The organism is Anabaena sp. UHCC 0399 (genome assembly GCF_034931465.1).
Taxonomy (GTDB): Bacteria; Cyanobacteriota; Cyanobacteriia; order Cyanobacteriales; family Nostocaceae; genus Trichormus; species Trichormus minutissimus.
Window position 1 is genome coordinate 1 of record NZ_JAYGGZ010000051.1, and the last position, 41,670, is coordinate 41,670.

The 41,670-nt window shown below is 40.4% G+C and carries 34 protein-coding genes and 3 pseudogenes; 13 read left to right on the forward strand and 24 right to left on the reverse strand.

The features are described from left to right. On the reverse strand, positions 1–597 hold a 597-nt coding region (locus VB693_RS22890), incomplete at its 3' end, for a hypothetical protein (protein ID WP_323268270.1). A 340-nt stretch (positions 598–937) separates the two neighbouring features. On the opposite strand from VB693_RS22890, the gene VB693_RS22895 reads away from it, so the two are divergent. The 5 genes from VB693_RS22895 (at position 938) to VB693_RS22915 (ending at position 12,804) form a co-directional block, all read left to right on the forward strand. Continuing rightward, entirely contained in the window at positions 938–2,278 is a 1,341-nt protein-coding gene (locus VB693_RS22895; protein WP_323268271.1) for a TIGR03279 family radical SAM protein, read from the forward strand. A gap of 92 nt (positions 2,279–2,370) precedes the next feature. Then, a complete protein-coding gene (locus VB693_RS22900) occupies positions 2,371–5,076 on the forward strand; it encodes a glycoside hydrolase family 10 protein (protein WP_323268272.1) in 2,706 nt (901 codons plus the stop codon). Positions 5,077–5,374: 298 nt separating this feature from the next. Continuing rightward, a complete protein-coding gene (locus VB693_RS22905; RefSeq protein ID WP_323268273.1) occupies positions 5,375–10,252 on the forward strand; it encodes a PAS domain S-box protein in 4,878 nt (1,625 codons plus the stop codon). Between the two features lie 12 nt (positions 10,253–10,264). Then, entirely contained in the window at positions 10,265–11,476 is a 1,212-nt protein-coding gene (locus tag VB693_RS22910; RefSeq protein ID WP_323268274.1) for an EAL domain-containing response regulator, read from the forward strand. Between the two features lie 170 nt (positions 11,477–11,646). Then, a complete protein-coding gene (locus tag VB693_RS22915) occupies positions 11,647–12,804 on the forward strand; it encodes a response regulator (RefSeq protein ID WP_323268275.1) in 1,158 nt (385 codons plus the stop codon). Positions 12,805–12,951: 147 nt separating this feature from the next. Here VB693_RS22915 and VB693_RS22920 read toward each other — a convergent pair whose 3' ends face one another. Next, positions 12,952–14,703, reverse strand: a complete 1,752-nt coding sequence (locus VB693_RS22920; protein ID WP_323268276.1) for an ABC transporter ATP-binding protein — start codon at positions 14,701–14,703, stop codon at positions 12,952–12,954. 81 nt (positions 14,704–14,784) lie between these two features. Next, positions 14,785–15,483, reverse strand: a complete 699-nt coding sequence (locus VB693_RS22925; RefSeq protein ID WP_323268277.1) for a hypothetical protein — start codon at positions 15,481–15,483, stop codon at positions 14,785–14,787. A gap of 242 nt (positions 15,484–15,725) precedes the next feature. Between VB693_RS22925 and galE the strand changes: the two genes are divergently transcribed. After that, positions 15,726–16,724, forward strand: a complete 999-nt coding sequence (galE, locus tag VB693_RS22930) for a UDP-glucose 4-epimerase GalE (RefSeq protein ID WP_323268278.1) — start codon at positions 15,726–15,728, stop codon at positions 16,722–16,724. A 209-nt stretch (positions 16,725–16,933) separates the two neighbouring features. After that, a complete protein-coding gene (locus VB693_RS22935; protein WP_323268279.1) occupies positions 16,934–17,857 on the forward strand; it encodes a lysylphosphatidylglycerol synthase transmembrane domain-containing protein in 924 nt (307 codons plus the stop codon). Positions 17,858–17,963: 106 nt separating this feature from the next. Here VB693_RS22935 and VB693_RS22940 read toward each other — a convergent pair whose 3' ends face one another. The 4 genes from VB693_RS22940 to VB693_RS22955 form a co-directional block, all read right to left on the reverse strand. Then, positions 17,964–18,338: a hypothetical protein gene (locus tag VB693_RS22940; protein ID WP_323268280.1), complete on the reverse strand. Its 375-nt coding sequence runs from the start codon at positions 18,336–18,338 to the stop codon at positions 17,964–17,966. 395 nt (positions 18,339–18,733) lie between these two features. Then, on the reverse strand, positions 18,734–19,282 hold the full coding sequence (locus VB693_RS22945) for a DUF4334 domain-containing protein (protein WP_323268281.1): 549 nt from the start codon (positions 19,280–19,282) through the stop codon (positions 18,734–18,736). A gap of 15 nt (positions 19,283–19,297) precedes the next feature. After that, positions 19,298–20,602, reverse strand: a complete 1,305-nt coding sequence (locus VB693_RS22950) for an FAD-dependent oxidoreductase (protein ID WP_323268282.1) — start codon at positions 20,600–20,602, stop codon at positions 19,298–19,300. 143 nt (positions 20,603–20,745) lie between these two features. Further along, positions 20,746–21,033, reverse strand: a complete 288-nt coding sequence (locus VB693_RS22955; protein ID WP_190709783.1) for a hypothetical protein — start codon at positions 21,031–21,033, stop codon at positions 20,746–20,748. 661 nt (positions 21,034–21,694) lie between these two features. On the opposite strand from VB693_RS22955, the gene VB693_RS22960 reads away from it, so the two are divergent. Further along, positions 21,695–22,201 (forward strand): hypothetical protein, encoded by a 507-nt coding sequence (locus VB693_RS22960; RefSeq protein ID WP_190709781.1) that lies wholly within the window; start codon positions 21,695–21,697, stop codon positions 22,199–22,201. Positions 22,202–22,374: 173 nt separating this feature from the next. Here the strand turns inward: VB693_RS22960 and VB693_RS22965 are convergent, their stop codons facing one another. Continuing rightward, positions 22,375–22,722, reverse strand: a complete 348-nt coding sequence (locus tag VB693_RS22965) for a hypothetical protein (RefSeq protein WP_323268283.1) — start codon at positions 22,720–22,722, stop codon at positions 22,375–22,377. A 243-nt stretch (positions 22,723–22,965) separates the two neighbouring features. Between VB693_RS22965 and VB693_RS22970 the strand changes: the two genes are divergently transcribed. Further along, positions 22,966–23,865: a DMT family transporter gene (locus tag VB693_RS22970; RefSeq protein ID WP_323268305.1), complete on the forward strand. Its 900-nt coding sequence runs from the start codon at positions 22,966–22,968 to the stop codon at positions 23,863–23,865. Between the two features lie 102 nt (positions 23,866–23,967). Here the strand turns inward: VB693_RS22970 and VB693_RS22975 are convergent, their stop codons facing one another. From VB693_RS22975 to lipB, 9 genes and pseudogenes are all read right to left on the reverse strand, one after another. Then, positions 23,968–24,204: a hypothetical protein gene (locus tag VB693_RS22975; RefSeq protein ID WP_323268284.1), complete on the reverse strand. Its 237-nt coding sequence runs from the start codon at positions 24,202–24,204 to the stop codon at positions 23,968–23,970. Positions 24,205–24,310: 106 nt separating this feature from the next. After that, positions 24,311–24,592, reverse strand: a complete 282-nt coding sequence (locus VB693_RS22980) for a hypothetical protein (RefSeq protein ID WP_323268285.1) — start codon at positions 24,590–24,592, stop codon at positions 24,311–24,313. Positions 24,593–24,822: 230 nt separating this feature from the next. Next, positions 24,823–25,080, reverse strand: a pseudogene (locus VB693_RS22985) (chlorophyll a/b binding light-harvesting protein); the annotation flags it as partial. A 326-nt stretch (positions 25,081–25,406) separates the two neighbouring features. Further along, the gene (locus VB693_RS22990; RefSeq protein WP_323268286.1) at positions 25,407–26,159 is read right to left on the reverse strand and encodes an alpha/beta fold hydrolase; all 753 of its coding nucleotides are present in this window, start codon (positions 26,157–26,159) and stop codon (positions 25,407–25,409) included. 175 nt (positions 26,160–26,334) lie between these two features. Next, entirely contained in the window at positions 26,335–26,844 is a 510-nt protein-coding gene (gene fldA / locus VB693_RS22995; protein WP_323268287.1) for a flavodoxin FldA, read from the reverse strand. Between the two features lie 26 nt (positions 26,845–26,870). Then, positions 26,871–27,146, reverse strand: a pseudogene (locus VB693_RS23000) (chlorophyll a/b binding light-harvesting protein); the annotation flags it as partial. Between the two features lie 493 nt (positions 27,147–27,639). After that, on the reverse strand, positions 27,640–29,187 hold the full coding sequence (locus VB693_RS23005; protein WP_323268306.1) for an ABC transporter permease subunit: 1,548 nt from the start codon (positions 29,185–29,187) through the stop codon (positions 27,640–27,642). A gap of 350 nt (positions 29,188–29,537) precedes the next feature. After that, positions 29,538–29,738, reverse strand: coding sequence for a hypothetical protein (locus VB693_RS23010; RefSeq protein ID WP_323268288.1), 201 nt, complete (start codon positions 29,736–29,738; stop codon positions 29,538–29,540). Positions 29,739–29,925: 187 nt separating this feature from the next. Then, complete coding sequence (lipB, locus tag VB693_RS23015) at positions 29,926–30,600, reverse strand: lipoyl(octanoyl) transferase LipB (RefSeq protein WP_323268289.1); 675 nt, start codon at positions 30,598–30,600, stop codon at positions 29,926–29,928. A 618-nt stretch (positions 30,601–31,218) separates the two neighbouring features. Between lipB and hpf the strand changes: the two genes are divergently transcribed. Beyond that, positions 31,219–31,869, forward strand: a complete 651-nt coding sequence (gene hpf / locus VB693_RS23020; RefSeq protein WP_190709762.1) for a ribosome hibernation-promoting factor, HPF/YfiA family — start codon at positions 31,219–31,221, stop codon at positions 31,867–31,869. A gap of 99 nt (positions 31,870–31,968) precedes the next feature. Here hpf and VB693_RS23025 read toward each other — a convergent pair whose 3' ends face one another. The 3 genes from VB693_RS23025 to VB693_RS23035 form a co-directional block, all read right to left on the reverse strand. After that, on the reverse strand, positions 31,969–32,805 hold the full coding sequence (locus tag VB693_RS23025; protein WP_323268290.1) for an Rpn family recombination-promoting nuclease/putative transposase: 837 nt from the start codon (positions 32,803–32,805) through the stop codon (positions 31,969–31,971). 123 nt (positions 32,806–32,928) lie between these two features. Beyond that, entirely contained in the window at positions 32,929–34,137 is a 1,209-nt protein-coding gene (locus VB693_RS23030; RefSeq protein WP_323268291.1) for a 4-hydroxy-3-methylbut-2-enyl diphosphate reductase, read from the reverse strand. A 259-nt stretch (positions 34,138–34,396) separates the two neighbouring features. Then, positions 34,397–35,215, reverse strand: a complete 819-nt coding sequence (locus VB693_RS23035; protein ID WP_323268292.1) for an SGNH/GDSL hydrolase family protein — start codon at positions 35,213–35,215, stop codon at positions 34,397–34,399. Positions 35,216–35,469: 254 nt separating this feature from the next. Between VB693_RS23035 and VB693_RS23040 the strand changes: the two are divergent. Then, positions 35,470–35,766: pseudogene (locus VB693_RS23040) on the forward strand (DUF4351 domain-containing protein); the annotation flags it as partial. Between the two features lie 327 nt (positions 35,767–36,093). On the opposite strand, the gene VB693_RS23045 reads toward VB693_RS23040, so the two are convergent. Both VB693_RS23045 and VB693_RS23050 read right to left on the reverse strand, forming a co-directional pair. Continuing rightward, positions 36,094–36,420: a type II toxin-antitoxin system RelE/ParE family toxin gene (locus VB693_RS23045; RefSeq protein ID WP_323268293.1), complete on the reverse strand. Its 327-nt coding sequence runs from the start codon at positions 36,418–36,420 to the stop codon at positions 36,094–36,096. Further along, positions 36,404–36,694: a type II toxin-antitoxin system Phd/YefM family antitoxin gene (locus VB693_RS23050; protein ID WP_323268307.1), complete on the reverse strand. Its 291-nt coding sequence runs from the start codon at positions 36,692–36,694 to the stop codon at positions 36,404–36,406. The genes VB693_RS23045 and VB693_RS23050 overlap by 17 nt, the downstream gene beginning before the upstream one ends. A gap of 208 nt (positions 36,695–36,902) precedes the next feature. Here VB693_RS23050 and VB693_RS23055 point away from each other — a divergent pair, with 208 nt between their 5' ends. Continuing rightward, a complete protein-coding gene (locus VB693_RS23055; RefSeq protein ID WP_323268294.1) occupies positions 36,903–37,181 on the forward strand; it encodes a DUF2281 domain-containing protein in 279 nt (92 codons plus the stop codon). Continuing rightward, positions 37,178–37,600, forward strand: a complete 423-nt coding sequence (locus tag VB693_RS23060) for a type II toxin-antitoxin system VapC family toxin (RefSeq protein ID WP_323268295.1) — start codon at positions 37,178–37,180, stop codon at positions 37,598–37,600. Before VB693_RS23055 ends, VB693_RS23060 begins: the two co-directional genes overlap by 4 nt. 137 nt (positions 37,601–37,737) lie before the next feature. Here the strand turns inward: VB693_RS23060 and VB693_RS23065 are convergent, their stop codons facing one another. Together VB693_RS23065 and VB693_RS23070 are read right to left on the reverse strand one after the other, a co-directional pair. Beyond that, a complete protein-coding gene (locus VB693_RS23065; protein WP_323268296.1) occupies positions 37,738–41,190 on the reverse strand; it encodes a tetratricopeptide repeat protein in 3,453 nt (1,150 codons plus the stop codon). 2 nt (positions 41,191–41,192) lie between these two features. Beyond that, a partial coding sequence (locus VB693_RS23070; RefSeq protein ID WP_323268297.1) for a hypothetical protein occupies positions 41,193–41,670 on the reverse strand: 478 nt, incomplete at its 5' end.

Genomic DNA, 41,670 nt, shown 5'->3' on the forward strand with positions numbered 1-41,670 from the left:
CCCTAGGCTAATCGTGCTAGTCCCTTTGGTAATAGCGGTGATATCGCCATTTGTGTTGTAGGTGTAACTTTCAAAAGTCCCATCATCAAAAGTCTTGCGCGTCACCTTTCCCGTACTATCGTAGGTATATTGGAAAGTATCCCCACTGCGTTCTTTTGCTTGAGCTAAATTACCCGACAGATCGTAACTAAAAGTTTCAGAACTCCCATTGGCATAAATAATTCCACTTAACTCGCCGTAGGTGTTGTAGTTGTATTGAGTTACTTGTCCCTTCTGATCTGTGACTTTAGTCGGCGCATCTAAATTGCCAGTATATGTAAAGCTGACTGTTTGATTTAAAGGATCAGTCTGACTCAACAATCGCCCTTGGGCATCATAACTAAATTTGGAAATGCTATTTCCTGGTGCAGCGATTTGACTGAGATAGTCATTGGCATCGTAACTGAATTGAGTTAAGTTATCGAGTGCATCTTCTATGCTTTGAATTTGACCCGTACTAGTAAAGCGAATTTGCGTGGTAGCTCCAGTAGCATCAGTAATGTTAACAACGCCTGGAGAGATGTAACTATAAGTCACTGGACGAGAGGTCGTAGTCATAAGTAATTTAACGGCTATTTTTTCTGAAAATGGAATGAATTGAGTCATTATTACTCAATTTACACTGAAGAATTCCACTGTTGGCTGAAGATTTTTGGTTAATTTAATTGCATTTTCCCGTATTAACAACGAGAAGTAACTATAAAATAAGGGTTGTAGCCGCTTTCGCTAGAAAAAATAATTTATGTAAAAACACGTATAGAAAATCAAACTCTGATTACTAAAGCTTTGCTAAAAGTTGAGAAACTGTAACAATGATGATTGAAGCGTCATTAGTCAATCAGTTGACTAATAACTATGGACTATAGACTATGGATTATGGACTGTTGACTATGGACTCATGACTACTATTCGTCCTGCCAAAATTACTAAGGTATTACCAGACTCGATCGCAGCTGAAGTTGGCTTTGAAGTCGGTGATGCGATCGCAGCTATCAATGGTACACAGCCCCGTGATTTAATTGATTATAAATTTCTCTGCTCAGATGAATTTTTAGAATTAGAAGTTTTAGATGCTTCTGGCAAAACTCATTATATTGAAATTGAAAAGGACTACGACGAAGACCTGGGGTTAGAGTTTGAGACTGCGCTGTTTGATGGTCTGATTCAGTGCAATAACCGTTGTCCGTTTTGCTTTATCGATCAACAACCCCCTGGTAAACGTTCTAGCTTGTATTTCAAAGACGATGATTATCGTTTGAGCTTTTTATATGGTTCTTATCTCACCCTTACCAATTTACCGGAAAGGGAATGGCAACGCATTGAGCAGATGCGGTTGTCTCCTTTGTATGTTTCTGTTCATGCGACAGAACCAGACATCAGAATTAGACTACTGAAAAATCAGCGTGGGGGACAAATCTTAGAACAGTTGCGCTGGTTTCAACAAAGACGATTGCAAATTCATGCTCAAGTCGTCGTCTGTCCGGGAATAAATGATGGTCAACACCTGGAACAAACCCTACGGGATTTAGCGTCATTTTATACTGGTGAAGTTCCTACTGTAGCATCGGTGGCAGTCGTACCAGTAGGTTTGACAAGATTCCGTCCTGAACAAGACGAACTAGTACCTGTAACGCCAGAAAAAGCTCAAGAAGTGATTGCTCAAGTGCAATTACTGACAAGAGAATTTCGGCAAGCGTCTGGTTCTAATGTTGCTTGGTTAGCTGATGAATGGTTTTTGATTGCTGGTGCAGAATTACCCAGTGAATCTGAGTATGAAGAGTATCCACAAATTGATAATGGGGTGGGTTCAATTCGCTTATTTATTAAGCAATTTGAAACGGCGGCGGCGGAGTTATTACCCGAAAAAATCTCACCTACCAGAAAATTAACTTGGGTTGTTGGTAATGCAGTGGAAAAAGCCTTCCAACCAATTGTGCAACGCTTAAATAATGTTGCAGGTTTGGAAGTAAATATGCAGGCATTAAATAGTAATTATTGGGGACAAGCTATTAGTGTTACAGGCTTAATTACAGGGCAGGACTTACTTTTAAACTTAAAAGAGCAAAATTTGGGTGATGGAATTTTGCTTCCCAATGTCATGCTTAAACACGGAGAATTAGTATTTTTAGATGATATGAGTGTGGCAGAAGTATCTCAGCAATTAAATACAACCATTTTGCCAGTAGCGGGGGTAGAAGAACTGATCAATACTTGTATTCGTCATGCGGTGAGCATTTAATTAGTAAATCTCAGTTGTTTTTCGGAGGTAAAATATGGTTATTTTGCTTCATAAATAATAAAGGAACGTTAATTAATTAGTGAGGGCGTGTAGTGAAGAATCAGGGTTTAGTCAATAAAAAAACTACAAAATTAGTATTAAAAAATCACGGATTCTTCATTTTTACAGCTCAATTTATTATTGTTAACTGTTTAAATATTCTGTCAGTCAAGGCAGCTACACCAGCACCTGTCTTGAGTGTGGTACAAAGCCCAGAAAATACACAGCATTGGATAGGAATTACCAAACGCTTACAAACTATTGGCGTACCCTATTGTGTACTTCCCCTAGAGAGGGTGAAAAGTGCGGCAGATTGGGGCGATCGCCAGGTATTATTCTTACCCAATATTGAAACACTCACACCAGCGCAAGCGATCGCTCTAGAAGCATGGACGAACAAAGGTGGTAATTTGATTGCTAGCGGTGCAATAGGCAGTCTCTCAACCCCTGGAGTGCGTCAGCTATTAAAAAACCTCTTGGGAAGCTATTGGGGATTCAGCCTCAAAGATAAACAGCAGCTTAAACCATCAAAAACCCAACTTCCAGCCTGGATAAACCAAAAGGGAATTTTTGGTCAGGTACATGGCGGTGTTTTAGTTCCTAATGATGGTGCTAGCAAAGCTGTAGCTGTTTGGAATTCTCAAGATAATCCGGCTGCGGTGGTGACTACAGAACGTTCTACCTTGTTGGGTTGGCGGTGGGGAACAGATGCAGCTTCCTCTGCTGAATTGGATACGGCGTGGTTGCAAGTTGCTCTCAATCGTCATATCTCAATACCAGCCAATGGTAATCAAAATATCACAGAATCTGCCCCAAACTGCCCTGCACCAATAGCTAAGACTCCCTCTACTTCTCCGACTTCCCCAACAGACACGATCAATCGCGCCTCTACAACGAAACAGGATGAGGCTATAGACCAACTAGAACAAACAGTCCGTTGGGATGTTGTCCCTAATTCTCATGAGCCTATCAATCCTGGCGAAGCAGCTGCCATGCAACAACAGCTAGAAAATCTCATTGGTCGAGTCGAAAGCGCACATTTAGCAGCTTTAGCCAATGCTCCTAGCAGCGACGTATCCCAATCTGTCAAGGGAGAGGATAGACAATTGGCTACTACTAGATTAGTTACACCTATACCTAATCAAGAGCAAGTTTTAACACAAGCTAGGGTCGTAGCCAATAACTTACCTCGGTTGATTACCAACAAAAATTATGCTCTGGCGCGTCAACAATGGTTAGTAGCTAGAAATAACTTGTGGAAACAGTTTCCCGTTGATCGCAGATTAGCACCAGCCGAAATTCGTGCTGTGTGGTTAGACCGAGGGACAATTGTTCGTGCAGGTGGCGAACAAGGACTAAGTAAAGTTTTTGATCGTCTAGCACAATCTGGTATCAATACTGTTTTTTTTGAAGCTGTCAATGCTGGTTATCCCATTTATCCTAGTCAAGTCGCACCTCAGCAAAACCCATTAATCCGGGATTGGGATCCTTTGGCGGTGGGGGTGAAATTAGCCCATGAGAGAGGGATGGAGTTACACGCTTGGGTGTGGACTTTTGCAGTGGGAAATCAACGTCATAATGAACTGCTCAACATCAATTCTGATTACCCAGGGCCAGTGCTAGCTGCTCATCCTGATTGGGCTAATTATGATAACCAGGGCAAAATTATTCCTGTAGGTCAGACCAAGCCATTTCTTGACCCAGCTAATCCCGAAGTGCGGCAGTATTTACTCAAGTTGTATGAGGAGATTGTCACCCGCTATAAAGTAGACGGACTACAACTAGACTACATTCGCTATCCTTTTCAAGACCCAGCCGCCGGTCGGACTTACGGCTATGGTCAAGCGGCTAGAGCGCAGTTTCAAAAACTCACAGGGGTAGACCCAGTAAATATTACACCAAGTCAACCTCAATTGTGGCAACAGTGGACAGCATTTCGCACTCAGCAAGTAGATAGCTTTGTGACCGAGGTATCACAGATGATGCGACAAAAGCGAAGTCACTTGATTTTGTCGGTGGCTGTCTTTCCCCTACCAGAATCAGAACGTATCCAGAAATTACAACAACACTGGGAAGTTTGGGCGCGACGAGGGGATATTGATTTAATTATTCCCATGACTTATGCCCAAGATACTGTACGCTTTCAACAGCTAGCACAACCTTGGATAGCTTCGACGCAGTTAGGCTCTACCTTGTTGATACCAGGAATTCGCCTGCTTTCTTTACCCACCCTAGGAACATTCGACCAACTGCAATTGGTTAGGGATTTACCAGTTGGTGGTTATGCACTTTTTGCTGCCGAAAATGTTAACAATGAACTACACAAGCTCTTTGTTAACACTCAAGGAAAGTTGGGAACTGTCATTGATGAACCTATACCCCATCGTGACCCTTTACAATCGGCTGTCACCCGATATAATTCTCTACAAAGAGAATGGCGTTTAGTTTTACATCAAGAAAAATTACAAATATCGCCCAAGGTAATTTCAGATTTTCACAGCCAGGCGGAAATATTACAAAATGCTTTAACTCAATTAGCAACTTCCCCTTCCCCCAGAAAAATGCTAGTAGCTAAATCCACCCTAACACGCTTCCAATCTCAGTTTCGGGTGTGGACACGAGAAAAAAATATCAGTAATAGTTATCAAGTTAAAGCTTGGGAAAGTCGTCTATTTACGATAGAAAGACTATTACGGTATGGTGAAAGGCGATTAGAGCTAAATTCTCAGCAGAGAACTAATCAAAGTCCAAAATTTTGATTAATCTCTCGATTTATGTAGTTTTAATCTGAAAATCTAGCGATGACCGACCGTCGGTCGAAGACCATCTCTACGAGAGGCTACGCCAACACCTACGGTGGGGTGCAGCATCGTCGCCGCAGCATAGAACCAATGTAGAATCAGCAAATTATAGCCTCCGAATTGTTGTACTTCTTCATACTGAATTTATCGTATTTATACGACAGATATTATTATTGATTTAGCATCAAAATAGATACAATACTTAAAGTATATACTGGAGAAATCAACCTTCAGGTACTTGCGATATTAACCATCTATGCCCCCATTATCTCAGTTTCTCTGGCTACGATGTTTAAAGTCAACTATTAACAGTTCACCACTAACGGTTGAGCCAGAAACACTAGTCTCAGAGGCAATCTCACAGATGAATGAGGGATGTACTGGTATCATTGTAGTGAACAATTCACAGGTATTTGGGTGGTTATCAGCACAACATTTGGTCAAGCTTGTGGCGTTGGGTATGGACTGCACAACAACGAAAATTTCTGCTGTCATGCAACAGCCCACAGCTATGATCATCAAACCTTCAGAATTGCTGAATATAGCCACCGTAATTTCACGGTTACATCAATATCAATCAAATTGCTTGTTAGTTGTAAATGAGGAAGGTCAACTAATAGGAACAGTCACACCTGAAAGCATTTTACAATCGCTGGAAATACCAGCAGATAGTAGTCCAAAAGAACAATTACAGTTGAGGGAATCAGCAGTATGGAATGTTGCAGAAGCAATATTAAAGACTGAAGCTACTAGCCTGAATGAATGTTTGGGACAGCAAAGCATCTATGTCAGTACAGAGAATACAGCCACATTAAAGTTAGCACTAGAGACAACTAAAACAATTTATTGGGAACATCATCTGACTAATAATCAAATCCATTTCTTGAATACTGCTGTTGTGGGTAGTGAACCTGAAGCAATGGAGACAGTTGATTGGGATGAAGTGCTGACTTTAGTACATCCTCATGATCGGGAAATAGTTGAGCTAGCTAACCAATCAGCGATCGCCAATCTGGGTTCATTTGAGGTAGAGCATCGGTTACTGATTCCAGGACAAACATCCGCCTATAAATGGGTTTTAGCTAAGGGAATAGTCCTAAGAGATAGGATAGGTAAACCCATTCGCATGATTGGAGTCACGATGGATATCGACCATCGCCTAGAAGCACAAGCCAACTTAACACAGGCGAACCAAGAGCTAGAAATGCAATTAGCTGAACGCGCGATCGCCCTGCAACAAAAAAATGAGCAACTGCTGGCAGAACAAACCGCTTTAGCGAAAAGTGAAGAACGCTTTCGGTTTCTGGCAGAATCTATTCCCCAACAAGTGTGGATTGCTAGACCAGATGGCTATTATGAATATGTCAACCAGCGCACCCTGGATTTTTTCGGCACTATTCCAGAGCAAGTATTGGGTTGGCAGTGGGAGAAATTTGTCCATCCTGATGATAGGGAAAGGTATTTAGCCGCTTGGAGTCATTCCCTAGCTACAGGTGCTAATTATGAAATAGAACTTCGTCTGTTATCGGCAGATTCTGTCACCTATCGTTGGCACTTAGGACGTGCCTTACCTTTACAAGATCAGCAAGGTAACATAGTTAATTGGTTCGGTACTAACACTGATATAGATGAGCGCAAACGTACAGAGGAAGCTCTGGCTGAACGAGTCAGATTAGCAGATTTTCGGGGTGAAGTTGATACTCTTCTGACTCAAAGTTCCAGCTTACAAGACATGATGCGCTACTGCACCGAGGCACTAGTTAAAAATTTAGATGCCGCCTTTGCCCGCATTTGGCTACTAAACCCCCAAAACAATATTTTGGAATTGCAAGTTAGCTCAGGTATATATACCCACATCGATGGGCAGCATAGATATGTACCATTAGGTAAATCCAAAATTGGATTAATTGCTCAAGAAGTTCAGCCCTATCTCACCAACACTGTACAGGAAGACCCCCTCATTAGTAATAAAGAGTGGGCTAAACACTTAGGTATGATTGCTTTCGCTGGCTATCCCCTGACTGTGGAAAACGAAATCATAGGTGTAATAGCCATGTTTTCTCGCCAAATTCTCAGTGAATCTACCGTGGAAGCGTTAGATATAGCCGCCCGCGAAATAGCTATTGGCATCAAACGCAAGCAAGCTGAAGCCTCCTTACAACAAAGCGAAGAACGATTCCGTAACTTAGTGGAGGCTAGCAGTGATTGGGTGTGGGAAGTGGATGAAAACATTATCTATACCTATGTCAGTCCCAAAGTCAAAGATATTTTGGGTTACGAACCACACCAATTATTAGGTAAAAGCCCCTTAGAACTTCTCTCCCCAAAAGAAGTTGAACGTATATTGAGCATCTTTGAGCCAATTGCAGCAGCTCAACAACCATTTAAATGTCTAGAAAATATTAACCTCCATCAAGATGGTCATTTAGTAATTCTAGAAACTAGTGGCGTACCAATATTTAATGCTGAGGGGAAATTTTGTGGCTACCGAGGCATAGATCGAGATGTCACTTATCGTAAACAAGCTGAGTCCAAATTACAGGAGTTACAGGCGCAATTACAGGCGATTTTGGATAACTCACCGGCGGTCATTTACTTAATAGATACCCAAAATAGATTTCTGCTAGTTAATCACCAATACGAAAAACTCTTTAATATTAATCAATACGAAATTGCAGGCAAAAGCATATATGATGTTTGGCCTCATCATATTGCTGATGGCTTTGCAGTTAATAACCAATTGGTAATTACAGATGGTCATCCTATTGAAGTAGAAGAAGTAGTACCTCAAGAAGATGGTTTACACGTCTACATTTCTGTCAAGTTTCCTTTAAAAGATCACAATGGTGTTCCATATGCTGTGTGTGGCATATCTACGGATATTACAGACCGTAAACAGGCTGAAAAAGAACTGCGCCAAAGTGAAGAATATTTCCGTCTATTAGTAGAAAGCATTAAAGACTACGCAATTTATATGCTTGACCCCCAAGGGCAAGTAATTAGTTGGAACTCTGGTGCAGAATGTATTACTGGATATCAAACTCCAGAAATCGTTGGACAAGATTTTTCTTGTTTTTTCCCGCCAGAAGAGATTGCTCAAGGTGTACCACAGCAACAGCTAGAGATTGCAGCCGCCCAAGGTAGATGTGAATGTGAGAGGATCTTTATTCGCAAAGATGGGTCAAATTTTTGGGCAAACTGCATTTTAACAGCATTACGAGATGCAAGCGATAATTTACAGGGTTTTTCTAAAGTAACCCGCGACATTACCGAACGCAAATTAGCAGAAGAATCTCTATTACGTTTTCAAAAAGCAATAGAAAGTACCAGTGATGCTGTTGTAATCACAGATGTTAGGGGTACAAGTATTTATGTTAACCCAGCTTTTGTGGGATTATACGGTTATAATCTAGAGCAACTAGAAGCATCTGGGGGAACTTGGGTGATTTCCCAAATCCCTCAAGACAGTCAACAAATAGTAACTGCTATCAATAGGGGAGAGTCTTGGCGAGGTGAAGTAACAATGCGATCGCGCATAGGTCAAATTATGCAAGTTGACCTCCGCATTGATGCCATTAAAGATGCTAAGGGCAAAATTTTCGGCGCAGTATGTATTCATACTGACATCACCAAGCGTCAGCAAATAGAGGAAGGATTACGGCTGCGCGATCGGGCGATCGCAGCCAGCAGCAATGGCATAATTATTGCAGATGCGAGTATCCCCAACGGGCCAATTATCTATGTTAACCCTGCCTTTGAAAGGATGACTGGCTACTCAGGTGAGGAAGTAATTGGACAAGATTTCCGCTTATTCCATAGCACAGATATCAATCAACCAGGGTTAGAAGAACTTAATGCTGCAATGCAAGCAGGTAAGGCTGGTACTGTCATCCTCTGCAACTACCGTAAAGATGGCAGTTTATTTTGGAGTGAGTTAAATATTTCCCCCGTTTATGATCATAGTAATAAACTCACCCATTACATTGGCATTCAAACAGATATCACTGAACGTCAACAAGCAGAAACAGCACTACTAATTAGCCAAAAGCGACTGCAATATTTACTGACATCTAGCCCAGCTATCATCTATGCCTGCAAGGCATCTGGTGATTTTGGTGCGTTATTCATCAGCGAAAATGTTTCTACCCTGCTTGGCTATGAAGCAGGGCAAATTACGGAAGATTCTAGCTTTTGGGTAAGTCGTATCCACTTTGAAGACGCATCACAAGTAATTGCCAATCTTGCTCATGTATTAGAGCAAGGGCAGTATACGCTGGAATACCGCTTTTTACACCAAGATGGGACTTACCGTTGGCTGTACGATAAAGGTAAGGTAGTGCGAGATGACATCGGCAATTCAGTGGAACTAGTCGGCTACAGGGCAGATATTACAGATCGCAAACAACTAGAAGAAGAATTAAAAGTAGCACTAGAGAAAGAAAAAGAACTTAGTGAACTCAAATCCCGCTTTGTCTCCATGACTTCCCATGAATTTCGCACACCTTTGAGTATTATTCTGTCTTCCTCCGAGTTACTAGAACACTATCATCACAAATTGGCCCCAGAAAAACAACTTACACATCTCAACCGGATTCAAACTGCTGTTAAGCGCATGACTGAAATGTTAGATGATGTTTTGATCATTGGTAAGGCAGAAGCGGGAAAACTAGAGTTCGTAACCCAACCCTTTGATTTAGTTGCATACTGCCGTCAATTAGTAGAAGAAAACCAAGTGCATTTTAGTAATCACCAAATTCACTTTACTAGTGAACAGGAATCCATAGAATGTTGTATGGATGATAAATTACTAGGACATATTCTCAGTAATTTACTATCTAATGCCATCAAATATTCACCTGCTAATAGTAATATCAAATTTATGCTGAAGTCGTTAGATGGACAAGCTATATTTGCAATTCAAGATGAGGGAATAGGGATTCCCCCAGAAGATATTCCTCGTTTATTTGAATCCTTTCATCGAGCTAGTAATGTAGGTAATATCTTAGGTACTGGATTGGGATTATCTATTGTAAAAAAATGTGTAGATATTCATCAAGGTGAAATTTTTGTCAAAAGTATACTAGGAGTTGGTACAGTATTTACTATTAATCTGCCATTAAATAATGAAATATAAATTGAGGTAATAATGATCAAAATTTTAGTGATTGAAGATGAAGAGCTAGTACGTGAAAACATTTTAGACTTACTAGAAGCTGAAGATTTTGAAACTGTGGCGGCGGACAATGGCCGAATCGGCATCAATTTGGCTCTAGCAGAATTTCCCGATCTAATTTTGTGTGACATGATGATGCCAGAAGTTGATGGATATGGCGTACTCACCACATTGCGTCAAGAACCATCAACTGCGGCGATTCCCTTCATTTTTTTGACAGCAAAATCTGCCAAAGCCGATTTTCGGCAAGGTATGGATATGGGAGCAGATGATTATCTTACTAAGCCATTTACACGAGCAGAATTATTAAGTGCAGTGATGAATCGTTTAGAAAGACAAGCTACTTTGAAGAAACACTTCATCAATCAAAACACAGTTAAAACTACATCGCCGAAAATGCAGTTAGTGTCGATGAGTCTCAATCAAGTTATTAAAAAACAAAAATTTCAAGAATTTGAGGTACATTATCAACCTATAGTCGATATTTCATCTGGCAAAATCGTTGCTGCTGAAAGTTTATTACGTTGGCAAAGTCCAGAACTGGGTTTAGTGTCTCCCGCAGAATTCATTCCATTAGCAGAGTCTACAGGGTTAATTATTACAATTGGTCAATGGGTAGTAGAAAATGTTTGCCAGCAAATCAGAACTTGGCAAAATGCAGGCATAGACTACTTGACTCTTAGTGTCAATTTATCAGTGATAGAATTTAATAGGCCAGATTTAATTAAGAAAATAACTCATGTTCTAAAGAAAAATAATTTAGATCCAAAATATTTAGAATTAGAACTGACTGAAAGCATGATTATGCAGGATTTAAATAATGCAATTTTTACTATTCACGAATTGCAATCTTTAGGAGTTAAAATTGCCATTGATGATTTTGGTACAGGCTACTCTTCTTTAGTTTATTTGAAAAACTTGCCTGTTAATACACTGAAAATTGACCGTTACTTCATCCATAATGTTGCTCAAGATCCTCAAAAATCTGCCATTACAAAAGCTTTAATCGAAATGGCACATAATATGAATATGCAAGTGATAGCTGAAGGTGTAGAGACAGAAGCAGAATTATCTTTTTTACGCGAAAATCACTGTGATTCTATGCAAGGGTTCTTATTTAGTCGAGCATTGCCATCAAGAGAATTTGAAAATTTTTTATGGAGTCAAAAACAATTATCTGTATAACAATCAGGATGTTTGTAAAATGCAGATTGAAGTAAGTAGTTTTTAATTGTGGTAATTGGTAATCAGTAAAAATTAGTGAGGTATCGTTAATTACCAATTATCCAATTTTAAGCTAATATACATAATTAAATTAAGAAAGATTTGATTTCAAGTAAATATTATTTAAAAAAATGCCCAAAGTTTTAGTTATTGAAGATGATATAAATGTACGCCAAAATATTTTAGAATTACTTGAGAATGAAGGCTTTAACTTACATGAAGCAGAAAACGGACAGATTGGTGTGCAATTAGCCCAAGCTGAAATGCCTGATTTGATTCTTTGTGATGTCATGATGCCAGAATTAGATGGTTATGGAGTATTAAAGGTATTGCGTCAAAATCCCACAACAGCGATGATTCCTTTAATATTTCTCACGGCTAAATCTGATAAAACCGACTTTCGGCAAGGTATGGAAATGGGAGCAGATGATTATATTGTCAAACCTTTTACCAGAGCTGAGTTGTTAGCTGCGATCGCTTGTAGATTAGCCAAGCAAACTACTATTCACCAGGAAACTCAGAAAAAACTAGACAATTTGCGTAATAGCATTGCGCTATCCCTGCCCCATGAAATGCGAACTCCTCTGAACGGGATCTTAGGTTTTTCACAAATTCTGATGGAAGAAAGTGAGTATCTCGACTCACACGCGATCCGGGAAATGGCAGAATCCATTTATTATTCTGGTGAACGTTTATTTAGATTAATTCAAAATTTTTTACTGTATGCAGAATTAGAAATTATTGCCACAGATCCACAGCAATTAAAAGTTTTTCAAAGTAAAACTACAAAATTCCCTACATTGGCATTAATTGATATCATTACAGAAAAAGCTGCCAAATTAGGAAGACAAGCGGATTTACATATAGATTTATCTCCCTGCTATATCAAAATTTCTCCAGAGAGAATTTCTAAAATTGTAGAGGAATTAATTGATAATGCTTTGAAGTTTTCTTCAGCAGGAACTTTAATTCAAGTCAAAAGTAAAGCTATCAATAATATGTTAGTTTTATCTTTTACAGATCAAGGACGGGGAATGACTCCTGCGCAAATTGCAGAACTAGGAGCTTATCGGCAATTTGAGCGCAAACTTTATGAGCAGCAAGGCTCAGGATTAGGGTTAATCATTGTGAAACGTTTGGCTGAATTACATGGTGGTAAACTCAAAATCCAGAGTCAAGCACAACAAAAAACGCTGGTTCAGGTGATACTGCCTTGTAGTGAGGAGAATGCCTACTATCAAAAAGCATTACTGATTGACCAGACGAAAAAATTTGTGGATTGGGGATAGGGAGCATTTCACTTTTTGAAGTGACTCAAACCGATAATAATCCAATAAGATTTTTTGAAAGTCGAATTGCAGAAAATTAATATCAATATCTTTTGTATAAGTTTTAATCTCTGCGATGGGATCAGGATATGCGTAGAGAGAAAACATTTAATGTAGTAATTCTTCTACTTGATGCTGACTCCACAGTTTTCTGTACAAACCCTCCTGTTGCAATAATTTTAAGTGATTGCCTACTTGCACAATCTTGCCTTTATCCATGACAAAAATACGGTCAGCAGCAGCAGCAGCAGAAAGCTGGTGTGTGATAAAAACTACCGTTTTGCGTGTAGTACCACTAGCAAGATTATTGAGGATTTGGGTAGCAGTTTGATTATCCACACTAGAGAGAGCATCATCTAAGATTAAAACGGGTGCATTGACTAGCATCGCTCTAGCTAAAGCGGTACGTTGTCTTTGCCCACCAGAAAGAGTAATGCCACGTTCCCCGACTATGGTTTCATACTGCTGGGGGAAATTCATGATTTCTGGGTGAATTTGTGATGATTTAGCCACCGACTCAACATAGAGTTGATCGCTGCTGGGGTCGCCGTAGCGGATGTTATTTCTAATGGTAGTGCTGAATAAAAAGCTATCTTGAGGAACGTAGGCGATCGCATGACGCAAATCGGCTAATGCTATTTGGGTAATATCCACCCCATCTAAAAATAACTGTCCTGGTGCAATATCTAACAATCTAGGCAAGGCATTGGCTAAAGTTGACTTACCTGAACCGATCGCACCGACAATTGCTACTGTCTCTCCAGAGGTAATTGTAAAATTGACATGATCTAACGCTGGTTTAGCCGCACCAGGATAAGTAAAACTGAGATTTTTGGCGGTTAATTCCCCTTTAACTTCCGCTACAGCCATATGCACAGCATCGCTAGTATCTCTAATTTTCGGTTTAACGCTGAGTATCGCTTCCAAACGGTCTATACTGACTTCCCCCCGTTGGTAGGCGGTAATAGTGAAGCCCAACAATGCCGTCGGGAATACTAAACGCTCAACATAGATTAGTAATGCTAAAAAGTCACCAACAGCGAGGTTTCCAGCCGAAATCTGCGTTGTCCCCAACCAAATAATTACGAGTGAACTCAAGCCAGCTAAACCACCGATTAGGGGAAACAAGGTATTGCGGCTTTTCGCCAGTTCCAAGTTAGCCCCCAATAGCTGGTGGTTTTTTTGGGCAAAAGCTCGACGTTCGTTGTTTTCCTGGGCATAGATTTTAATTAAAGCTATGCCACTCATATCTTCTTGAATTAGCTCACTGATCTCAGAGATATTTTCCTGGACTTTAGCTTGTTGCTGACGTAAGCGATTACTAAATAAATGCACTAACACAAACATCAAAGGATAAACTGCGATCGCCGCCAGGGTGAGATTGACGTTAATGGCTAGCATGACTGGTAGTGTTAAGGCGTAAGCAAACACCGTATTGGCTAAACTTAACACCGCAAAACCTAACAACCGTCGCACATTATCTACATCACTGGTAGCCCTACTAATTAAGTCGCCAATTGTATTCGTGGCAAAATAAGCAGGCTCTAGATTGAGTAAATGCTCAAAAATCCTTTGTTTGAGATCAAATTCTACTTGCCGTCCTACACCAAATATCCACAGCCGCGAAGCCATGCGGATCAGCCACATGGCAGCACTGAGTAAAATAATCACAACTACATAACGTAGTATTTCTTGCCAGATCACATTATTGGCAAGTTGGTCAACACAACCACGAATCAACCAAGGAATATAAACACCTAGTCCATTGACAGACAACAAAGCCAAAATACCCAACGTGGCATCTCGCCAGTGGGGACGTAGGTAAGCACCAAGTTTAGCAATTCGTCGAGATTGTTGCATGGAAGGGGACAGGTGACAGGTGACAGGTGACAGGGGACAAGGGACAGGTGACAGGAGATAAGTATCTTTTGATTTCTAACTTTATGCCCGACGACCACGTAAGAAAGTGTAAACCTGAGTGAGATAACTTTCCCAGACTTGGGTTGTAAGTTGCAATGTTTCTGAACTGGGTACAAAGTCTTCTAGCCGCAAGCCTCGTTCTCTAATTTGTTGAGGATTCTGCAACAGGTAAGGGGGGATTTTGGTTTCCCAGTAGTTGAAGGCTAAGGTTGTCTGATTGATTCCAGTATTAGGCAAGATAGCATTCCCAAGTACATCTGTAACTTGTGTGGGGTTGGTTGGTGTCCCCAAGGCTACGAGTGTTTCTGGTTGAGATGATGGTAGCTGATAGGTGGGAATCATTGCTCCTTGGGTGGCTAAGGGCGCTCTGATTAAAAAGTAGGCGATCGCTGGTGTACTAGATAAAAGTAAAATTGTCAGTGACCAACCAATTAAATATCCTCCTGGTTTCTCAATTCCACCCCCCTTGATTTTCTGCGCTGCCACAATTAGCATCAAAACTGAAGCTCCCAAGGGTTTCAGGGGAAATGATACTAGTCTCCACAAAGATGCTACAGCTGGTTCATTAGGATTGACAAATGACAAGGCGATCACAATCATCAAGATCACAAAAACTAATCGCCCAACAAAAGTTCCTGAAGGATAAAATTTCTGAAACACAGTGTAAGCGATAGTACCAATTAGTAACCACAGCAGTACCCGGCTTAAAAGTTCAAACATAGATTTACACTCAAATCTCCTTTTGCGGTGAGCCTAGAGGTTTCATAAAGTGGATTCATTTTATTGTCAACTGTAATTTGACTTAAAATATCCTAACCCTCACACCAAAGACTACCGTCGTAGTGATTTTAGTGCAATTTTTTGACACTGCGCCTAATATTTATAATTTTCCTGATTAGTTATCTGATACACCAGTGAATTAGTTAAATTAATTGAGTAGTTGTGACTCAAAAGGAAAAGCTATGCCACCTGGAAAGCCCAGCATTTTAGTAACGGGGGGAGCAGGGTATATCGGTTCACATACCGTCTTAGCTCTCAAGCAAGCCGGTTACGACGTGGTAATACTCGATAACTTGGTTTATGGGCATCGTGACTTGGTGGAGAAGGTTTTGCAGGTCGAGTTGATTGTTGGCGATACGAGCGATCGCGCCCTGTTAGATGATTTATTCAAAACCCATAATTTTGCTGCCGTCATGCACTTTTCTGCCTATGCTTATGTTGGCGAATCAGTGACAGACCCCGCTAAATACTACCGTAACAACGTTTTGGGAACGCTGGTTCTCTTAGAAGCGATGCTGGCGGCATCTATTAAGAATTTTGTCTTTTCTTCCACTTGTGCCACATATGGTGTGCCGGATGTTGTGCCGATTCCCGAAAACCACCCCCAAAATCCCATCAATCCCTATGGTGCTACTAAATTAATGGTAGAGCGGATTTTATCAGATTTTGATGGGGCTTACGGTTTAAAATCAGTCCGTTTTCGTTATTTTAATGCTGCTGGCGCACATCCTGATGGATTATTAGGTGAAGATCACAACCCCGAAACCCATTTAATTCCTTTGGTACTGCTGACAGCTTTAGGTAAACGCGAATCTATCTCAATTTTTGGCACAGATTACCCCACCCCCGATGGGACTTGTATTCGGGACTATATTCACGTCAGCGATTTGGCAGATGCCCACATTTTAGGATTGGAATATTTATTAAAAGGTGGAGATAGCGAATTTTTTAATTTAGGTAATGGTCAAGGTTTTTCAGTCCGAGAGGTTATAGCCGCCGCCGCCCAGGTGACAGGATTAAATATCCCAGTTGCAGAATGCGATCGCCGCCCCGGTGATCCCCCCAGTTTAATTGGTAGCGGCGAAAAAGCCAGAAAAGTTCTTGGCTGGCAACCCCAATATCCAGATATTCAAGATATTGTCACCCACGCTTGGCAATGGCATTTGAAAAGACATAAGTAGTCATCTTGAAGCGATTGCATTCATATATTTGTTCCGGCATGAAAACAGCACGCAAATAAGCAGAAAAGGTAACTTAAAAGCCACTGTCTGGTTATGGCAGCTTAATATGGACAGTGGCCATGACTAACTTTTTTACAGACTTCAGAAGAGGCGGAAAAACTTTACCTCTATACCCGAATGGCACTAGGATAACGGCAATTAGTTGTTAAATGACTATTAAACTAAAGAAAATTTTACGTTGGGTAATTTTAGGGGCGACACTAGTTTTTGTAGGTAATGCCTTAAAAAATCATTGGTTAGAGGTGACAGCTATTCGCATTGATGAAGCAGGATGGTCAATTTTGGCGATCGCTACTGGGATCACTTTACTAGCCCATATCTGGGCTGGTTGGATTTGGACTTGGGTTCTCCAAGAGTTAAAACAACCTGTACCATCTATAAAATTTATTCAGGTTTATCTTAAAACCAACCTTGCCAAGTATTTGCCGGGTAATGTATGGCATCATTACGGGCGAATTGTGGCGGCGAAAAATGCTAATGTTGCGCCTGGTGCAGCCACCCTCAGCGTTTTGCTAGAACCCTTACTTATGGCGGCGGCGGCTTTAATTTTTGTTGTCCTATTTGGCAATCAATTTGCAGCGAATAACACTACCTTGACGCTACAAGGGTTAAAAATACTAAGTTTGGTAATTATACTTTGTGCCGTGCATCCCCGATTTTTAAACCCAGTGATTGGCTTATTTTATAAATTAAAAGCGAAGAAATCTAGCACTCAGCCAACCCCTAATTTTCGGATTCGACGCTATCCCCTCAGACCATTGTTAGGAGAGATGGGATTTTTAGGACTGCGGGGTATGGGATTTGTCTTAACGGTGTTTGCGATTATGCCCTTGAATCTAAGTCACATTCCTTTATTGTTGGGTGCTTTTAGTTTTGCTTGGTTGTTGGGGTTTGTAGTTCCCGGCGCACCTGGGGGGTTGGGAGTCTTTGAAGCCACAGCGATCGCACTTTTACAACATCGCTTTCCCTCGGCGGCGGTAATTAGTGCGATCGCCTTGTATCGTCTCATCAGTATTTTAGCTGAAACTATTGGTGCAGGCTTGTCCTATTTCGATGAACGCCTTGCTAAGTAGCCATTATAGCCTGTGTATAAAAACATACAGGAATAGCGTAAAGCATCATTAGTTACCAGTGAACTGTTATCAAGTAACTGTTCACTGATGATGTCCCATACCCCTCTTAGGTGCTAGCCGAATCCTCTCCAGACAATATTTGATTGATGCCAATGACCCAAGGCATACCTTGATTTACTGGAGAACTAATACTAATTTTGGCGTGATTCGCAAACAATTTTAATTTGCTTGCCAAATACGAAACATTCATCATAACGTTCTGATAACTTTCAATATCATGGCATACCATGATTAACATCAGAATGCCACTATTAACTTTAAAATACCAGTGACAACTGGATAACAAAATACGTACCGAATGCCTACAAGTTAAATAAAACCTTGTTTTTGTTACTTCTTCTAGTTGACTGAGTAATATTTCACTTATGAGTGTAGTTTTATGTGTGGGCAAATCGTCGGGAGATAGATATGGTTGCTTCATAGATTTTCGCCCTAATTGCAAAGGATTAATAGACTGACGTAAACCCAAAAACTTTAATTAATTTATGCAGTTACATCAGGTAGAAACATAATCTCTATTGATATCCGTTCACTCCCTTACAACTGGTTATATAGTTGAGTTTCCCTGCTATCTCATTTTCCTTATATTTCTTTAGCAATTAGTCTATAAAAGTAAATATTCGTTAGTATTTCGTGATTTTTATCTGAGTTTTCATTGGGCATAATCCAATCTATTTAAATCCCAAAGCCTTATCCTGGCTCACTTTAGACGATTTGCTCATACCAATTTTTTATTAAGCTTCGCTAAATAATACTTCAACGATAAAGTAGGTAAAGTAAACAAATTCTTCAGAAGAAGAAGCAAGCAGAGCCGAATTAAAACTTAAAAGCTCGCTTAAGAACAAAAAAGAAAGGTTGAGGTAGCATTTTATAATCCATAATTCCTAAAACAGTATTCTCATCTACTTTTCTAAAAGAATCATGGATAGGTAAATAATCATAAATCATTGTAGCAGAGACTGTTCCTCTATACTCCATCATGCGCAGTCTTGCTTGACTTTTATCGGTTTTAAGTAAAGAATTAATGGACACCAATAACGGTTTTAGAGAATTATTTTTGGGTATCGGTAATTTTAAAACCCAGTTCATTAAAGTAGGATTGGGTGCAACCTGAAAAATTTTCCCTTGATTATCTAAAAATAATAAAGGATGAACATTCTCAGAGTCTATAAATTCCTTCCCATACCAATTAGAAATTTCTAATAAACCATCCATTGGATGATCTGTATGCAGTCCAGAACCTTGCCAACGACACAGCATAAAGTCTAAATTGACGGGTTCAAGAGCGTCAAACAATTCCAAAGCTTTTTCTGTCGTAGTTTTACCCGTTTTCAAAATCAATTGATAATTTTCTGAGATTCCCATTCTTTTTGTCAACTTTCAAAAGAAGCGTTCCACTAAATAAGCCGCATATTCCATACCATAAGGTACGCTTACCCCAGCAGTCATTTCATTAGCAAAGTAGGTATTTTGACTACCTTGCAACATTTCCAATCGTTCATAAATACCATCCTTGAGGTCTTCGGCTGAAAAATGAGAGAACCACTTCCAAATTAGGGGTTGTCCCATAGGTGTCACTTGAGTACCTCCAAGCTTTTTGACACAATCGGCTACGTTGCTTTCCAATTCTTCAACAGTTGTTGTTTCATCCATGAATGGATAAAAATTGTAGATTTTACTGCCTGGATCAACCTCGTAGATAGCTAATGGGTAACTAGTTGGTAAAGGCTGATTTAAAGTATTTCTGATAATGTAAAAAATGTTTGCAGGTAAATCCTCTACCTTACAGGTAATAACTGCTCTTTTAATTGTACGTACCCTAGAAAAAATATCTGCTTCTTCCGGGGAAGTATCAGCTACTCCAAGAAAGTCATCAACAGGAGCAGTCCAAATTAAACGCTCAAATTCCCACTGATTTGAGGTAGTTTTGACCAGAATTGTTTGACCGCGAGAAACACACTCAATAGTTTGTCCTAGACACAAGTTATGGGTTGCTGCTAAACGATTCCATAATTCTTGATTCCCTTCCTGCAATTGAGGCATATTCAGAACCAATTTTTTCAGGAAACTGCAACGGTTCAATAATGCCAGTAGCCGAATCACATAAGCAGTAGAAGCTTCTTGTTCCAGATGTCCAAATTGTGCCGCATTAGCAATAGGCATTAAAGCATCTCGAATAAAATCCAAACCCTGTTTGTTAAACCATTCAGGTGAGGACTCATTCATAGCTCGGTAAGCAGGATTGATATAGCCTGGCTCGTTGTACCAAGTATACTTGTCTAATTCTAGAAAAAATTTCCTCAGCTGCCAGAGTCGGCTGAATAAAGAATATTTGGACTCTATTAAAAAGGGGCTAGAAACTTTGCCAGTCGCTAAGTCAAATAGTTGCACCCGTGGCATTACATGAAGCGATGGAGAAATCCCATACCTTTTTCTGTATTTTTTGTACAGGGGACTAGGTAAGATCCAAACAGTTCCACCCTCGTAAACACCACGGGCTTGAAGACTTGCGTTTGCGTATCTCATTGAATATGTTTTACCACCTACGCGATTTTTGGCATCAATGATGGTGATATTTTTATATCCAATATCATGTAATTCTTCGGCAGCAGTTAAACCAGCACATCCAGCACCAACGATACCAATACGGATTGAAGGTTCATAGGTTAAACGATTAATTCGCATGGTAATTGTTAATGAGAAGCTGGTTCATATTTCCCGAAAACTATAGGTAAAATAGTTAGATGCTTTAGTGAAATAGTCTGTTATTTTGACCGAAATAAATAAGTATACAAACCACTAAATTTATTTATGGTGAATTGCGATACTTATGCAGACAATTCAGATATTAGATAAGAAATACTAAAAGCAAACATCGCCAAAATTACTGGAATTATAGTGCTAGGTTCTAGTTTACGTGTCTGAAAAACTTCTATCAAAGACATAGGAACAATCACAGGCCAAAAAATAGTTGTGATTAAAAACATTATAAAAGATAAAAATTTATCTTCAGGGGAAGAATTAGCTTGGCGTAAAGCGAACTGTAGCCAGTTAGTGAAAAAGTAACAACTCATCAATAGGTAACTAATCAATAATGTTAATTGTATTTGGTTCATTGCAATTACTCCTGATGCTTCTTGATGTTTATAACAATAACCGGAATGACGTTTTTAGACAATGTATTTAATAGAAAAAGATAGGGGATTTAAAAGCAGTCTTTATATGCGTTTGTAGACAATTATACTGATAAAAATATGCTATTTTTCAGTCAGATAAATACTATGCGAATTCCGAAAAATCCTGAAACTGTAATTACACTTAAATTCATTTTAAACTAAGAGTTAAAAAATACTTCTTGTGCAATTAAATTACTGAGATTTAATGAAAAATTACAGCGTTCTGCAAGTAAATGAGGTATACCTCTTCCCAACCCACCCCACCCGTTAGTAAGGCGGATGGGGTATTGTGTACCTCACTAACTTGAAATATGCTGTAATACCAATTAAAGAAAAGAATGGGACAGATAGATTTGTTAGAGATGCAAGGATATTTTGATTAGCTGTAAATTTGATGGTTGTTCTAGTTGGGAAACTCTATGACGCCGATGGAACAGATGGCAAGATATGTGCTGAGGTGCTGATTTTGCTGCATCTACCGTTTATAAAGATGTTGGTAATGACCAGGGCTTTAATCTGCATTCCCATTTTTGATTACATACCGTTTATGTTAAAATATTGTTTCTAGGCTTGGTTCATCAGCAAATTTTCTGTCTGCAATATGGTTCAGTATACTCTCGCTCAAAGCCCAGAAATTATCCTGACTGTTGCAGGAAAAGATTCTGCCAAAGCCCGTGACAAAGCAATGGATCAGTTAATGGAACTGATGAATGCTGGTCAACTCCCTACAGAACTGGAAGAAGGATTTGGCCCGCAACAATTAATAGAAGTGAAAGAGCCTACAACTGATTCTACAGGTGGTGAAGATGCCATCACCCAAGCAGTCCAAGTTCTCAGCAACCTGGCTACACTGAAATTAAAAGTGCAAGAATCACGCACTGAAGCGTTAGAAATTCGTAAAGCTCTTGATGTCCTCTTTTCAGACGAATCAGTAGCAGAAGAAGAAATTGCTCGCCTCAAAGATGGTTTTAAGGCTCTTAAGAATTTTGCTCAAGCTAATTTACGTTACCAAGACGCACGCACCAAAGCTGAACACGCGAGGAAAGTATTAGATCAGGCTTTAGAGTCACCAGATAACCCTGATTCCTCACAAAAACTCAAAAAATAGGTTATTAAGAAGACGTGTAAAAATAACTTGAACACTTTTTTTATATGAAAGCCTTATGTAGAAGCTATCCTAGATAAATTTTGTACAACTTATTTTTACATGATTCCTAAGTCTAATTTATCACCGTGAAATTTGTAAGTAGGGGCATAAGCCCCGCTATGCTAACAAGACTTCTAATTCTTGCCTAGTAAAGATTCAAACTCAGCTTGCAAAGCCGTAATATCTGCTAGCCGAGCAACGAGTATATTGTCATTACCAGCATCAATTAAACGCACTTTCCAATAATTTATGGTTTCTGAGTTATTTAACCAGAACTGCACGACAGTATCTATCACTTGCTCAGTATTCCAACCCCATTTTATAGATACTGGTTCTACGCATTCTAGCAATGCGTCGAGGGTACATTTATGGGTAGATAAATATTCTATAGCTTGAGGTTGTGGTTTTTGCAGGCTTTGCTGTTGGTGATGGAAAAATTGCCAAACTGGAGACACGCCGACAAGATCAAAAGTAAATTTCATCCATTTCTCCCAATAGTTAATTAGTTGTATGGAAGACATAGCTTATGCAAACAAAACTACCTAACTATCACCTGGGAAAATTAGACTATTTACCTATTTATTAGGCATTAAGGTTTCTTGAGAAATTAGCACTTGTTAGGTTTGAGTGCTAATTTTTTATGTAATTATTTGATATATTATTAAATAGTTTCGGTCATAAATTTGGGGTGACATTGAATTTTTAATAATTCTTTAATTTTTCTAATTACTAATGCCAAAGGGGAATTAGCTGCTTTATTGGCTGCTTGTTTATGGGCTATAGCTTCGGTGGTATATGGGATTGTGGGGCAACGAATTCCGCCGCTAAAGCTGAATTTGATTAAAGGGATAGTAGCGATCGCCTTTTTAGTGCTGACTATCCTATTTACTAGAGAATCCTTACCCCTTTCTGACCCAATACCGATTTTTCTGCTGTGTTTGAGTGGGGTTGTCGGTATTAGCTGGGGTGATACAGCTTTTTTGGCCGCGATAAATTATTTAGGGGCGCGGCGTGTTTTACTCATAGGAACGCTTGCACCGCCCATGACAGCGATCGCCGCTAATATTATTCTACAAGAACAGCTTAATATCAGGGCGTGGTGTGGGATTATACTAACTATCCTGGGAGTAGCTTGGGTAGTTACAGAAAGAGTTCCGGGGAATGGTGACGATTCCCCGGCGCACCTATGGACAGGTATCGGCTTTGGTTTATTGTCAGCCATGACAAATGCTATTGCTACAGTTATCTCTCGCGGTGCTTTTGCTACGGGGAATGTGACACCTTTATGGGCGGCTTTGTTGCGGTTAAGTGCAGCCGAGTTAATTCTTTTGTTGTGGGTGTGGTTCGGTAGGAAAAACCAAGAACTGTCCTATCCCTACTGGCAATCAGGAAGAGTAATTTTTGTTACTTGCTTTGCGGCTTTTTGCGGCACATATTTAGGAATTTGGCTACAACAGACAGCCATTAAATTCACGGCTGCGGGAATTGCTTCAACCCTGTTACAGACAAGTCCGTTATTTGTTATCCCCATAGGTATGTGTATGGGTGAAAAAGTGAGTTGGAGAGCGATCGCCGGCGTGATTATTGCGATCATCGGTATTGGATTGTTATTTTACCTGAAATGAGCTGGGAATCCCAACGACATAATTAGTTTTTTGTGCTGATAACTACTTGAATAGCAGAACAACCAAAAAAACTTAAACCACCTGAAATATAAATTAGCTTATCTATAGTGCCTTTTTCGCCCGTTTTAACTCTTTCCAAAGTACATGAATTTGTTGGTAAGCGTCTTCTGGAGAAATCTTACCCCCAGTTTGTAGGCTACAAATGTAGTTTACTCTTTGAGAAAATTCTTGAAGACTTGCATTAAAAACTAAATATTCTGGTTTAAATTGTCCATAATAGGGACTACGAGGATAGAGGAAATCACATAAATCAGACAGGAAATCAGAGTTGGTATTCATAGGAATTTAAGAGAAATTAGATTGAAAATTTCAGCTTTCAAGCATCTGATAATTACGCAATTCCAAATATATTGATGTGTTTCAATGGTTTTCCATCATAGTGTAATCATCCCCTTTCGATTTTCCAGGTTCTCCCCTTCTGACAAGCATTACAAGCAGCAGTTTTAGGTTCAAAATCAAGACAACCAATAGCCTGCTCAGAACAAGCTCTAGTTGGATTGACAGTACATTTCAGGCGGTAGTCATTAGTGAAATACTCACAATTATGACAAGGCACTTGATGTAACTTCCACAAAAAACTTATCCCTTTTTTGAGAGTTGTCCAAATACTCCAAAGCAATAAAATCATGATTGCCCAAGCAGATAAAGCACAAATAATTGTAGTCATTCCGATTCATACTCCACTGTAAATTTTAAGAAATTGCCCACAGTTAACTGCTTTTAACCGCAGGCAATAAGGAACTTGAGATGAGTGATATTAGTAGGAAATATTACTCGCCCTCCAGGCGTGCCAAACATAACCTAAGAATGCTAATATCCCTAGAAAAAACTGAATGTTTGCCATACCTAAACGTTCTGTACCGTAAAGTTCAGGTGGAAAAACCGTAGTGTTATATCCGTATCTACTACTTGACCACCTGCACCGACACCAAAACCTAAAGTAGCTAAATGGGGTAACAAGATTAGTCCTTGGTCGCCCATCGGGATATCAGGGTTGTAGCGAGAGATTTCAAACCATGTAAACGCACCCGCCCAAAGAGTTGTCAGTGCGGCTTGTACTACGTGTGCGCCGATAAATAAGCCAGAGAGGTCGGCGAAGCGGGCATTGCCAACCCACCAATCAAATTTGACGTTGGGATTATCGTATGTCTGCATTGGTTAGCTCGTTTATATTTGTTGCTAGAAATACTCAAGTAATGGCTAATTAACTTCAACGGGTGAAAGTTGTGAACAAAAGCCAATAGTTCAAATAATTGAAGTTAACTTGCCAACGTTGGTGATTACAAATCTACTTGTTGGTGATTACAAATCTACTTTATTGAAAGTAATTCCTAATTGTATCTATTTTCAACAAAACTTAACAATTATAAATAAAGCTGAATTTTGCAGCAAAAAATAGACGACGATAACTAATTTTGTCGCTGTTTAAAAGTTACATAAAAAATTAATATGGGTGTAGATGCGCCCCTAAAAAATACTTGTTAATTTGTCGAATTTTGGTGAACTAATTGAGATTTTGGGATTGATCTTAGATGATATGGTTGCCAAAAACTCAACATTTCCTCGCCGACTTGTTGAGGATAGAAGTAGTGAAAAAAATGATGACCTTTGGGACATTCCCAGAGATTATCTTCAGCTTTAAACTCCTTCAACCAATCTTTTAAGACTGGTGAATTAACAATGGAATCATTCTTGCTACCACATACCATCATTGGCATAGAAACCCCACCTTTAGGTAAATCAGTCAACTTAAAAAGAGAGTGTAATAGGGGAGATTGTTCTAAATCTCTATCTAAGACTGCCATTAACTTTTTAGTAGTATTATGTGGTTGCTCACCAAAAAGATGACGAACACTACTAGCTAACACCTGCTCACGGCTCATAGTAAATGCTTGTCTTTGCAGATAATAGTGGACGTGCCAAGTATTTGCAGGTTGAGAGGCCACAGCTAGGAGAATGAGCGATCGCACTTTTTCAGGATACCGCCGCGCATAAGTTAAAGCGATCGCACCACCCGCGCCATGACCAGCTAAATGCACCGGCTGAGAATACTGTGATAAATATTCCTCTAGCAAACCCACAGCCTCATCAATCGAACCACCTTCATCCTTACCGTGACGATATTCCCACTGAGCCACATTCACATATTGCGATATATATTGCAGCAATGGTTTATCAAAACGCTGTAATACAGAACTAGAACTGATCCAAAGAACATCAATATCATCAGACATAAAACCTCTAAAACCTCAGAAATTAAGCAGATTTGAAAACCACAAATACATACAGATTGCTTTCAAACTTAGCGTTCCTCCGCGTAAACCTCAGCGACACTTTGCGTTTAAAAACAAAATTATCTGTGTGTATCTGTGGTTAATCATCAGGTACAAAAAACGTTAATGGCGCAAACTACAAACCAAACTCTCTTTTCAACTGAGACACCCAAGCCTTTATCCGTTCATCAGTCAAATCAGATTGATTATCCTCATCAATCGCCAAGCCGACAAACTTGCCATTTCTTAAAGCCTTAGAATCGTTAAAATCATACCCCTCAGTAGACCAATAGCCGACAGTTTTACCACCGCGTTGGGAAATCTTTTCTTCCAGAATGCCAATTGCATCTTGAAAATTATCGGCATAGCCCATCTGGTCGCCAGTACCAAAATAGGCAATCATCTTACCATTAAAATCTATGTCATCTAGTTCTGGAAAAAAGCCTTCCCAATCACTTTGGAGTTCACCAATATTCCAAGTAGGACAGCCAACAATCACACATTGATACTCATCAAAATCAGCAGCTTCTGCTTGGGACATATCGTGTAATGTCACACCATCACCAAACTCATCTCGAATAATTTCCGCCACAGATTCAGTTTTACCAGTTTGAGTACCGTAGAATAAACCAATTTTTTTCGACATTTTTACTCCTTATATTGATAAGAACAGATACCCCCTGCTATGCAAAGAATACTCACCCAAATATGGCCGCCTACTAAGTCTTCTAGATTATTGACTCCGGCAATCCAATACTTGTTACCACCAACTAAATAACTAAAAATAGCTGCAAAGTTCCAAGTAGGATGAGAAATAACTCGCACTTCCCCAATATTGGAATCGTATAAACCACCGAAGAAGACAGCCTTGACAACCAGTAAGCCAGCACCTAGACCTAATAAAACTAGGTGAATACCTAAGATAGTCGTCATTTTATTGGCATCTTTCTTCAGCTTATGCTTATTGAGATACTTCTTCAATAAGCTCTGGAAACATCCTACCAGATTTATTGAGATAAATTTTCACTTATTTATGGTTAATTTTTGTAAAAGCTAAGACAAGGTCATGCAAAATACTGATTTTAATGGTTTTTGAGGGATTTTATCTTTAAATTAATGTTGTATTCCTAGCCAAATACTTTGAAAATTGCTTATAATTATTATTAATAAGCTACAGTAGCACTTCTCAAGTATCGTTATCGTGGTAGAAGCGTAATAAGTCAATGCTGTGATTGCTGACAAAGAAGCGCAGGGTTGGCAAATCGAAAGTGTAGAGTTGGTTTTGACTTGTTTCGCGCAAACCTCACACTGAATATCCCAAGACAGCGATCGCGGTAAAGTTTAAAAATGCTTGATCGCTTCCCTAAAGCAGTTTTCATGTCTGCAAAAGCGTAGGCTGAGTAGAGACGTTGCACTGCATATTGTCCTGATAAATAGAGAGTTAATTTTTTTTATTATCTAAATTAGAGGCTTTTCTTTGCCGAAGTTTACCCGATTGGGTAGGATTCATCCAGGTTTCTAAGCGACTAAAAGCTTGAGAAGACAGCAGTGTTAAACATAAGTAGACGATCGCAACTGCTGCGTAAATTTCAAAGGCGCGATAATTTCCGGCTACAATCAGTTGTCCTTTGCGAAATAACTCTTCAAACCCAATCACCGCAACTAAGCTGGTATCTTTCAATAAACTAATGAACTCATTTCCTAGAGCTGGTAACATCCGCCGGAATGCTTGGGGAAAAATCACTAAGCGCATTGTTAGTAAAGGATTTAAGCCTAATGATTTGGCTGCTTCTGCTTGTCCTGGTTCAATGGATTGAATACCAGCGCGGACAATTTCGGCAATGTAAGCCGCACAATTTAAACTTAAGGCAATGACCCCAGCTACTAAACGATCAAAAGAGAAAGTAAAGTTAAGTTCTTGAGCAATGGCTGGGATGCCAAAATAAATCATAAAAATCTGTACTAGTAAAGGTGTACCGCGAAAGAAATCAACATATGCTCTCGCTAACCAGCGCACAGGAGTAATTTTTGAGAGGCGGATAATACCCACTAATGACCCCCCAATTAACCCCAAAATTACAGAAATTATTGTTAGTTGGAGGGTAACTAATGCACCTTGTAATAAAGTGGGTAAAGCCTGCACAATTAAACCAATTGAGGTGAATATTCCCCCTTTAGGACTGTTAGTTTGATTTTCAAATGGTGATTTATCTGGTAATTGTGGCGGAGTAGCTTTAAACCATTTTTGATAAATTTGGGTATAAGTGCCGTTTTTTAATACTGTATCGAGTCCGTTGTTGATGAGTAATAAATCAGGTGAATTTTGGGCTGTGGCAATGCCGTAATATTCTTCTGTTAGTAATTGCTCTACAACTTTAATGCCTTTGAGATTGCCTGTATTTATAGCATATAAAGTTACTGGTGCATCATTAATAACTGCATCTACATTCCCATTGAGTAATTCTTGCAGTGCTAGGGGTGCAGAATCAAAACTGCGAATTTCTGCACCTGGAATACTTTTAGCTTTTTCTGCGCCAGTCGTACCGATTTGGACAGCGATTTTTTTATTGTTGAGACTATCAAAACCTGTAATATCTGGATTGTTACCACGAATTGCGATCGCTAACCCAGCTTTAAAATAAGGACGAGAGAAAGCCACCGTCTTGGCTCGTTCTGCTGTAATGGTAATCGAACTAATCGCCGCATCTACGGTTCTACCTTGCAAGGCTGGGATAATGCCATCAAACGGTAGACTTTGAAAGTTGACTTTAAAGTTAGCAGATGAAGCGATCGCATTCATTAAATCCAGGGAAAAACCCTGTAATTCCCCACCTTGTCCTTGAAACTCGAAAGGAGGAAATGCGGGTTCAGTGGCGACTCGCAAAGTTTTGTCAGCACTCAGATTCGCACTACAACTAGAGAGTAAAACACAACTAACACAAATCACTAGACACCAGCACAGCCAACGCTTAACATCTAATCTAGCCATGTGATTTTTACCCTCTGAGTGAGTTTTGAGTGCTGAGTAATGAGTAATGAGTGTATGCTGAATCTGCACAGGTTACAACCTGCTATTTAAAAAATTCAGCCCTTTGAAAAACTAGCGTAGAAGCGAATAAGTGCAGTTACTGCACGCTGCTCACGCCCCGCTCCGCTAACAGCAACGGCTAAACGCCGCGCTACCACTAACACAACTCAGCACGCTGCTCACGCCCCGCTACCGCTACACTCAGCACCGGCTAAACGCCGCGCTACCGCTAACAGCACTCAGCACTCAGCACTCAGCACTCATGACTCAGCACTCATAACTCAGCACTCATAACTCAGCACTCATAACTCCTAAAGATAATCGCGCAAGAAATCAAAGGGATCGTCTTCCCAACAGGGTTCGGGCATCATCAACAGTAAATTACTATTGATGTCGGCTTCAATATCTTCGCCGTCTTGTCTATCAAATAGTTCTATGAGAACTTTCCAGTCTCTTTCTCTCAGAGACGTAAACACTGGGGCGTAAGTCTGTGGATTGATTGGATAAGTCACAGGCGAAATTTGAATCGAATGATACAAAAATTTAGTTTTGAGACTGGCAAACAATCTTATTTTAACTCGCACAAGTGAAATCACAAATAAGGAGTAATCAGCTTTTAATTAGCGAATATTCCTATTTATAAGGAAATTGCATCTATTACGTATTTACTGCTAAATCTACCTATATCAGTATAATTATTTAACAATTGGCAATTTTCTCAATGAATTCTATACCAAAAACTTCGGTAAAAGCTTGGGAAATATGTCCGCGAACTTCTTCACAGGTAATTCCGGGAATCCATTCGGCTAAACTGCCTACAGGTTTATCTGCAATACCGCAGGGAACAATGCGCCTAAAGCCTGTCATGTCAGGACACACATTTAAAGCAAAACCGTGCATGGTAATCCAACGACTGACTTTAATCCCGATCGCAGCAACTTTACGCCCTTCTAACCATACCCCAGTGAAAGAGGGAATGCGATCGCCTTGTAAGCCATAAACTGCTAAAACGCGAATAATCACTTCTTCTAATTGCCGCAAGTACCAATGTAAATCTTTACAATAACGTTGCAAATTTAAAATTGGATACCCTACCAATTGGCCAGGACAGTGGTAAGTGACTTCGCCGCCGCGTTCAGTTCTATGTACCTCAAACTGATTTTGGGCTATGTCAAATTTGAGAAATTCGGAATTGCTGCCTTGTCCTAAAGTATATACAGGGGGGTGTTCCAGCAAGATTAACACATCATCTAGATGGGGATTGTGAATACGCTCTGTGAGGAGGAATTTTTGCCACTCATGCGCTTCTAAGTAGGGTGTTAACCCTTTGTTGTACAAAAAACAATAGTTTTTAGCTGCTCTACTACAATTCATGCCGAAAATCAACTGAGTTAACAACTAAATATATTTCAACTTTCGAGAATTTGATCAACAATTGTCAAGCTATGCAAAGGATTTTAAAGGAACATCAAGGGAATCATCTCTTAGAAAAACAAAGTGCTAGTTTGAATATATAAACACAAAGGTGTTGGGAGGAATTCTCTACAATAAGCATCACGCCAAGGAAAGAAGAACGAATACACTGGCTGATGAGTCTCATAATTGTTTACATCTGAAGGACTGGTATACCCAAAAGAGAGCGATCAAATCTCCGTTAACAAACCAGAAGTAACTACTATTAGTTATGTAAAGTTTGTTTTGATGAGCAAGGTAGTCAAAACCGTTATTAATTAGGCTACCTTAATTGAGAAAATAGCGCGACTGTCTAATTGTCTAGCAATCAGTTAGAGCGATCGCTCCAAATCAAACATAAAATCAAGGGTATACAGAGGAATAACTATAATAGATGTAAAGGACTGAGACAAAACAGCTAAAAGCACATTAAAAAAGTCCAAAACAGGTGTTGGTGTAAGTAACATAACTTACCGCAATCTCTTTGCATACAAAGACAACATCACATTAAATATTGCGCTATCGAGCGGGAGAGTTTACATGAAGCTTGTCATCCACGGCAAAAATATTGAAATTACCGATGCGATTCGAGAATATGTGCATCAAAAAATTGAAAAAGCAGTTAGTCACTTTCAGAACATCACCAACGAAGTGGATGTCCACCTTAGCGTAGCTCGCAATCCCCGAATTAATACTAGACAAGCGGCTGAAGTCACTATTTACGCAAATGGTAGTGTCATCCGCGCCGAGGAAAGCAGCGAGAACTTATACGCAAGTATTGATTTAGTAGCAGATAAAATTGCCAGACAACTCCGTAAATATAAAGAAAGAAAACAAGACAAGAAAACTCAAGCTCTACCCACTAACGAAGTAGTTGTACCACAACCAGTAGTTGCAGATTTAATCGGCGATCGCACCCCCGAACTCCCAGAAGAAGTTGTCCGTACTAAATATTTTGCCATGCCACCGATGACGGTTACAGAGGCTTTAGAGCATCTGCAATTGGTAGGACATGATTTTTATATGTTCCACAATGCCGAAACAGGCGAGATTAACGTCATTTATGAACGCAATCATGGCGGTTATGGCGTAATTCAACCCCGTAATAACAACGGCCATGCCCATACTAACGGCAAAAATGGTAAGACAGCTAGTAATGTAGGAATGCCAGAAAAATCTCACAGTAGATAATTGAATAAGTGAAGAGTTAACAGTAAACAGTTATCAGTGGAAAAAAACTGATAGCTGTTTAATGTTATTTATTTGAAGAACAAGAGGATGCGGCCTGTGCTACTGTAATGTACTTAACCAAGTGTCTAAATCCGCCATTGTCTGAAAATCTAATAATGCTTCGCCCAGATTTTCTAACTGTTCTAAAGAAAGATTTTCTACTCGTTCTCGCACTGGTTGAGATAATTCTCCTACACGACGAGTAAGTTGACGGAGAATAAGCGATCGTTCCCGTTGTTCACCACGTTGTTCACCACGTTGTTCACCTTCGGCGAGAATTTCCTGATAAATGACTGACTCGCGCATCATACCCTCCCGAAATAATTGTTTGATCAAGTCCTTTTTATATTTTAAACCAGCTAAAATTTGGGTGTAAGCGGAGATTTGCGATCGCTCTCCTAGCCCAAGTTGATTCACTCGTTCTACAACTTGTTGTAATAAAGCTTGAGGCTGGGTGGTGGCGGCTAGTGTTGCTAATGGTAACAACGCTGGCTCATTAAGGAATATTTGGGGATTTTCCTCCCACATAGAAATTACACGATATTCATGACGAGTAGACTCGACACTAAACACGGTTTCAATTACTGTGTCTGGCGCGGGGGGAAGCAATAATACGACAACTTGCGTGATGGGTAGACGATACAACCGATACAGGCGTACCCAATAATCTAGCATCCGCAGGGGTAGGGGTGGTGTGGATTCGAGTTTGGTTTGAAATTCTAAATGGAGAATGCGTTCTTGTAGTTGCAGGAATGTGACGTAATCAGCGCGAATCGGTTCGATACTCAATTCAGTTTTGAGGACTTTGACATCAGTTTGCGGTTTACCTAACACCCAACTGGCAAAAGTAACGGGATGTTTTTCAGACAGGAGTTTGCACAGGTTATCAAAGGACATTTACAAAAATAAAAGGTAAAAAAAGATGAATTAAATATTTATTAATTTAAAATATTTAACGAGTGCCAAAGTATTGAGCAATTTTTATTTTACTCAAAACTCAGCACTCAAAACTCAGCACTCCTAAGACACCGCCGCAGTAGCCTTGAGAGCAAAAATCTTCTCAATGATATCTTCCACAACCTTATCAGGTGTAGAAGCCCCAGACGTAACTCCTACAACAATTTCTCCTTCTGGTAGCCAGTTTTCTGCAATGACTAAATCGCCAGTTAATTGCCGATGTTCAATGGATGTTCTAGATTTAATTCGCTCCACACAATCAATATGATAGGAAGGCAAATCACGTTCCTTGGCAATTTGCTGTAATTGAGTCGTGTTTGATGAATTAAACCCACCAATTACCACCATTAAATCTAAGTTGTGTTCTACTAATTCCAACATGGCATCTTGCCGTTCTTGGGTAGCATCACAAATAGTATTGAAGTTTTGGAAATGTTGAGTTAGTTCAGCAGGACTATACTTCTGCATCATGGTACGCTCAAAGAGTTTACCAATCTGCTCAGTTTCGCCTTTCAGCATCGTAGTTTGGTTAGCAATACCAACACGTTCTAAGTCTTGATCAGGATCAAACCCGGCTGAACAAGCTTTGGCAAATTTTTGTAAAAATTCCTCGCGATCGCCACCATGTAAAATGTAGTCAGCTACATAATGGGCTTCTTTTAAATTCAGCACAATTAAATACTTACCAGCAAAGGAACTAGTAGCCACAGTTTCCTCATGCTTGTATTTACCGTGAATAATTGAGGTGTAATCACCTTTTTTGTGCTTTTCCACGGTATTCCAAACTTTAGATACCCAAGGGCAGGTAGTATCAACGATTTTGCATCCTTTATCGTTGAGTATCTGCATTTCTTGAACGCTAGCTCCAAAAGCAGGTAATATCACCACATCGTTATTACCAACAATAGAGAAGTCTTTTTTAGTCCCATCAACAGGGATAAATGCGACTTGCATTTCCTGCATTCGCTGATTCACAGAAGGATTGTGGATAATTTCGTTAGTAATCCAAATCTGTTCTGTCGGGAAGTGCTTGCGGGTTTCATAAGCTATAGCCACAGCACGTTCCACACCCCAGCAAAAGCCAAAAGCTTGCGCCAAACGGATAGTGACATCGCCGCGTTTCAGGATGTAATTGCGATCGCGGATTTCTTGAATTAAGTTACTTTGATACTCAGATTGCAATTGAGTAGCAACTTCGGCTTGATGACCAAACCCCTTACGGTTGTAATTTTCTGAATGTTGCAGTGAACGCTTAAAAGCTTTTGTATCCATATGTTTTATTTTTTATTATCTCCTCCTTCTGATTTTCTCGTGCCATGACACGATTTAGTTAATCGGGTACAGATTTTCTCAAGTTAGAGGTGACAGGGGACAGGGGACAGGGGACAGGTGACAGGGGACAGGGGAGACTCTTGCATCAATGCTTAATTTGTCATGTTGAGCGAAGCGAAACATCTCAAAGATTCTACATTTCATTCAGAATGACACATCTCATTTTCGGACTTTTGCAAGAAGTCTATTCAATTTTGAATTAATTAGTCCCACCAATTCCCTTTTGATAAATCTGCAAAGCTGTGCGCCAAACTAGATAGCCGGCGGGATTGATATGTAAGCCATCGGTAGTCAATTCTGGACGGAGATTTCCTTGCTGGTTGGCAAATAAGGAATATAAGTCTAGATATTCAACGCCTTCTTTGGCTGCTATGCTTTTTAACTGCTGGTTTAATTGCTGAATGCGACTATTGGGAATAGTCAGTAATTTTTCTCGTCCTTCCCAGGTGGCAGATTCTGCCCCATGAGGCAAAATCGACTGGATAAAGATTTTAGCTTTGGGGTGGCTTTTTCTTAAATAAATCATCATTTGCCGTTGATTATCTAAGATAACCTGATCATTCACCCCCCGAATGAGGTCATTAATCCCAATCATCACAAAAATTGTTTCTGGCTGCGTCTGGTCAAATAAATTTAATCTTTTGAATAATCCATTGCTGGTTTCACCGGAAATTGCTTGATTAAGCCAATTTCTATCTTTAGGTAATAATTCCGCAGGAAACCATAGACTCAGAGAATCCCCCGCTAAGATGCTTAATTGTGGCGGACGCTGTTCAGCCGCTACTTGGGCTTCTTGCTTGAGGATATCTACCCACTGTTGGTAACTCAGTTGGTGGCGGGGGCCTAACTCTGGGGTAGCAGACGGGGCTTGATTAGCTGGAACTGGGGTAGCATTACTGGAAAAAGCGGACAAACCCTGCTGGCGCAAAATCAGCAGAATCACCGCCAACATCAGGATGCCGTTGGTTGCCAGTAAGAAAAAAGCCCAGATAGGAAATTGTTTTGCAGTGGTGGACACGACTAGCGAAATTTTCCAATGATTTGACTCAGATTTTAAATCGCTACTAAGATAATCGCACTATTTTCCGCAATTATTCGGTGACATTGATGCGATGACCGACCGTCGGTCGTAGACCATCGCTCAACTCGGAGTTAGATGATTAAATATTTAAATATATTGAAAAATCTGCCCTATACTTAAATTGAATGACACGCTTTATACATGACGAATTTGCTAAGGACTATCTGCAAGAACTCCTAAAAGATTACGGAGAAGTAAATCAAAAATTAGCAGCAGAAGATCGGGAGTTAATTATGCGACTAGAACCAATTTATCAAAGAAATAGAGAACAAGCCAAGCAAGAGGGACGGCAAGAGGGACTACAAGAGGGACGGCAAGAGGGAAAACAGAACTTAATACTGCGTCAACTCAATCGCCGTATTGGTGAAATTGATGCTTCATTAATTGATCGCATTCAAAGATTATCTATTGAACAATTAGAGAATCTAGGAGAAGCATTACTAGATTTTACTACTCCTGCTGATTTAGAAAGTTGGTTTAACCAATAATAAAGTCAAGGGGCAGGGGCAAGGGTTTATCGACACATGAAATGATGCAACTTATAGGTTTAAGGCTAGCATCTGGAAAATTAAAGAAACCTAACCCCCAACCCCTTCCCTACATTCTCTACGAGAGGCTACGCCAACGCGCAGCGTGTCGTTCGCGTTAGCGTTGCGTAGCAAAGACAGGGAAGGGGAGCAAAAATCAAAGCCTCTCCCCGCGTCGGGGAGAGGTTTGGAGAGGGGTTTAAAGCATAATTGCACACCGTGTAAATTACGAATTATTCTCTCAAGCATCGCCCTCACCTGTTCAGCATCGGGTGATTTTAACTTCTCTCATTCTTCATCCACTTCATCAGATGTTAAGAGTGCTTGTGAACTATGACGCACGTACAAAATATAAACAGTATCATCACGAATTGTGAAAAGAATGCGGTAGATTTTTTTTGACTTGCCATAAAGAAGTTGACGCACTTCTTCAGAAAATACTTCATGTTCTACAGCTAAGGCGCATCGATGAGGTTTTTCTTGAAGAGTTGCTATTGCATTCATCAACCCCCGAAACCACTGATCTGCATAAGCTGAGTTATATTCTTTCAGCCATAAATATGCTGATTCAATTTGAGCGTCCGCAGTCTTGGTAGTTCTAACTTGAAATACCATATTTCTGCTGCATTTCTTGCTCAAATGCACTTAGTGGACGCGTATTTCCTGCTTCTATGTCTTCTAGTCCCTGTTTAATTCCTGCTATTGTTTCTAACTGTTCTACAAGTTCTAAAAGCTTTTGGTATGATTGAGCATCTTGAACAACTAATTCGGCTTTGCCATTGACAGTTAAAACTACGGGTTTTCCCGTCTGCTTCATTTGCTTAATCAAGTCAGATGTGTTGCGCTTGAAGTTTGAGAGAGAGTGAATATCTCGAATAATATTGAGCATTGCTGTAATTACGCGCTTAATTTGCACTCAATTTAATGCTAGCATCTGGAACACGAAACCTAACTCCCGGCTAAAAATTAAAGGCTCGTGGTAAAGTGCGATCGCGTAACCGTAACCGCCCACCTTAGGCGATCGCCTCCAGTGGGACGGAGCATCGGCGCATTTTGTACCTAAAGATATGCAGTTCTTATCTAGCAGAGGTAAAACTATGACTATTGAACAAACAGTTCTACAAACATTCCGAGAATTACCACCAGATAAACAGCAAGAAGTTTTAGATTTTATGCAATTTCTCAAATATAAATTATCAGAGCAAAAGCCATTTTCTATATCTGAAAATCAAGAACATTCAAGAGAAGGTAAAGAGATTACTGATTTTTGGTTAGCCTTACAAGAATTTAGGCAAAGGGTTGATTTAGAAAGTATTGATGATAACACTTTTGAAAATCTACGGGATAAGTCACCAGGAAGAGAAGTTAATTTATGAATCTAAAATATTTACTAGATACTAACATTTTTTCGGAGGCTAAACGACCCCATCCCAATGAGAAAGTAATGGAAAAGCTAAGGTTGTATAGACAAGAAATAGCCACGGCTATCCTAGTTATCCATGAAATGTTGTATGGTTGTTTACGTCTTCCTATTTCTAAAAAACGTCAAGATATAGAGGATTATATCAACAACGTAATTCTAGCAGAAATTTCTTTATTTGATTATGATCTAAAATCTACACAATATCATGCTCAGGAAAGAGCTAGATTATCAAAAATTGGTAAAAATCCTGGCTTTATTGATGGACAAATTGCGAGTATTGCCGTTACAAATAACTTGATTTTAGTAACGAATAATGTAGTAGATTTTCAAGGTTTTGATGGTATCAACATAGAAAATTGGTTCATTAATTAAGAGAGCGAGCATCTGGAACACGAAACCTAACCCCCAGCCCCTTCCCTGCAAGGGAAGGGGAGCAAGAATCAAAGCCTCTCCCCGCGTCGGGGAGAGGTTTGGAGAGGGGTTTAAAGCATAATTGCACACCGCGTAAATTACGAATTACGAATTATTTTCTCCAGCATCGCCCTTACCTGTTCAGCATCGGGTGATTTTAACTTCTGCAAAATCTCTAAAGCTGGTTGCAAATAGGATATGGCTTGGGCGTATTCACCCTGTTGTTCTGCTAATTGACCTAAACAGCATAAAGTCATGGCTTTGCCGTAAGCATAGCCAATGCGTTCTTTAATTTCTAAAGATTGTTGAAACAGATTAATTGCTTGCTCTACTTCTCCTTTGTTGGCGTAGATGACTGCAAGAGAGTGCAAGGCGTTGGCTTTACCTTGGACATCACCAATGCGTTGTTTGATTTCCAAAGACTGCTGGTTGAGAGCAATCGCTTTTTCTACTTCTCCATTGTTGGCGTAAATTCCTGCTATGTTGTTCAAAGTGGCGGCTTGACCTTGGAGATAGCCAATGCGTTGAAAGATTTCCAAAGACTGATGGTAAAGAGCAATCGCTTTTTCTACTTCCCCAAGCTTTGCGTAGATATCAGCTAGATTGTGCAAAGTGGCGGCTTCACCTTGAACATCACCAATGCGTTGTTTAATTTCCAAAGACTGCTGGTTGAGAGTGATCGCCTGTTCTAATTCCCCAAGGTTGACGTAGATACGTGCAAGAGAGTGCAAGGTGTTGGCTTCACCTTGGACATCGCCAATGTGTTGTCTGATTTCCAAAGACTGCTGGTTGAAAACAATCGCTTGTTCTACTTCCCCAAGCTTTGCGTAGATGATTGCAAGTTGGTGCAAAGTGGCGGCTTTACCCTTGACATTCCCAGTGCGTTCATCAATTTCAAGGACTTGATTGTAGAGAGCGATCGCCTGTTCTACTTCCCCAAAGCATTCGTAGATAACTGCTATTTGGTACAAGGTGGCGGCTTCACCTTCGACATCGCCAATGCGTTGTTTGATTTCCAAAGACTGCTGGTAGAGAGCGATCGCCTGTTCTATTTCTCCTTGCTCGGCTTTCAATATTCCCAAATAATGAGAAATTGATGCTAATTCTCGTTCATCTTCTGCCGGGCAAAGTTTTAAAGCTTGCTGATAATATTCCAGTGCTGGCGCAACATTACCTAACTGTTGCTCACAATAAGCCATTTCCTTGAGAACACGATAATCTTGTGTAATTTCTGAGGTTGACTTACATAAATGTAATGCTTCTCTGTATCGGCTATGACGCAATAAGTTATTTGCCAGTGAACTGGCTATTTCCCCCGCAATTCCCTCATCCTTCCCCAACAAAGCCAAGCGATGAATTTCTAACCCTTGCGCTTCCGTCGCACTTTCTACCTCCTTCCTCCACAGCCGATATAAAACCTGTGCCGCTTGCGGATACAACTCCTCACCAGCAAACTCTAACAACGGTGCTAAAATCCGGGGAACACGATACAGCACCTCTCCCCCATTTATCGTCACCTCCTCCACTAAACCCAAACTCGCCGCCCGTTGTAAATCACCTTCCCAACCAGAAATCTCCCCACAAATCGGAGAAATCGCCGCCTTGGGAACTGGTAACTCATACACCAACATCTTCCCCAACATTTTCCGCAAACTTGGCTTTTGCAACTTCAGCAACTCCTCAGCCAAGATATTCTCTCGAAATCTCTCCTTCTCCCCCTGCATCTTTTGCAAAATCGCCTCTACTCCCTGGGCTTGCAAAGTCCCATCTTGCAAAATCTTATCCAACCATTCCAACAAGCGGGGATTTCCATCTGCTACCGTCTTGGCGCGTGACTGCAACTCAGCATCAAGCACCAACACCCCATTAAAAGCGTTCAACCTGCTATACTTTTTCGTCAAGTCTGCATCTCGCAACGCCGCTAAATTTTCCCGATGCAAGCGTTGATTTAATTCCGGCAGTACAAAATCATAGCGACTGGTAATAATCACCTTATGGGGAAGTCGGCAATTCTGCACTGCTTTCAACAACGCCAGCAGCACATCCACCACTTGCGGCTGTAACACATACACCCCATCCCCACGCAATTCTAAATTCGCTTCAAAGTCATCCAACACCACAGCAAAACGCTGTTCTTGACTATTCAATCCTGACTGAAAAAACTTAGTGAGTTGCTGCATCAGGGGTAAATTCCCGTTGAGAATTTCTAACCCCTGTTCTGATGTACATTGTTCAGCTAAGACTTTTCGCAATTTATCCGCATCTAATCCCCGATAAATCACCAACCTATCATAGCCAACCATCCTTTCCAACAGCCGCGCCGTCAGGGTACTTTTCCCCACACCCCCCAAGCCATGAATCAGCAACCCTAAATGAGTGCGAATCCCTTTGAGACAACGCTGCAAATATCGCCGCCTCCCCACAAACTCGGCGGCTGTGGCTACCCTCACCTGTTGCGTCTGGGGATCTAAAAACTGTTGATATGCTGTTTCTACTAGCGGTAGGGGAACATCTCCCCAAGTTTCCACAAATGCACCGGGACATTCTCCCCGCACATACAACCGCAACAGATGCCAATCTCTAACTTTAAGTTTAAATAAATACTGATAGGTACTAGCCAACGCTTCGGCTAATTGATATCCCCCCGCCAACTTACCATACAGATGTGCGGCGGCGGTTGTAGCTGTCCCATCTTCCACCGGACGACCCCAACCTAACACGGTTCTAGCACCCTCGGCAATCAACGCCTCAGCCATTGAAGGGACAGCACCATTTTCGGCGGCTTCTCCGGTACGACAAGCAGACAAAAACACCAACTTGGGAAAGCGAAACCGGAAAACGCCCGCTAATTCGGCGGCGGTGGTTTCTTGACGTTCTCCCGTTTCCGTCTCGGTAATAAAATAAGGCGTGTAAGGTGATTCACGGGTAATAGAAGCGTGTCCCGTCAGGTGAAATACATCAAAATCATCAATTTGACGACTCCACACCTTCCCCAACTCAGTCACACAGCCGCTTTCCTCCACCCGCAAATCTAAACCCATATCGTGGGTATCAGCTAAAATTTGCGCCTCTTCCCGTTCAAAGTCTAACTTGGGCGTGACATTTTCCGGGTCTGTTGCCATAAACAATACTCGCAACTGTCGCGCTTCTACGGGGAAAGGTTCTGTTTCTCTCTCCACCCAACGCACAGGCAAAACTACTGGATTTACCCGATTTACCAGGAAATCATTACCATCATGCAGCACTTCCCAAGGTAAATGAGCTAATTCTGTAGTATCAATGGCAACTACCAAACCATCACCGCGACTATTTTTAATAGCACGACTCAGCCACCTACCATCCCCATCAAGCCAATAAAATAACTGCTGCCCCATTTTCGGTAAATTAGGCAGCCGCGTTTCATAGTATTCTCGTTTACCCAGTTTCAACAAGTCGGCAATTTCTGCCAAGTTGAGGGTACGAGATTCATAGTGTTTTTGCTGTGGTAGCCAGTAACGTAATTCAACAGTTTCCTGTTTAACTTCCCGAAGTTGGAGGCGGATAGTTTGCACTGTTATTGACTGAGATATTTGAGGATTTCGGTAATTTCCTCAATGGTAGCGTCTTCCAGAAAAATCCGGCTGCCAGTCTCAGGATGAAAGAATTCCACATCGAATCTTTTATTAGGGTGTTTTTTCTTCCATTCTTGATACCATGTGCGGATTTGCGCGGCTATGGCGACTGTTCCGCCGACAATCCCTACAATAGTTCCTATGACTGCTAATGTTCCTTCTCTCTGCGTGGGAACTTCGTAATTTCCTGATATCCCCTCAATTTCCAGTAAAGCAGCTGCGGCTTGCGGTGCGTCTTCGCTTTCAATCGCAATTTGAATTTCTGACATTAATTTAGCTGTAATTTTACCCAAATTAATATATACCAGCTTTTTTACTTGGTCATTGAGGTTCAAAGGTTCATCATTGAGGTTCAAAGGTTCATCAATGGAGTTCAAAGGCTCATCAATGGAGTTCAAAGGTTCATCAATGGAGTTCAAA

What these genes read in the sequence shown, in the direction of transcription:
- VB693_RS22895 (WP_323268271.1), top strand. Translation starts at nt 938, where the DNA reads ATGACTACTATTCGTCCTGCCAAAATTACTAAGGTATTACCAGACTCG.
- VB693_RS22905 (WP_323268273.1), top strand. Translation starts at nt 5,375, where the DNA reads ATGCCCCCATTATCTCAGTTTCTCTGGCTACGATGTTTAAAGTCAACT.
- VB693_RS22910 (WP_323268274.1), top strand. Translation starts at nt 10,265, where the DNA reads ATGATCAAAATTTTAGTGATTGAAGATGAAGAGCTAGTACGTGAAAAC.
- VB693_RS22915 (WP_323268275.1), top strand. Translation starts at nt 11,647, where the DNA reads ATGCCCAAAGTTTTAGTTATTGAAGATGATATAAATGTACGCCAAAAT.
- VB693_RS22920 (WP_323268276.1), bottom strand. Translation starts at nt 14,703, where the DNA reads ATGCAACAATCTCGACGAATTGCTAAACTTGGTGCTTACCTACGTCCC.
- VB693_RS22925 (WP_323268277.1), bottom strand. Translation starts at nt 15,483, where the DNA reads ATGTTTGAACTTTTAAGCCGGGTACTGCTGTGGTTACTAATTGGTACT.
- galE (WP_323268278.1), top strand. Translation starts at nt 15,726, where the DNA reads ATGCCACCTGGAAAGCCCAGCATTTTAGTAACGGGGGGAGCAGGGTAT.
- VB693_RS22935 (WP_323268279.1), top strand. Translation starts at nt 16,934, where the DNA reads ATGACTATTAAACTAAAGAAAATTTTACGTTGGGTAATTTTAGGGGCG.
- VB693_RS22940 (WP_323268280.1), bottom strand. Translation starts at nt 18,338, where the DNA reads ATGAAGCAACCATATCTATCTCCCGACGATTTGCCCACACATAAAACT.
- VB693_RS22945 (WP_323268281.1), bottom strand. Translation starts at nt 19,282, where the DNA reads ATGGGAATCTCAGAAAATTATCAATTGATTTTGAAAACGGGTAAAACT.
- VB693_RS22950 (WP_323268282.1), bottom strand. Translation starts at nt 20,602, where the DNA reads ATGCGAATTAATCGTTTAACCTATGAACCTTCAATCCGTATTGGTATC.
- VB693_RS22955 (WP_190709783.1), bottom strand. Translation starts at nt 21,033, where the DNA reads ATGAACCAAATACAATTAACATTATTGATTAGTTACCTATTGATGAGT.
- VB693_RS22960 (WP_190709781.1), top strand. Translation starts at nt 21,695, where the DNA reads ATGGTTCAGTATACTCTCGCTCAAAGCCCAGAAATTATCCTGACTGTT.
- VB693_RS22965 (WP_323268283.1), bottom strand. Translation starts at nt 22,722, where the DNA reads ATGAAATTTACTTTTGATCTTGTCGGCGTGTCTCCAGTTTGGCAATTT.
- VB693_RS22975 (WP_323268284.1), bottom strand. Translation starts at nt 24,204, where the DNA reads ATGAATACCAACTCTGATTTCCTGTCTGATTTATGTGATTTCCTCTAT.
- VB693_RS22980 (WP_323268285.1), bottom strand. Translation starts at nt 24,592, where the DNA reads ATGACTACAATTATTTGTGCTTTATCTGCTTGGGCAATCATGATTTTA.
- VB693_RS22990 (WP_323268286.1), bottom strand. Translation starts at nt 26,159, where the DNA reads ATGTCTGATGATATTGATGTTCTTTGGATCAGTTCTAGTTCTGTATTA.
- fldA (WP_323268287.1), bottom strand. Translation starts at nt 26,844, where the DNA reads ATGTCGAAAAAAATTGGTTTATTCTACGGTACTCAAACTGGTAAAACT.
- VB693_RS23005 (WP_323268306.1), bottom strand. Translation starts at nt 29,187, where the DNA reads ATGGCTAGATTAGATGTTAAGCGTTGGCTGTGCTGGTGTCTAGTGATT.
- lipB (WP_323268289.1), bottom strand. Translation starts at nt 30,600, where the DNA reads ATGAATTGTAGTAGAGCAGCTAAAAACTATTGTTTTTTGTACAACAAA.
- hpf (WP_190709762.1), top strand. Translation starts at nt 31,219, where the DNA reads ATGAAGCTTGTCATCCACGGCAAAAATATTGAAATTACCGATGCGATT.
- VB693_RS23025 (WP_323268290.1), bottom strand. Translation starts at nt 32,805, where the DNA reads ATGTCCTTTGATAACCTGTGCAAACTCCTGTCTGAAAAACATCCCGTT.
- VB693_RS23030 (WP_323268291.1), bottom strand. Translation starts at nt 34,137, where the DNA reads ATGGATACAAAAGCTTTTAAGCGTTCACTGCAACATTCAGAAAATTAC.
- VB693_RS23045 (WP_323268293.1), bottom strand. Translation starts at nt 36,420, where the DNA reads ATGGTATTTCAAGTTAGAACTACCAAGACTGCGGACGCTCAAATTGAA.
- VB693_RS23050 (WP_323268307.1), bottom strand. Translation starts at nt 36,694, where the DNA reads ATGCTCAATATTATTCGAGATATTCACTCTCTCTCAAACTTCAAGCGC.
- VB693_RS23055 (WP_323268294.1), top strand. Translation starts at nt 36,903, where the DNA reads ATGACTATTGAACAAACAGTTCTACAAACATTCCGAGAATTACCACCA.
- VB693_RS23060 (WP_323268295.1), top strand. Translation starts at nt 37,178, where the DNA reads ATGAATCTAAAATATTTACTAGATACTAACATTTTTTCGGAGGCTAAA.